At 62.2% G+C, this 57,671-nt stretch carries 51 protein-coding genes (2 of these 51 only partly in view); 12 read left to right on the top strand and 39 right to left on the bottom strand.

What is annotated here, in order from left to right; all coding sequences use genetic code 11:
* The 9 genes from glmM to ACPF9B_RS03445 form a co-directional block, all read right to left on the bottom strand.
* Positions 1-360, bottom strand: the start of a protein-coding gene (glmM, locus tag ACPF9B_RS03485; RefSeq protein WP_424179259.1) for a phosphoglucosamine mutase. The gene continues 984 nt to the left of window position 1, outside the view; only the first 360 of its 1,344 coding nucleotides appear in the window; its start codon is at positions 358-360; its stop codon lies beyond the left edge, outside the window.
* On the bottom strand, positions 357-1,364 hold the full coding sequence (folP, locus tag ACPF9B_RS03480) for a dihydropteroate synthase (RefSeq protein ID WP_424179257.1): 1,008 nt from the start codon (positions 1,362-1,364) through the stop codon (positions 357-359). Before folP ends, glmM begins: the two co-directional genes overlap by 4 nt.
* A complete protein-coding gene (locus ACPF9B_RS03475; protein WP_007205366.1) occupies positions 1,361-2,281 on the bottom strand; it encodes a dihydroneopterin aldolase in 921 nt (306 codons plus the stop codon). The genes folP and ACPF9B_RS03475 overlap by 4 nt, the downstream gene beginning before the upstream one ends.
* Before the next feature lie 98 nt (positions 2,282-2,379).
* Positions 2,380-3,063 (bottom strand): cell wall hydrolase, encoded by a 684-nt coding sequence (locus ACPF9B_RS03470; RefSeq protein WP_007205367.1) that lies wholly within the window; start codon positions 3,061-3,063, stop codon positions 2,380-2,382.
* A gap of 183 nt (positions 3,064-3,246) precedes the next feature.
* Complete coding sequence (locus ACPF9B_RS03465) at positions 3,247-5,799, bottom strand: putative PEP-binding protein (protein ID WP_424179255.1); 2,553 nt, start codon at positions 5,797-5,799, stop codon at positions 3,247-3,249.
* 79 nt (positions 5,800-5,878) lie between these two features.
* A complete protein-coding gene (gene glyS, locus ACPF9B_RS03460; protein WP_424179253.1) occupies positions 5,879-8,128 on the bottom strand; it encodes a glycine--tRNA ligase subunit beta in 2,250 nt (749 codons plus the stop codon).
* Positions 8,128-8,649: a DUF6446 family protein gene (locus ACPF9B_RS03455; RefSeq protein ID WP_424179251.1), complete on the bottom strand. Its 522-nt coding sequence runs from the start codon at positions 8,647-8,649 to the stop codon at positions 8,128-8,130. Before ACPF9B_RS03455 ends, glyS begins: the two co-directional genes overlap by 1 nt.
* Complete coding sequence (locus ACPF9B_RS03450) at positions 8,649-9,569, bottom strand: glycine--tRNA ligase subunit alpha (RefSeq protein WP_424179249.1); 921 nt, start codon at positions 9,567-9,569, stop codon at positions 8,649-8,651. The genes ACPF9B_RS03455 and ACPF9B_RS03450 overlap by 1 nt, the downstream gene beginning before the upstream one ends.
* Before the next feature lie 56 nt (positions 9,570-9,625).
* The gene (locus ACPF9B_RS03445; RefSeq protein ID WP_007205372.1) at positions 9,626-11,122 is read right to left on the bottom strand and encodes a TrkH family potassium uptake protein; all 1,497 of its coding nucleotides are present in this window, start codon (positions 11,120-11,122) and stop codon (positions 9,626-9,628) included.
* A 33-nt stretch (positions 11,123-11,155) separates the two neighbouring features.
* Here ACPF9B_RS03445 and ACPF9B_RS03440 point away from each other — a divergent pair, with 33 nt between their 5' ends.
* From ACPF9B_RS03440 to ACPF9B_RS03430, 3 genes are all read left to right on the top strand, one after another.
* A complete protein-coding gene (locus ACPF9B_RS03440) occupies positions 11,156-12,319 on the top strand; it encodes an FAD-binding domain-containing protein (RefSeq protein ID WP_424179246.1) in 1,164 nt (387 codons plus the stop codon).
* A 144-nt stretch (positions 12,320-12,463) separates the two neighbouring features.
* On the top strand, positions 12,464-12,928 hold the full coding sequence (locus ACPF9B_RS03435) for a (2Fe-2S)-binding protein (protein ID WP_007205374.1): 465 nt from the start codon (positions 12,464-12,466) through the stop codon (positions 12,926-12,928).
* Between the two features lie 2 nt (positions 12,929-12,930).
* Positions 12,931-15,165, top strand: coding sequence for a molybdopterin cofactor-binding domain-containing protein (locus tag ACPF9B_RS03430; RefSeq protein ID WP_424179244.1), 2,235 nt, complete (start codon positions 12,931-12,933; stop codon positions 15,163-15,165).
* 3 nt (positions 15,166-15,168) lie between these two features.
* Here ACPF9B_RS03430 and ACPF9B_RS03425 read toward each other — a convergent pair whose 3' ends face one another.
* The 5 genes from ACPF9B_RS03425 to ACPF9B_RS03405 all read right to left on the bottom strand — a co-directional run bounded on the left by ACPF9B_RS03425 (position 15,169) and on the right by ACPF9B_RS03405 (position 19,631).
* Positions 15,169-15,858 carry a D-lyxose/D-mannose family sugar isomerase gene (locus tag ACPF9B_RS03425; RefSeq protein ID WP_424180339.1) on the bottom strand — a complete coding sequence of 230 codons (690 nt, stop codon included), beginning with the start codon at positions 15,856-15,858 and terminating at the stop codon, positions 15,169-15,171.
* Between the two features lie 17 nt (positions 15,859-15,875).
* On the bottom strand, positions 15,876-16,643 hold the full coding sequence (locus tag ACPF9B_RS03420; RefSeq protein WP_007205377.1) for a gamma-glutamyl-gamma-aminobutyrate hydrolase family protein: 768 nt from the start codon (positions 16,641-16,643) through the stop codon (positions 15,876-15,878).
* Between the two features lie 140 nt (positions 16,644-16,783).
* The gene (locus ACPF9B_RS03415) at positions 16,784-17,212 is read right to left on the bottom strand and encodes a GlcG/HbpS family heme-binding protein (RefSeq protein WP_007205378.1); all 429 of its coding nucleotides are present in this window, start codon (positions 17,210-17,212) and stop codon (positions 16,784-16,786) included.
* Between the two features lie 28 nt (positions 17,213-17,240).
* Complete coding sequence (locus ACPF9B_RS03410) at positions 17,241-19,388, bottom strand: malate synthase G (protein WP_424179242.1); 2,148 nt, start codon at positions 19,386-19,388, stop codon at positions 17,241-17,243.
* A 99-nt stretch (positions 19,389-19,487) separates the two neighbouring features.
* On the bottom strand, positions 19,488-19,631 hold the full coding sequence (locus tag ACPF9B_RS03405; RefSeq protein WP_081440123.1) for a DUF2256 domain-containing protein: 144 nt from the start codon (positions 19,629-19,631) through the stop codon (positions 19,488-19,490).
* Positions 19,632-19,798: 167 nt separating this feature from the next.
* Between ACPF9B_RS03405 and ACPF9B_RS03400 the strand changes: the two genes are divergently transcribed.
* The 3 genes from ACPF9B_RS03400 (at position 19,799) to ACPF9B_RS03390 (ending at position 22,721) form a co-directional block, all read left to right on the top strand.
* The gene (locus ACPF9B_RS03400) at positions 19,799-20,674 is read left to right on the top strand and encodes a 1-acyl-sn-glycerol-3-phosphate acyltransferase (protein WP_007205382.1); all 876 of its coding nucleotides are present in this window, start codon (positions 19,799-19,801) and stop codon (positions 20,672-20,674) included.
* A gap of 113 nt (positions 20,675-20,787) precedes the next feature.
* Positions 20,788-22,299: an Asp-tRNA(Asn)/Glu-tRNA(Gln) amidotransferase subunit GatB gene (gatB, locus tag ACPF9B_RS03395; protein WP_040483187.1), complete on the top strand. Its 1,512-nt coding sequence runs from the start codon at positions 20,788-20,790 to the stop codon at positions 22,297-22,299.
* Positions 22,300-22,361: 62 nt separating this feature from the next.
* Positions 22,362-22,721 carry a DUF4177 domain-containing protein gene (locus tag ACPF9B_RS03390; RefSeq protein WP_110549013.1) on the top strand — a complete coding sequence of 120 codons (360 nt, stop codon included), beginning with the start codon at positions 22,362-22,364 and terminating at the stop codon, positions 22,719-22,721.
* On the opposite strand, the gene ACPF9B_RS03385 is transcribed toward ACPF9B_RS03390, so the two are convergent.
* On the bottom strand, positions 22,722-22,973 hold the full coding sequence (locus tag ACPF9B_RS03385; RefSeq protein ID WP_300975755.1) for a BolA family protein: 252 nt from the start codon (positions 22,971-22,973) through the stop codon (positions 22,722-22,724).
* 78 nt (positions 22,974-23,051) lie between these two features.
* Between ACPF9B_RS03385 and ACPF9B_RS03380 the strand changes: the two genes are divergently transcribed.
* Together ACPF9B_RS03380 and cobS are read left to right on the top strand one after the other, a co-directional pair.
* Positions 23,052-23,687 (top strand): J domain-containing protein, encoded by a 636-nt coding sequence (locus ACPF9B_RS03380; protein ID WP_007205386.1) that lies wholly within the window; start codon positions 23,052-23,054, stop codon positions 23,685-23,687.
* 120 nt (positions 23,688-23,807) lie between these two features.
* Complete coding sequence (cobS, locus tag ACPF9B_RS03375) at positions 23,808-24,794, top strand: cobaltochelatase subunit CobS (protein WP_424179238.1); 987 nt, start codon at positions 23,808-23,810, stop codon at positions 24,792-24,794.
* Positions 24,795-24,840: 46 nt separating this feature from the next.
* On the opposite strand, the gene ACPF9B_RS03370 is transcribed toward cobS, so the two are convergent.
* On the bottom strand, positions 24,841-25,425 hold the full coding sequence (locus ACPF9B_RS03370) for an NADPH-dependent FMN reductase (protein WP_007205388.1): 585 nt from the start codon (positions 25,423-25,425) through the stop codon (positions 24,841-24,843).
* Positions 25,426-25,574: 149 nt separating this feature from the next.
* On the opposite strand from ACPF9B_RS03370, the gene cobT reads away from it, so the two are divergent.
* The 3 genes from cobT to ACPF9B_RS03355 all read left to right on the top strand — a co-directional run bounded on the left by cobT (position 25,575) and on the right by ACPF9B_RS03355 (position 29,678).
* Positions 25,575-27,452 (top strand): cobaltochelatase subunit CobT, encoded by a 1,878-nt coding sequence (gene cobT / locus ACPF9B_RS03365; protein ID WP_424180337.1) that lies wholly within the window; start codon positions 25,575-25,577, stop codon positions 27,450-27,452.
* Between the two features lie 62 nt (positions 27,453-27,514).
* Positions 27,515-29,293 (top strand): aminopeptidase P family protein, encoded by a 1,779-nt coding sequence (locus ACPF9B_RS03360; RefSeq protein ID WP_424179235.1) that lies wholly within the window; start codon positions 27,515-27,517, stop codon positions 29,291-29,293.
* Between the two features lie 43 nt (positions 29,294-29,336).
* A complete protein-coding gene (locus ACPF9B_RS03355) occupies positions 29,337-29,678 on the top strand; it encodes a DUF427 domain-containing protein (protein ID WP_007205391.1) in 342 nt (113 codons plus the stop codon).
* Here the strand turns inward: ACPF9B_RS03355 and ACPF9B_RS03350 are convergent.
* The 13 genes from ACPF9B_RS03350 to ftsW form a co-directional block, all read right to left on the bottom strand.
* Positions 29,675-31,345, bottom strand: coding sequence for a chloride channel protein (locus tag ACPF9B_RS03350; protein ID WP_424179233.1), 1,671 nt, complete (start codon positions 31,343-31,345; stop codon positions 29,675-29,677). The two genes, ACPF9B_RS03355 and ACPF9B_RS03350, sit on opposite strands and share 4 nt — an antisense overlap.
* A gap of 109 nt (positions 31,346-31,454) precedes the next feature.
* Positions 31,455-33,104, bottom strand: coding sequence for a DNA repair protein RecN (gene recN, locus ACPF9B_RS03345; RefSeq protein ID WP_424179231.1), 1,650 nt, complete (start codon positions 33,102-33,104; stop codon positions 31,455-31,457).
* A gap of 36 nt (positions 33,105-33,140) precedes the next feature.
* The gene (locus ACPF9B_RS03340) at positions 33,141-33,965 is read right to left on the bottom strand and encodes an outer membrane protein assembly factor BamD (RefSeq protein WP_424179229.1); all 825 of its coding nucleotides are present in this window, start codon (positions 33,963-33,965) and stop codon (positions 33,141-33,143) included.
* A gap of 144 nt (positions 33,966-34,109) precedes the next feature.
* Positions 34,110-35,027 (bottom strand): UDP-3-O-acyl-N-acetylglucosamine deacetylase, encoded by a 918-nt coding sequence (gene lpxC / locus ACPF9B_RS03335; RefSeq protein ID WP_424179227.1) that lies wholly within the window; start codon positions 35,025-35,027, stop codon positions 34,110-34,112.
* Between the two features lie 208 nt (positions 35,028-35,235).
* Positions 35,236-36,810 carry a cell division protein FtsZ gene (ftsZ, locus tag ACPF9B_RS03330; RefSeq protein ID WP_007205396.1) on the bottom strand — a complete coding sequence of 525 codons (1,575 nt, stop codon included), beginning with the start codon at positions 36,808-36,810 and terminating at the stop codon, positions 35,236-35,238.
* 177 nt (positions 36,811-36,987) lie between these two features.
* Entirely contained in the window at positions 36,988-38,322 is a 1,335-nt protein-coding gene (gene ftsA / locus ACPF9B_RS03325; RefSeq protein WP_424179225.1) for a cell division protein FtsA, read from the bottom strand.
* The gene (locus ACPF9B_RS03320) at positions 38,322-39,212 is read right to left on the bottom strand and encodes a cell division protein FtsQ/DivIB (protein ID WP_424179223.1); all 891 of its coding nucleotides are present in this window, start codon (positions 39,210-39,212) and stop codon (positions 38,322-38,324) included. The genes ftsA and ACPF9B_RS03320 overlap by 1 nt, the downstream gene beginning before the upstream one ends.
* A complete protein-coding gene (locus tag ACPF9B_RS03315) occupies positions 39,200-40,078 on the bottom strand; it encodes a D-alanine--D-alanine ligase (protein ID WP_424180335.1) in 879 nt (292 codons plus the stop codon). The genes ACPF9B_RS03320 and ACPF9B_RS03315 overlap by 13 nt, the downstream gene beginning before the upstream one ends.
* 113 nt (positions 40,079-40,191) lie before the next feature.
* Positions 40,192-41,121 (bottom strand): UDP-N-acetylmuramate dehydrogenase, encoded by a 930-nt coding sequence (murB, locus tag ACPF9B_RS03310; protein WP_424179221.1) that lies wholly within the window; start codon positions 41,119-41,121, stop codon positions 40,192-40,194.
* A gap of 54 nt (positions 41,122-41,175) precedes the next feature.
* Positions 41,176-41,466 carry a UDP-N-acetylmuramate--alanine ligase gene (locus tag ACPF9B_RS03305; RefSeq protein ID WP_424179219.1) on the bottom strand — a complete coding sequence of 97 codons (291 nt, stop codon included), beginning with the start codon at positions 41,464-41,466 and terminating at the stop codon, positions 41,176-41,178.
* A 59-nt stretch (positions 41,467-41,525) separates the two neighbouring features.
* Positions 41,526-42,923, bottom strand: a complete 1,398-nt coding sequence (gene murC / locus ACPF9B_RS03300; RefSeq protein ID WP_424180333.1) for a UDP-N-acetylmuramate--L-alanine ligase — start codon at positions 42,921-42,923, stop codon at positions 41,526-41,528.
* A gap of 17 nt (positions 42,924-42,940) precedes the next feature.
* A complete protein-coding gene (locus ACPF9B_RS03295; protein ID WP_424179217.1) occupies positions 42,941-44,038 on the bottom strand; it encodes a UDP-N-acetylglucosamine--N-acetylmuramyl-(pentapeptide) pyrophosphoryl-undecaprenol N-acetylglucosamine transferase in 1,098 nt (365 codons plus the stop codon).
* Positions 44,035-45,204, bottom strand: coding sequence for a putative lipid II flippase FtsW (ftsW, locus tag ACPF9B_RS03290; protein WP_424179215.1), 1,170 nt, complete (start codon positions 45,202-45,204; stop codon positions 44,035-44,037). Before ftsW ends, ACPF9B_RS03295 begins: the two co-directional genes overlap by 4 nt.
* A gap of 129 nt (positions 45,205-45,333) precedes the next feature.
* Here ftsW and ACPF9B_RS03285 point away from each other — a divergent pair, with 129 nt between their 5' ends.
* A complete protein-coding gene (locus ACPF9B_RS03285; RefSeq protein ID WP_424180331.1) occupies positions 45,334-46,524 on the top strand; it encodes an NAD(P)/FAD-dependent oxidoreductase in 1,191 nt (396 codons plus the stop codon).
* Positions 46,525-46,553: 29 nt separating this feature from the next.
* On the opposite strand, the gene murD is transcribed toward ACPF9B_RS03285, so the two are convergent.
* The 10 genes from murD to ACPF9B_RS03235 form a co-directional block, all read right to left on the bottom strand.
* Positions 46,554-47,966 carry a UDP-N-acetylmuramoyl-L-alanine--D-glutamate ligase gene (gene murD / locus ACPF9B_RS03280; RefSeq protein ID WP_424179213.1) on the bottom strand — a complete coding sequence of 471 codons (1,413 nt, stop codon included), beginning with the start codon at positions 47,964-47,966 and terminating at the stop codon, positions 46,554-46,556.
* A 4-nt stretch (positions 47,967-47,970) separates the two neighbouring features.
* Entirely contained in the window at positions 47,971-49,053 is a 1,083-nt protein-coding gene (gene mraY, locus ACPF9B_RS03275; protein WP_424179211.1) for a phospho-N-acetylmuramoyl-pentapeptide-transferase, read from the bottom strand.
* A 12-nt stretch (positions 49,054-49,065) separates the two neighbouring features.
* The gene (locus ACPF9B_RS03270; protein WP_424179209.1) at positions 49,066-50,496 is read right to left on the bottom strand and encodes a UDP-N-acetylmuramoyl-tripeptide--D-alanyl-D-alanine ligase; all 1,431 of its coding nucleotides are present in this window, start codon (positions 50,494-50,496) and stop codon (positions 49,066-49,068) included.
* Positions 50,493-51,971 (bottom strand): UDP-N-acetylmuramoyl-L-alanyl-D-glutamate--2,6-diaminopimelate ligase, encoded by a 1,479-nt coding sequence (locus ACPF9B_RS03265; RefSeq protein WP_424179207.1) that lies wholly within the window; start codon positions 51,969-51,971, stop codon positions 50,493-50,495. Before ACPF9B_RS03265 ends, ACPF9B_RS03270 begins: the two co-directional genes overlap by 4 nt.
* Before the next feature lie 11 nt (positions 51,972-51,982).
* The gene (locus tag ACPF9B_RS03260; RefSeq protein WP_007205410.1) at positions 51,983-53,764 is read right to left on the bottom strand and encodes a peptidoglycan D,D-transpeptidase FtsI family protein; all 1,782 of its coding nucleotides are present in this window, start codon (positions 53,762-53,764) and stop codon (positions 51,983-51,985) included.
* Positions 53,764-54,123 carry a cell division protein FtsL gene (gene ftsL / locus ACPF9B_RS03255; protein WP_007205411.1) on the bottom strand — a complete coding sequence of 120 codons (360 nt, stop codon included), beginning with the start codon at positions 54,121-54,123 and terminating at the stop codon, positions 53,764-53,766. The genes ACPF9B_RS03260 and ftsL overlap by 1 nt, the downstream gene beginning before the upstream one ends.
* Positions 54,123-55,103 (bottom strand): 16S rRNA (cytosine(1402)-N(4))-methyltransferase RsmH, encoded by a 981-nt coding sequence (gene rsmH, locus ACPF9B_RS03250; protein ID WP_424179204.1) that lies wholly within the window; start codon positions 55,101-55,103, stop codon positions 54,123-54,125. The genes ftsL and rsmH overlap by 1 nt, the downstream gene beginning before the upstream one ends.
* Before the next feature lie 7 nt (positions 55,104-55,110).
* Positions 55,111-55,605, bottom strand: a complete 495-nt coding sequence (locus ACPF9B_RS03245; RefSeq protein ID WP_007205413.1) for a division/cell wall cluster transcriptional repressor MraZ — start codon at positions 55,603-55,605, stop codon at positions 55,111-55,113.
* Between the two features lie 565 nt (positions 55,606-56,170).
* A complete protein-coding gene (locus ACPF9B_RS03240) occupies positions 56,171-56,659 on the bottom strand; it encodes an N-acetyltransferase family protein (protein ID WP_424179202.1) in 489 nt (162 codons plus the stop codon).
* Positions 56,656-57,671 carry the 3' portion of an Mrp/NBP35 family ATP-binding protein gene (locus tag ACPF9B_RS03235; RefSeq protein WP_007205416.1) on the bottom strand. The gene runs 58 nt beyond the window's last position, so only the last 1,016 of its 1,074 coding nucleotides appear in the window; its start codon lies beyond the right edge, outside the window; the stop codon is at positions 56,656-56,658. The genes ACPF9B_RS03240 and ACPF9B_RS03235 overlap by 4 nt, the downstream gene beginning before the upstream one ends.

Below are 57,671 nucleotides of genomic sequence, written 5' to 3'. Positions count from 1 at the left end.
GAAGCCGTCAGGGCCAAAAAACTTGATCCCGTTGTCGTGATGCGGATTGTGGCTGGCGGAAATCATGATGCCGACATCGGCACGCATCGAGGTGGTCAGCAACCCCACCGCCGGCGTCGGAACCGGCCCCAAAAGCAGCACATTCATGCCGGTGCTGGTCAGCCCCGCCGTCAGCGCGTTTTCGAACATATAGCCTGACAGCCGCGTATCCTTGCCGATCACCACACGGTGGCCGTTCGATCCGTCATTGCGAAAATACCGCCCTGCCGCCGCCCCGATCCGCAGCGCCATATCGGCGGTCATCGGATATATATTCGCCGTGCCGCGCACCCCGTCGGTGCCAAAGAACTTGCGTGTCATCTGCTGTCTGTCCCGTTGATCGCCGACCAGAGTGCCAGCGCCTGTTTTGTAGCAAAGGTATCATGCACCCGCAGGATCTGCACCCCCTGCGATAGGCCATGCAGCGCCACTGCGACAGAACCCGCCATGCGGTCCTTGGCATCCTGTCCGCCGCCGATAGTGCCGATGAACCGCTTGCGCGAGGCCCCCAGCAGGATCGGGCAGCCAAGAGCATGGAACAGCGACACATTCCGCAGCAGGGTCAGGTTGTGATCCTGCGTTTTGCCAAAACCGATGCCAGGGTCAATGATGATCGCGCTGCGCGCGATGCCCGCCGCCTCGGCCTGCGCGATACGGGCGGCCAGAAAATCATAGACGTCCAGCAGGACATCGTCATAGCGCGGGTCGTTTTGCATTGTGGCGGGATCGCCCTGCGCATGCATCAGGCAGACAGGCAGACCCGCATCCGCCGTGACCTGCGCCAAGGCGGGATCATGGCTGAAGGCGGCGACATCGTTGACCAGACTGGCGCCCGCCGCGATGGCGGCTTTTGCCACATCAGCCTTGCGCGTGTCGATCGAGATGGCGATTGCGGATTGCGCCCTGATCGCGGCGATGACCGGGACGGTGCGGCTGATTTCGGCGGCATTGGCGACGGTCACGGCACCGGGCCGCGTGCTTTCGCCGCCGATGTCGATGATCTCGGCCCCCTCTGCCTGCATCGCCAAGGCGCGGGCCGTGGCGCTGACCAGATCAGCGTGATCGCCGCCATCAGAAAAACTGTCCGGCGTCACGTTCAGGATGCCCATGATGCGCGGCCGGTCCATCGCCAGCCCCGCAACAGGCGCGCGCGGCGCGGTCAGATGGGCAAGAATTGTTGCGGGGACATCGCGCGCGGGAATGACGTGCGATGGCTGGCCCCGTTCCAAAACTGCGACATCGCGAAACAGGCAAGCACCCCCCGCCAGTGGCAGCGTGTCACTGGCAGGTTCCGCCACCACAAGGGGCCGGTAATAAAGCGTCATGCCAAGACCGCCTGATCGACCGGCAGTACACGCAGGGCAATATCGGTGACAGGGGCGGCATGACCGACAAACACCAGTTCTGCCGCCTGCATCTGGCCTGCGAACCACGCGATCAGCGCCGCTGCATCCGCAGGGCTGGCAGACGGGCCATCCACCGCATCCAGCACGATCTTGGACGGCGCCCAGACGCTGACCTGTCCGTTCTTCATCGCCCAGTCGAGCTCGGTGCGGGTCTGCACCACAACGCAGCGCGCATCGCGCACGGCCAGCCGCCACGCATTTTGTTCGATGGCCAACAGGTCGATCCGGCGCTGTGCCAGCCGGTTGGGGACTTGTGGCGCACTTGTCTCGCCCGCACCGACGCAGATGATCACGGGGGCCGGCATCGCGGCAAGCTGATCAATCCACCCCCCCAACAGCGGCGAGGCGATGGCCGCGTTCGACAGGAACACGACGCGCGGATGCGGCACGGGGATATGGGCCTGCCCGCCGGGGGTCTGGCCATCGCGGGCGCGCACGATCTCGACACCCAAGGCAAAGGGGCCGCGATCCAGCTTTTCGATGCGCACGAAGACCCGATGCGCCTGCGGTTCCAGCAGAATCCTATCCGCGACACGCGCGGCAAGGGTTTCCAACAGGTTCAGGCGTTCGGCGTGCAGTTCGATCCCGATCGCTTCGGTCACGCGGTCATAAGACAAGATGCGGTCAACGTCATCGTCTATCGGGCCGGACAGGCGCGGCACCTCGACCACCACGTTAAAGCGTACGCGCTGCAATGTGCCGCGTTCCTGCTGGAACGCCCCGATTTCCACGCTGACAATATAGTCGCGCAAGGAAATCCGGTCGCAGGGGGTGGTCGTACTCGCCTCGGCCCGTTCGCTGGGATGGGCAAAGGCAAGGCGGATGTCATCTGTCATCAGGTCGTCCAGTCAACTGGCGGCGTTACCCCCAGCGATACCGCGCCCCCGCCCGCAGGACAAGGACAGCCGCGACAGCGCGGCCACCGGTTGCGACCTCAGTTCGCGGCAGTGCGAACAGGTTCGCGGTAGAAATGATGCGCGCCGATCGTGGTCGTGCGCGTGAAACTGCGCGACCAGGACGGGTTGACGGCGCGGGTATGGAAATGCGTCGCACCCCCCGTCAGGTCACGCGGCATGCCAGCAAGCAGGACAGAGGCAATCTTGCCCACACGTTCCCAAGCGACTTGCTCGTTGATCACCTCAGGATTGCCGTCGCAATTATAGCTGAACTGGCAGGCGTATTTGCGCCCGGTGCCCTGTTTGACCACACCGCACAAAGATTGCGGGTAAGCGGCACTTTCGACGCGGTTCAAAATCACCTCGCCAACGGCGAATTGACCGCGCACGGATTCGCCACGCGCCTCGAAATACAGCGCCTCGGCCAGACATTCCCATTGCGCATCACCAGAAGCGACGGGCAGGCTGTCAAGAAAATCGGTATCATAAATCACGACGGGTGCCGTCGGAATGCCGCGTTCGCTGGCGGGGGGCAGGCTGGTCAATTGCGCCATGCGCGCTTCGGACAGCACGGAAAGCGCGGACCGCTCCTCTCCCAGAAGACCGGCCAGTCGGCTGGCCATGTCGGTATCAGCACTGTCGGTATCAGCACTGGCGTAAACGCCACCGAAGGCAAGTTGTGCGACCACAAAAGCGGCCGCGATTTTCTTCAAAGGCGTCATTCTTCAAACCAAAGAAACCACGCGGTCAGCCCCGCGGAAGCAGCGCCGTGGTTAGGGCAATACAGACCGAACGTCTACCCCTAGTGGCCATAGCGGCGGAACAACGCCGTTATCGCGTGAAAATATGATAAAATCGCACCACATGATGCCCGTCGCGGAAAACGCCCCACTATATCTAGTGACTCACGCTTTGGTGATTTTGTCCTTCAGGGCCAGTTGCGCCGCCATCAGCCGCGCCCCCGGCACCCGGAACGGCGAACAGGAGACATAGTCGAACTTGTGGTCACGACAGAACGCGATGGCGCTGCGGCTGCCGCCATGTTCGCCGCAAATCGACAGCACGACATCGGGCCGGCCACGCCGCCCGCGTTCGGCACCCATCGCCACCAATTCGCCCACACCTTCGATGTCGAGCGTGTGAAACGGGTCTTCGGCATAGACGCCTTGCTGCACGTAGGTGGACATGAACCGCCCCGCATCGTCGCGCGACAGCCCATAGGTCATCTGCGTCAGGTCATTGGTGCCAAAAGACAAAAATTCGGCATGGGCGGCAATATCCTGCGCGCGCAGGGCCGCACGCGGGGTTTCGACCATCACGCCCAGCCGGTAATTCAACGTCGCGCGCGCCCGTCCGGCCACCAGATTGGCGACGCTTTCGATGCGGGATTTCATCAGCTCGACTTCGCGCATGGCGGATACCAGCGGGATCATGATATCGACGGCAGGCGCGATGCCCTTGGCGCCGACGGCCACCATCGCCTCGAAAATCGCCTGCGCCTGCATGTCGTAAATCTCGGGGATGGCGATTCCCAGCCGCACGCCGCGCATCCCCAACATCGGGTTATATTCGCTCAGGGCGGCCACCCGTTCGGCAACTTCGGGCAAAGGCAGCGCCAGTTGTTCGGCCAGATCGCGCATTCCGGCCTTGTCGGATGGCAGGAATTCATGCAGCGGCGGGTCGAACAGGCGCACGCAGACGCTGCGCCCTTCCATGATGCTGAACAATTCGGCGAAATCCGCGCGCTGCATTGGCAGCAGACGGTCGAGCACGGCGCGCCGGTCTTTGCTGCTTTCGGCAAAAATCATCTCGCGCATCACACCCAGACGGTCGCCTTCGAAAAACATATGTTCGGTGCGGCACAGCCCGATGCCTTCGGCGGCGAAATTGCGCGCGGTCTGCGCATCGGCGGGCGTGTCGGCATTGGCGCGCACGCCGATATCACGGAACGTGTCGGCCCATTCCAGCAGGGTCTGGAACGCACCATCGAGCGACGCCTCTAGCATCGGCGGCGCACCGGCCAGCACCTGCCCCGTGGTGCCATCGACGGTTATGATGTCACCGGCGGCAAAGGTCCGCCCGTCGGGGGCGACAACGCGGCCCGACTTGCGGTCGATCAGCAGGTCAGACGCCCCCACGACACAAGGCACGCCCAGCCCCCGCCCGATCACGGCAGCATGGCTGGTGATGCCACCGCGCATCGTCAGCACGGCGGATGCGGCATGCATCCCGCGGATATCCTCGGGCGTGGTTTCGCGGCGGACCAGCACACACGCCTCGCCCCGCGCGGCACTGGCCTGCGCCTCGTTCGCGGTCAGCACGATCCGGCCGCTGGCCGCACCGGGGCTGGCGGCGATCCCTGTCACCAGCACGTTGCGCGGCGCGCTAGGGTCCACCTGCCGGTGCAGCAGTTCCGACAAGGCGACGGGTTCGACGCGCAACACCGCATCCTGCCGGGTGATGACGCCGTCTTCGGCCAAGGCCACGGCGATCCGCACCGAGGCCCGCGACGACCGCTGCACGCGCACGGCATCAAGGATATAAAGCTTGCCCGCGTCGATGGTGAATTTCACCTGCATTTCCTCGCGCAGATGCTGGCGGCACAGCGCGCCACAATCAAGCAGCTGCGCAAAAGTCTGCGGGCAGCGGTCCTGCAAGGATGCGCCACGCGGATCACGGGTCAGATAGAGCGCGCCTTCGGCATCGGTCTTGTCCATCTGCGGCACGTTCTGCGCGACATAGCGGCCGGTGATCCGCGGCGCGCCTGTCGTGCTATCGACGAATTGCACGGTGCCGGTGCCACATTCGCCCTGCCCCAGCCCCAGCGCCATGGCCTGCACCACCAAACCCAGCCCCGCATCGACGGGCGCGCCCTTGGCCTGGCGCAAAAACCGCGCAGAGGTGCCATCCCAGGCACGTGCCATGGACCGCAACACCTCGGCCAGTTGGACGGCGGGGTCTTGCGGGAAAGGCTCATCCGTTTCGGCCTCATAGGCGGCCAGCATCACGCGCAAGGCGCTGGCATCAGCGATATCGGGCAGGTGGAATTCGTCAGGGTCCAGCCGCGCCACATGCACCGCGTAGGACTGCACGAAACGCAGGTAAAGCCGCGCCGCCGCCGCCTCGCCCATGGCCTGCGCCATGCTGGCAAAACGCACGTCATTCATGCCCACATTCAGGATTGCGGATGGCCCGCCCCAATCGGCGCTCTCGCTGGATGGGCGCACGGACAAAAGCGGCTGCGGGTCAAACGGCGCCATCAAGGCCGCCATATCGGGCAGATTGCCAAGCGCTGCATCGCGCACCGCATCAAAGGACAAGGCCACGGTGACAGGCACCGGCATCGCGAGCCGGATCAGCCGTTGGAGGCATTTTGCGCGACCGCCATGGGCCGCGACCGAGACCGGCGCGGTCGGCGTGATCAGCGTCACGCGGTCCTGTTTGATCTGTTGCTGCACTGCGGCACCGCCTTATTGCGTAGGCGCAGCATAGAACAGGAAATGGCCATGCGTAAAGCCAAGTTGACAGCCAAGGTGTCTAGCCTTCAATTTTTGTCAGATCAGCCACGGACAGACAGATTTTCCTGATCCGTGACAACAGGTTAAGCCTGTTGCGGCGGATCACCTGCCGGTCGTCGTTGACCTGTACAGCGGTGAAAAATGCATCAATCGGGCCACGAAGTGCCGCCATAGCGGTCATCGCAGTGCTGAAATCTTCGTCTTTCATCGCCGGCGCGATCTTTGCATCTGCAGCATCGAGCGCGGCAAACAGCGCCTTTTCGGCGTTGTCTTCGGCGAATTTCAGGTCCGCGCCATAGGAATATTCGACGCCGTCCTTGTCCTCGGCCTGCGTCAGGATGTTATTGGCGCGCTTGAACCCCTGAATCAGGTTTTCACCGTCATCGGTGGCGAGCGTCTCCGCCAGCGCGCGGGCGCGTTTGACGAGCAGGGTTAGGTCGTCGTTCCCCGGCATGGCGATGCAGGCGTCGATGATGTCGTGGCGGATGCCTTGGTCCTTGAGATAGACCTTGAGGCGGTCGTGGAAGAAGGCGAGGAGGTCGGCATTGGCCGCCTCTGCAACATTAACAATGCGAGGAATATATCTTTCCAAGACTTCCTCAAATGGTCGGCCAGCAAGTCCAACTTCATCGAAGACCGCATTAAGCTGGCTCTCGTCGGACACGAAACCAATGCGAGTTAGCGTCGCGAATGCTGCCTCTCGTTCTTTACCCGTCTTTGCGGCGTTTGCCTCCACCGGCGTGACAACAGTCAGCAAACCGAAGAAGTTTTTTAACTGAACACGAAGTGCATTCTCGACAGCAATTCTTATCACACCCAAACTGGCGCGCCTAAGCGCAAACGGATCTTTAGAACCAGTAGGTTTCTCATGTATCCCCCAGAACCCTGTCAGCGTGTCGATCTTGTCGGCCAGCGCCACGGCCACCGATACGGGTGCGGTCGGCACAGCATCCGACGGACCCAGCGGCGAATAATGGTCTTGGCAGGCGGCCGCCACCGCCGGATTCAATCCGGCGGCTGTCGCATAATAGCGGCCCATCAGCCCCTGCAATTCAGGAAATTCCCCGACCATTTCTGATTGCAGATCAGCCTTGGCGACCTTGGCTGCCTGTTCGGCCAGATCGGGGTCAGCGCCCACATGCGGTGCGATTTCACGCGCCAGTGCTGCGATCCGCGCGATGCGGTCGGCCTGTGATCCCAGCTTGTTGTGGAAGGTCACATTGGCCAGCCCCGCGCCCATGCCTTCAAGCCCACCGGCCTTGACCGTGCGCAGGTCGTTTTCCCAAAAGAATTTCGCATCCGACAGCCGCGCCGCCAGCACCTTTTGATTGCCCGCCAGAATGGTCGCACCATGATCGGCGGTGGCCATGTTGGCCACGGTCACAAAGCGTTCGATCCGGCCTGTCTTGGGATTGCGGACCGAAAAGAATTTCTGGTGTTCCTTCATCGAAGTTTGCAGCACCTCGGGCGGCAGGCCCAGAAAGGCATCGTCAATCCGGCCCAGCAGCACGACAGGCCATTCGACCAGCCCTGCCACCTCGGCCAGCAACCCGCGATCCTCGACCAGTTCCAGACCCGATGCAAAGGCCTGCTGGGTCGCGTCGTTCCAGATCACCTCGGCGCGTTCGTCGGCGCGCAGGATCACATGGGCGCGTTTCAGTTTCGCCTCATAATCGTCAAAGCCGTTCACGGTGAAGGCATCAGGCGACAGGAACCGGTGGCCGCGCGTGCTGCGCCCTGCGGTGATCGCGTCGATGGTCAGCGGCACAACCTCGGCGCCTGCTTCATCCGACAACAGGCAGATGATGGATTGCAGCGGGCGCACCCATTTCAGCGCGCCTGTGCCCCAGCGCATGGATTTGGGCCACGGGAAATTGCGCACGGTGGCGTCCAGCACTTCGGCGATGATGTCGGCGGCCTTGCGCCCCGGCTTTTCGATCACGGCGAAATAGGTCTGGCCTTTCTTGTCGTCGCGGATTTCCAGCGCCTCGCGGGTTATCCCCGCGCCACGCAGAAACCCGTCGATGGCGGCATCGGGCGCGCCGACCTTGGGGCCTTTGCGTTCTTCGCGCACAGCGCGGCTTTCGCCCGTCAGCCCGTCAATCGCCAGCGTCAACCGGCGCGGCGTGGCGAATGCGGCAGCACCGGCATAGGTCAGCCCCGCCTCGACCAGACCGTCCGTGACCAGCTTGCGCAGATCATCGGCGGCACGCGCCTGCATCCGGGCCGGAATTTCCTCGGAAAAAAGTTCAATCAGAAGATCAGGCATTATTGCAGGCTTTCGGGGGCTGGGGGGCAGGTGTCAGGGGCGGGATAGCGGTTGAACACGGCTTCGCCGCAGGCGTTGATCTCGTGCCAGATATAGGCCCGCCCGTCAGGGTAAACCGCGATAACGCGGTCGATACCATATTGCAGATTGGCGGTCCCAAGATAGGCGGTGGCCAGCCCACCCTGCAGGTCCGCGCCGATCTGGCGGGCGTCGAAACAGTCAAACCAGCGCGGCGCGATGCGCGGTTCGGCAAAGGGCAAGGGGACAGCTGTCGCCAATGTCGCCGTGTCGATGTCCGTGCTCAGGCAGGCGCGATACCGCAGCGGGCTGGACACCGCGTCAATGCCAGTGAAATCGCTGAATGGCAGGGTGATTGGCACGCTGCTATCGGTTGCGGTCAGGGTAATGTCGCCTTGGGCGGCAACAACATCTTCGTAATAGGCATAGACCTGCAGGTAATACATCGCCCCACCAAACACGGCGGCCACCACCAACATCCCCACGATCAATATGCGGGCCATCAGGCGCTGGCCCCCGCAGCTTCGGTCTGCATGAAAGCATCCGCGCAGGCCTTGGCCAGCGCGCGCACCCGCCCGATATAGGCCTGCCGTTCGGTGACGGAAATCACGCCGCGCGCGTCCAGCAGGTTGAACAGATGGCTGGCCTTGATGCACTGGTCATAGGCGGGGTGGGCCATGATGATGGCCATGTCCTTTTTGGGGTCATGCGCGGGGGTGGACAGGATGCGGTGGCATTCAGCCTCGGCATCCTTGAAATGCTGCAGCAGCATGTCGGTGTCGGCCACATCGAAGTTCCAGCGCGCATATTCCTGTTCGGTCTGGCGAAAGATGTCGCCATAGCGCAGCGCAATAGGCGCGTCAGGATCGTTGAACGGCATGTCCATCACATGATCCACGCCCAGCACATACATCGCCAGCCGTTCCAGCCCATAGGTCAATTCGCCCGAGACGGGACGGCAATCATGCCCGCCGACCTGTTGAAAATAGGTGAACTGGCTGACTTCCATCCCGTCGCACCAAACCTCCCAGCCCAGCCCCCAAGCGCCAAGCGTCGGGCTTTCCCAATCATCCTCGACAAACCGGATGTCGTGCAGATGCGCGTCAATCCCGATGGCGGCCAGTGAGCCCAGATAAAGCTCCTGCAAATCCGGCGGGCTGGGTTTGATCAGCACCTGATATTGGTAATAATGCTGCAACCGGTTGGGGTTTTCACCATAGCGCCCGTCGGTCGGGCGGCGGGACGGTTGCACATAAGCGGCAGCCCAGGGTTTGGACCCCAGCGCGCGCAGGGTCGTGGCGGGGTGAAAGGTGCCTGCACCGACTTCGATGTCATAGGGTTGCAGGATCGCACAGCCCTTGGCCGCCCAATAGGACTGTAGCCGCAGGATGATTTCCTGAAAACTGCGCGGTTTGTCGGACATGGGCACCCTCGTTTGCATCTTGGGCGTCACATAGGCCCCGCTGCGGCAAGGGTCAATCAGTTGCGCCAGAAGCGGACCGAGATGATGGTCAGCACGACCATCACTTCGAGCCTGCCGATGAACATCGCGATCGCCAATATCCATTTGGCGGGATCGTTGATATTTGCGAAATTGCCCGCCGGTCCAATCTCTGACCCAAGGCCGGGGCCGATATTGGCAATCGCCGTCGCCGCCCCTGACAGCGAGGTGATAAAATCCAGCCCGGTCAGCCCCAGCAGCACCGTGATGATCCCCAAAAGCGACACGAAGGCCACGAAAAAGGCGATGACCGAATTGATGACATCATCCCCGATCGGGCGGCCTTCGAACCGCGGGGCGAAAACGCCATGCGGGCTGTGGATCTGGCGGACCTGGCTTTTGATCGCAGCAAACAGGATCTGGTAGCGGAACACCTTGACCGAACAGGCGGTGGACCCGGCACAGCCACCGATCAGCCCGATGAAGAAAAAGGCGACGACAGGAAACGTGCCCCATGTCATGTAATCCGCGCTGGCATAGCCGGTGCCGGACATGATCGACACGATATTGAACATCGCCTCGCGAAAGGCCAGCTCGGTCCAAGCGCCTTCGCGCGCCCAAAGCCAGGCCGTCATCAACATGATGAACAAGCCCAGCAGGGCAAAGAAAACCCTGATCTGGCTGTCGCGCCACAATGGCACGGCCGTGCCGGCCAATAATTGTACATAGCGCACAAAGGGCAATGCCGCGAGGATCATGAACACCACTGCGGTGTAATGGATGCCCGCGTTGAACGCGCCAAAGGAAGTGTCGGTTGTCGCCATGCCACCCGTCGAAACCGTCGTCAGCGCATGCACGAACGCATCGAAAGGCGTCATGCCCAAGGCTGCATAGATCAGACCGCAGGCCATTGTCAGCACCAGATAGATCACCGAAATCTGGCTTGCGATCTGGCCTGCACGCGGCAGGATTTTTCCCATGGTTTCAAAAGCTTCTGAACGGAAAATCTGCATCCCGCCGACCCGCAATTCGGGCAGGAACACCATCGCAACCACAATAATCCCGATCCCGCCCAGCCATTGCAGCAGCCCGCGCCACAACAGTAAGCCAGCAGGCAAAGTTTCGAGCTGGGTAAAGGTCGTGGCTCCGGTCGTTGTCAGCGCGGACATGGCCTCGAAAAAGGCATCGGTCAGGGATGCCTCGGTCGCCCCCAGAATGAACGGGATCGCCCCGAACAATGGCAAGGTCAGCCAGACAAGCGAGGTCAGCAGAAACGTCTGGCGCAGGCTTAGCCCCGCCGTCACGCCATTGGCGCAGGCCAGCGCCAGCAAGCCCCCCGTCAGGATCGTCACGATCGCGCTTTCAAAAAAGACGAACCAATGCCGGTCACCTGCCAGCAGGTCGGCCGCCAGCGGCACCAGCATCGTCACCCCGAGCGAGGCAATCAACAGGCCGATCACATATCCAACAGGGCGCAGATCAAACATGCCGCAGCGTTGGACCGCGCCTGCGCCGCTGTCAAGAACGGGCGCCATTGAAACCCGCAAGGCGCGGGTTAATTGGCACGCATGTTTACACCAACCTACACCGACGCTGTAACGCGTCTTGCCGCTTTCACCCCGCATGCGGGCCGCGATTACGCGGCAATGCGCAACCATGATGACATCGCCCATGTGTCGGCGCTGTCGCCCTATATTCGCCACCGGATCATCACCGAAGCAGATGTGCTGCGCGCCGTGCTGGCCCGCCACAGCCCGCAAGCGGCCGAAAAATTTGTGCAAGAGGTGTTCTGGCGCACCTATTGGAAAGGCTGGCTGGAACTGCGCCCCACCGTCTGGGCCAACTACCAGCGCGATCTGGCCGCGGCTATGAACCAGATCCAGACACAGGCGGGCCTGCGCGCGCAATGGGAAACCGCCTGTCTGGGGCAGACCGGGATCGACGGTTTTGACCATTGGGCGCGGCAATTGGCAGATACTGGCTATCTGCACAATCACGCGCGGATGTGGTTCGCATCAATCTGGATTCATACGCTGAAACTACCCTGGGTGTTGGGCGCGGATTTCTTTTTGCGGCATTTGCTGGACGGTGATGCAGCGTCCAACACGCTGTCATGGCGCTGGGTCGGCGGCATCCAGACGCAGGGCAAAGCCTATCTGGCGCAGCCCGACAATATCGCCAAATACACGCAAGGCCGGTTCCGGCCCGAGGGGCTGGCACAGGTTGCCGCCGCCCTGCCCTGCCCGCCGCATCCCGACCGCGGGCCAATGCCTGTCAGCGCCATCATCGACCCGGCCAAACCCACCGGATTGATCGTGACCGAGGATGATTTGTCGCCCGGCTGGTTGCTGGACAAGGTTGCGCCGGTTGCCACCGCCTTTGTACAAACAACCGACCGGCGCAGCCCGTTGCAGGTGGCCCCGATGGTGACCGATTTCGTCGCAGGCGCGATGCGCGATTGTCACACAAGGTTTGCGGACAGGTTGGGCCGCATCAGCGTGATCAGCGCCGATGCCCTGCCCGATTGGCGCAAGGCCGAAGGATTGGATCAGGTGGTGATGGCCCATCCCCCTGCCGGCCCGACCGCCGATGCCCTGCGCCATGTTGATGCGCTGCGGGTGCTGCGCGCTTATGATCTGGACGCGTGGCCGCATGCCACGCATGGTTTCTTCCGGTTCAAGGATGCGATCCCCAAACTGTTGGGCGGGATCAAGGGGTTGGCGGTGCTGTGACCGCAGCGCGCTGCGGTCGCCTCTGGCGGGGATTGCATAAAATCGCGCATCGCGCGAATTGACGAGCTGGAAAGATGATGCAGGCTTGATATCAACACGCGCGCTTGGTAAACTAAACATATCAGTTTAGTATATGGGTGCAAGATGGCGATATCTGTGACGATCAATGGCACGGCGCACAGCGTCGATCTGCCGGATAATGTGCCGCTGCTGTGGGTGCTGCGCGACGCAATCGGGCTGACCGGCACCAAATTTGGCTGTGGTATCGCCGCCTGTGGGGCCTGCACCGTGCAGATCGACGGTGTGGCGGTACGGTCCTGTCAGGTGGCGCTCGCCGATGTCTGGGGCGAGGTCACGACGATCGAGGGGCTGGGCCAGCCCGACAATCTGGCGGTGATCCAGCAGGCCTGGATCGACCATCAGGTCGCGCAATGCGGGTATTGCCAGTCGGGCCAGATCATGAACGCCGCCGCCCTGCTGGCCGAGACCCCCACCCCCACGGATGACGATATCGACGCCGCCATGCAGGGCAACCTGTGCCGCTGCGGAACCTACCCGCGCATCCGTGCCGCAATCAAGGACGCGGCGCAGCGTCTGACAGAGGTGTAATCATGGCCAGTCTCCGCAAAATCGCCCGCCGGACGTTCTTGATCGGCTCTGCCGCTATCGCGGGCGGTGTCGCCTTTGGTGTTTATCAGCTTCGCAAGGATGCCCCTAACCCATTGGTCGCAGGCGCAGGCGAGGCGGTGCTGACGCCTTTTGTGCTGCTCAATCAGGACGGCGTGACCGTCATCGCGCCGCGCGCCGAAATGGGCCAAGGTGTGCAGACCACGCTGGCGGCCCTTGTCGCCGAAGAAATGGATGTCGCCTGGGAGGATATCACCGTTCTGCACGGCCCGCCCGCGCAGGCCTATTACAATCAGGCGCTGTTGGGCCTTGCCCTGCCGTTTCGCCATTATGCCGACACCGATTTCCGCCACAGCCTGCGGCAGGGGATCGGGCAGATCGGCAAGTTGCTGCATCTGCAGGTGACGGGGGGATCGACCTCGATCAAGGACGGGTATGAACGGATGCGCCATGCCGGTGCCAGCGCGCGCGAGGCGTTGAAACTGGCGGCGGCGGCGCAATTGGGCGTCGCAGCCAGCGACCTGCGCACCCAGGACAGCCATGTCATCGCCCCCGACGGCACCCGCATCGCCTATACCGCGCTGGCCGAGGCGGTGCGTGACATTGACCTGCCTGATGTGGAATTGCGGCCCCGATCGGAATGGAAATACCTCGGCAAATCCATGCCGCGCGTCGATATGCGCGCCAAGGCGACAGGCACCGCGCAATTCGCGGGCGATGTGCAGTTGGAGGGGATGCAATTCGCCACCGTGCGCATCAACCCCAAGCGGGCGGGCATGGTATCATATGACGACACTGTGGCGCGCACGATGGATGGCGTCGCCACGGTGATCGACCTTGGCGATGGCATCGCTGTCGTGGCGTCGAACACATGGTTGGCCATGCAGGCAGCTCAGGCAGTGGATATCGTCTGGCAAGACGCGGCCTATCCGGCCGATACTGCGGGCATGATGGCCGCGATTGCCGCAGCCTTTGAGACCGAGCCGAACAGCACCGTGCGTGACGATGGTGATGTAAATGCCGCGATTGAAGGCACTGAAATCGTCGCAGAATATACCGTGCCTTTCCTTGCCCATGCCACGATGGAACCGATGAACGCCACAGCCCTGTTCACTGGCGACAGGTTGGAGATCTGGACAGGCAACCAAGCCCCGGTGATCACGCGCGACAAATGCGCAGCGGTCGCAGGGATCGCCCCCGAGGCTGTCACCGTGCATACGACGCTGATGGGCGGCGGTTTCGGGCGGCGCGCCGAGACGGATTATTCGGTGCAGGCGGCCCGCATTGCCACAGCCCTGCCCGGCACGCCGATCCGCATGACATGGACCCGTGAAGAGGACATGCGCCACGATTTCTATCGCCCCGCTGCCATGGCACGGTTTCGCGGTGTGGTCGCGGATGGCGCGGCGCAATTGATCGACGGCCAGATCGCAGCACCTTCGGTGTTTCAGCAATCCAGCTTTCGCCAGATGGGGCAGGTTCCCCCCGGCCCTGACCGCGCCCATGTCGAAGGGGCAGCAGACCAACCCTACGGCGTGCCGCATTTCCGCATCTCAGGCCATCTGGCCGATCTGGCCGTGCCGGTCGGGTTCTGGCGGTCGGTGGCGGCGTCGTTCAACGGGTTCTTTCTGGATACCTTCGTCGACGAGATGGCCCATGCCGCAGGCACTGATCCATTGCAATTCCGGCTGGCACTGGCGGAACGTGAACATGCGCCATCTGCCGGCGTGATCCGTGCCGTGGGTGAAATGTGCGGCTGGACGGGCGAAACACCTGCCAATATCGGGCGCGGCGTGGCGTTTTGTCATTCCTTCGGGACCGCCACCGCACAGGTGGTCGAGGTCGAGGATACCGGGCGCGGCATCCGCATTAACCATTGCTGGATCGCCTGCGACCCAGGCATCGCATTGGACCCTGCGATTATCGAGGCGCAGATGATTTCAGGCGCGATCTATGGTCTGTCGGCCGCCATGCAGGAAGAGGTGACCTTCACCGAAGGCGCCGCCGATCAGGGCAATTTCACCGATTACGATGCGCTTCGGATGCATACGGCGCCGCGTTTCGATGTGCGTATTATGGAAACCAGCGCACATCTGGGCGGCATCGGTGAACCCGGCACACCGCCTGCGATGCCGGCACTTGGCAATGCTTTGTTCGATCTGACAGGCGTGCGCGCGCGGGAATTACCGCTGATCAAGACCTTTGATCTGATCCTTTAGGGGTCAGATCGCCAACCAATCGCGATAGTCGCTGACCAGCAGGTGGGTGGGGGCGACATCTTCCTCGATCTGCGCAAAACGGCCGATCGGCTCGCGGAAGATGTTGTCCGTCTCATCGTCGTTGACGGTCGACACCTCGCCGATCAGCACATCGCCCCCCTCGCCCCAAAAGGCGTGCCAGTCACCGGGCATCAATGTCACGCTTTCACCGGGGGCAAGGCGCAGCTTGTCTCCAGGGGCGAAAGCCCGCGTGATCCCGTCGCACCTGACCACGCCACCGACCGTTTCGTCGAACGCGCCGTCAGGGTCTGAGCCGTAAAGTTCCACCACCAGCGTCGCACCGCCACGGTTGATGATATCCTCGGCCTTGATGACATGGGTATGCATCGGCGACAGCTGGTCCTGTTTGGAAATCAACAGCTTTTCCGCATAACACATGCCGCCGCCGCGCCGCAGGTCGGCCAGCCGCCCATTGCGCAGGGTAAACAGGAACAGCCCCATTTGATCGTAACGCCCTGCGCCGTAATCGGTGATGTCCCAGCCGCAGCGCGCGTCAATGACAGCGCGGGCATCGCTGGCGCGGGCTTTGAACTGGTCGGGTGACCAATAGGCCCAAGGCGGCAGCGCAAAGCCGTGCGACCGGATCATCTGGTCGGCCTCGGCCATGATCGCATTGATGCGTGACCGTTTCATACAGGCAGGGTCATGCGTCATGATACCTTACGCAAGGCCCCTGCCGCCCAGTCACGGCAGGCATCACCAAAGGCGGTGAACAGCGGGCGCGACACCGGATCGGCATCGGCGTTCCATTCGGGATGCCATTGCACCGACATGGTGAAACCGGGGGCGTCGGCAATGTAAATCGCCTCTGGCGTGCCATCGGGGGCATGGCCATCGACGATAACGCGGGGGCCAGCCTGCTTGATACCTTGGCCATGCAGCGTGTTGGTCATCACGCTGGGCGCGCCCATCAGCTTGTGAAACACCCCACCGGGGCGAAAGGTGACGGTATGGCGCAGGGCAAATTTTTCCTCAAGTGACCCATCGGGGGGCATCCGGTGATTGTCGCGCCCCGGCAGATCGCGGATTTCAGGGAACAGCGTGCCGCCCATGGCGACGTTCACCTCTTGAAAGCCGCGGCAGATGCCAAGGATTGGCTGGCCGCGTGCCACGCAAGCGCGGATCAGCGGCAGGGTCAGTCGGTCACGGTCACGGTCGAATGTGCCATGGGCGGGGGTTTCTTGTTCGCCATATTCTTCGGGGTGGACGTTGGCGCGCGCGCCGGGGAAGACAAAACCGTCACAAATATCGAGCAAGGTATCAATACAGACCAGCCCCGGATGCGAGGGGACGATCAAGGGCTGGCAGCCCGACACCTCGGCCAAGGCTTGCGCATTCATGGTGCCGGCGGCATGGGCAGGATATTCGTCGTTGATCAGATAGCTGTTGCCGATAATTCCGATCACTGGCCGGCGCATGTCATTCTCCTGCAGATTTATCCGAACGATAGCCGTGGCAGGACCAAAGCGGAAGGGATGTCATGCGCACAAGGGGGCATGCGCTGGCGCACATGCCCGTCAATGCGGCATTTGCAGGGTCTGACGCGCGAAAATCGCGCTTAGGCTTCGCCGATCAGCCCCGCGGCCTCGATCCCTGCCATGGCGGCGATGACGTCATTGTCGGATGTGTCACCCGTCACGCCGACAGCACCGATCACGCCGCCCTTTTTGTCGCGCAGCAACACACCGCCCGGCACCGGCACGACCTGCCCGCCATAGACGCCGTTGATCGCGGCCATGAAATAGGCCTGGCTTTCCGCCCGCGCCATCTGTGCCTTGCCTGCCATGCCCAGCATGACGGACCCGTAAGCCTTGCCATGCGCAATGCCGAACCGGCCGGGCGATGCGCCGTCTTCACGCTCGAACGCCTTCACATGGCCGCCCGCGTCCAGCACGACAACAGACAGCGGTTTCAGCCCCAGTTCGCGGCCTGTCGCCAGCGCCTTGCGGATGATCATGCGGGCTTTGGTGATCGAAATATCTGACATTCTCGTCTCCTTATCAGGCGTCGCCGCCTTAGTGATTGCGTTGCGCTTTCAGTTCCAGACGCCGCCGGTGCAGCACGGGTTCGGTATAGCCGGACGGCTGTTCACGCCCCAGAAACACCAGATCGCAGGCCGCCTGAAAGGCGATGCCACTGAAATCGGGGGCCATCGGGCGATAGGCCGGATCACCCGCATTCTGGTCATCCACCACGCGGGCCATTTTCTGCATTGCCGCCATCACCTGATCGCGGCCGACCACGTCATGGTGCAGCCAATTGGCCAAGGCTTGCGACGAAATCCGGCAGGTAGCGCGGTCTTCCATCAAAGCCACGTTGTTGATGTCGGGCACTTTGGAACAGCCGACACCCTGATCGATCCAGCGCACCACATAGCCCAGGATACCTTGGGCGTTGTTTTCCACCTCGCGCATTTTCTGCGCATCGGTCCAGCGCTGATATTGTGCCAGCGGAATATCAAGGATCGAGGACACATAGGCCCGACGCCCGCCTTTGCGCAGACGTGCCTGCACCGCCATCACGTCGATCTTGTGGTAATGCAGCGCGTGCAATGTCGCGGCTGTCGGGCTTGGCACCCAGGCACAATTGGCACCCGATTGCGGATGGCCGATTTTCTGTTCCAGCATCGCGGCCATCAGGTCGGGCATCGCCCACATCCCCTTGCCGATCTGCGCGCGCCCCGAAAAGCCGCATTCCAGACCGATATCGACGTTCTGATCCTCGTAGGCGCCGATCCACTGCTTGCGCTTGATGAAATCCTTGCGGCTGAATGGCCCTGCTTCCATCGAAGTGTGGATTTCATCGCCGGTGCGGTCCAGAAAACCTGTGTTGATGAATGCGACACGGGATTTCGCGGCGCGGATACATTCCTTGAGGTTGACAGTCGTGCGCCGTTCCTCATCCATGATGCCGATCTTGACGGTGTTTCGCGGCAGGCCCAGCGCATCCTCGACCGCGGCAAAGATATCATTGGTAAAGGCGACCTCTTCAGGGCCGTGCATTTTGGGTTTGACCACATAGACAGACCCGCGCGCGGAATTGCCGCCCTCGTGTTTCAGGTCATGCAGCGCGATCAGCGTGGTGATCATCGCATCCATCAGACCTTCGAACACCTCTGCGCCATCCGCATCAAGGATCGCGGGGTTCGTCATCAGATGGCCAACGTTCCTGATCCACAAAAGCGCACGCCCTTTGAGCGTGACCTTGCCACCGGTGGCGGTCGTGTATTCACGGTCGGCGGCCAGTTTGCGGGTCATCGTCTTGCCGTTCTTGACCATCTCGGCGCTCAGATCGCCTTTCATCAAGCCAAGCCAGTTGCCGTAGGCCAAGACCTTATCTTCGGCATCGACGCAGGCGACGGAATCTTCGCAATCCATGATCGCGGAAACAGCACTTTCCAGCCGCACATCTGCCAGCAAAGCCTGATCGCGGCTGCCGATGGGATGGGCGCGGTCGAACACAAGTTCGACATGCAGCCCGTTGTTCACCAGCACCACCGCATCGGGCGCCTTGGCATTGCCGCGATAGCCGACGAATTTCGCAGGGTCGCGCAGGGGGGCATCATCGACCAACAATTGGCCGTCCTGCACATGATAGCGCGCGACATCGGCGTGGCTTTTGCCTTCGATCGGGAAAGCCTCGTCCAGAAACACGCGCACGCGGGCAACGACACGTGCGCCATGGCCACGGTCATAGCCGCCAGCGGGGGGCAGTATGCCCATCGCATCGGTGCCATAAAACGCGTCATAAAGACTGCCCCAACGCGCATTTGCCGCATTCAGCGCAAAACGGGCATTGGTGATCGGCACAACCAGCTGTGGCCCGGGAATCGTGGCAATTTCGGGGTCCACATTGGCGGTGTCGATTTCGAAATCATCGCCCTCGGGGACAAGATAGCCGATGTCCTTGAGAAAATGTTCATAGGCCACGCGGTCATGCGGTTTGCCGCGCTGGGCCACATGCCAAGCGTCGATGGCCGATTGCAGATCGTCACGTTTTTGCAGCAAGGCGCGGTTGCGCGGTGTCATCTTGGCCAGCAGCCCGGCAAAACCGGCCCAAAAAGCATCAGGGCTGATGCCGGTTCCCGGCAAGGCGCTTGTATCAATAAAGCTAGCCAATTCATTGGCGACCTGAAGCCCGTGTTTTGTGACGCGATCTGTCATGTCTGTTCTTCCTTATGTCCTTGGCATGCAGCGGCATACCTTTTCTTCGGGTCACGAATTAGAACACTAGTTTCCGATAGGCAACACGGGCGGGCAGATTCAATTGCGCGTCCCGCGGCACTTGTCCGAACAATACCGCACGGCATCCCAGACCTTCGCCCATTTCTTGCGCCAAGTGAAAGGCCTGCCGCAGGTGGCACAGGTTTTTTGGGGCAGGTCGGATTTTTTGCGCATTTTGGCCATGGCCGCCAGCTAGGTCAGCACAGGGTGAAATCCACAGGCAATCGTCAATATAGTCAGACGCGCGGAATCTCGCTTGTCTGAGGTTGTATAAAGCAGCCGGTTTGCAATCTATAGGAAAAAATCGTAATGTCGTGGAACCGTTACAAAATTCTGGTGTTTGATATCCTATGGAAGAGCGTATCACGCCATTGATAGCAGAACGTGCACCGTGGCTTTATGCGGACAGGCCCGGCACGGCCTATGTCCGGCGGGCGCTGCACACGATGCTGGGGTATGAAAAAACGCTCAAGATCGCCCGCAATCTCGAACATGCCGACCCCGCCCAGATCATGCGCGACATGGCAGACCGGCTGGCGCTGATGGTGTCCAGCAGGGGGTTTGGGCATCTGCCCGTACATGGCCCCGCGCTGATCGTGGCGAATCATCCCACGGGAATCGCGGATGGGATCATCCTGAACCACCTGATCGCGCGCAGCCGGCCTGACGCCTATTTCTTTGCCAACCGCGATATCCTGCGGGTGTTTCCGCAGATGGACAGCATGATCGCCCCCGTCGAATGGCGCAAACCATTGCGCAGCCATGCCAAGACCCGCGAAACCATGGCCTTTGTGCGCCAAGCGACCGAGGCAGGGCGGCTTGGCGTGATCTTTCCATCAGGACGGCTGGCCAAACGGCGCTGGCTGTCGCTGCATGAACGGCCATGGATGGCATCGGCGGCAATGCTGGCGCGTAAATTCGACCTGCCGGTGATTCCCGTGAACATTCAGGCCCGCAATTCGGCGCTGTTTTACCTGTTCGACCGCATCCACCCAACGCTGCGCGACATCACCCTGTTTCACGAGACGCTCAACAAAGACCGCCAGCCTTTCGTCGTGACCATGGGCGAGCCGATTTCCGCCGCGGCCATTCCGCGCGACCCCGAACAGGGCATCGCCCTGCTGCGCGCGGCCACGCTGGCCTTGGGCGGGGAACATGCACCAGTGGTCAATCTGATCGCCACAACGCGGCCCTGGCTGTCGAAAGGCGCGCCCAGCGCATCTTGAAGCGGGGGCCGCGTTCTTTTAAAGATCGCGCAAAGCTGCGCGGTTCGCTAAAGATCGCGCATACCTGCGCGTTTCGCTGTTGATCGTGCAGACCTGAACCAAGGATGCCCGCGATGCTTGACCTGACGTATGACGCCCCCACCCCCAAAGTGATTTCCGGTGCGACCGGCGATTGGGAATTGGTCATCGGGCTGGAAGTCCATGCACAGGTCGCCACCAACGCCAAATTGTTTTCCGGGGCCTCCACCTTGTTTGGGGCCGAACCCAACAGCAATGTGGCCTTTGTTGATGCTGGCATGCCCGGTATGTTGCCCGTGATCAACGAAGCCTGCGTGGCGCAGGCCGTGCGCACCGGGCTGGGGCTGAAGGCGCAGATCAACCTGACATCGGCCTTTGACCGCAAGAATTATTTCTATCCCGACCTGCCGCAGGGCTATCAGATCAGCCAGCTCTATCACCCTATCGTGGGCGAAGGCGAAGTGCTGGTCGAAATGGGCAATGGCACCGCGCGTCTGGTGCGGATCGAACGCATCCACCTTGAACAGGACGCGGGCAAGTCGATCCATGATATGGACCCTACGATGTCGTTTGTGGATCTCAACCGCACCGGTGTCGCGCTGATGGAAATCGTCAGCCGCCCCGATATTCGCGGGCCAGAAGAAGCGGCCGCCTATGTGCTCAAACTGCGCCAGATCATGCGGTATCTGGGCACCTGCGACGGCAATATGCAAAACGGCAACCTGCGCGCCGATGTGAACGTGTCGGTCTGCCGTCCGGGCGATTACGAACGCTATCAGGCGACACAGGATTTCAGCCACCTTGGCACGCGCTGCGAGATCAAGAACATGAACTCGATGCGATTCATCCAGATGGCCATTGATTTCGAGGCGCGTCGCCAGATTGCGCTGCTTGAGGATGGTAAATCGGTCACGCAGGAAACCCGTCTTTATGATCCGGACCGGAATGAAACCCGCTCGATGCGGTCCAAGGAAGAGGCGCATGATTACCGCTATTTCCCCGACCCGGACCTTTTGCCTTTGGAAATAGAACAAGCTTGGGTCGATGATATTGCGGCCCATTTGCCCGAATTGCCGGATACCAAAAAGGCACGGTTTATTGCCGATTACGGCCTGTCGGATTATGATGCTTCTGTGCTGACCGCCGAAGGTGAAAATGCGGCGTTTTTTGAAAAAGCCGCCGAAGGCCGCGATGGCAAACTGGCGGCGAATTGGGTGATTAACGAGTTGTTTGGCCGTCTGAAAAAGGACGACCGCGATATCGCCGACAGCCCGATTTCTGCGCAGCGGCTGGGCCAGATCATCGGGCTGATCAAATCCGACACGATTTCGGGCAAGATCGCCAAGGATGTGTTCGACATCGCCTATACCCAAGACCGTGACCCCGAAGAAATCGTTGCCACCGAAGGGATGACCCAAGTCACCGATACCGGCGCGATCGAAGAGGCGGTGGATGCGATCATCGCCGCCAATCCCGATCAGGTCGAAAAGGCCAAGGCCAATCCGAAACTGGCGGGCTGGTTCGTCGGTCAGGTGATGAAGGCCACAGGCGGCAAGGCCAATCCGGCCGCCGTCAACCAGATCGTCGCCGCGCGGTTGGGTCTTTAGGACGGTTGGACATCGGCGGCAGGCTTGGTATGGTCCGGCAGGTCGGTCCAAGGGAAAACGCGATGACATATGAATACAAGGTCGTACCGGCCCCCCTGCGCGGCACCAAGGCCCCCGGCGTCAAGACGAACGAGGATCGCTTTGCCCTGTCGCTGGAAACCGTGATGAATGATCTTGCCGCCGATGGCTGGGAATACCTGCGCGCCGACACCCTGCCCTGCGACCAGCGCGAAGGCTTGATGAGCCGGACGACGGTCTATCAGAACATGCTGGTGTTCCGCCGGACCAAGGTTGCCAACACCGCACCCAAGATGAAACAGCAACGCGCGGTGCCAACAATGACAGCCCCTGCCCCGCAGGTGCCGAAAAAACCCGTGACGCCAGACACCCGTACTGCGCCGGACGTGGCCGGGGGCGACTGATCAGCGCAGATCAATCGCCAGCGCGTGAATCCGTCCCATCAGGTCCGGACCAATGGCTGTATGGATCGCGCGGTGGCGCGCGATGCGCGACATATCGTCCAATGCGGCGGCCTTGATCACTACCCGCCAATGGCTTTCGCCTGACCCGTCGTCACCGGCATGGCCCGCGTGTTTGTGGCTTTCGTTGATCACATCGAGCATCTGGGGATCGAGCGTCATCAGTCTTGTATGAATTTCAGCCTGCAATGCCATTATTTTCCCTCTACCCTCTTCTCTCTGTCGCTCAGGGGTCTACAGTCTGTCGTCCGAGTCGGAAAGATGAGATGCACAATGAAAAAAGATGATCCCTTTGGTTTCGATATGTCTGTATCGGGATCCAAGAAAAAGAATCCACGCGGCCGGCGTGGCATGTCGGGGGCATCCGAAACTTCAACGCGTGTCTGCGATCACGACGGCTGCGAACTTGCCGCGCCATTCCGCGCGCCGAAATCACCCGATGTGCTGGATGATTATTTCTGGTTCTGTCAGGAACATGTCCGCGAATACAATCTGAAATGGAATTTCTTTGACACCACGTCAGAGGCCGAATTGGCCGCGCTGATGGACAAGGACCGCGTCTGGGACCGCCCGACAAAGCCGTTCAAACGCTCGGTCGAGGAACGTGCCTGGGCGCGTCTGGGCGTCGATGACCCGCATCAGGTGCTGGGGGCCAATGCCACCCGCAATCCGGGCCGTGGTGCCGCTGTCGGGCGCAAGCTGCCACCGACCGAACGGCGCGCCATCGACATTCTGGACGCCAAGGACAATTGGTCCAAGCCGCAAATCCGCAAAGCCTATAAGTCGCTGATCAAGGTGCTGCATCCCGATATGAACGGTGGCGACCGCAGCCAGGAAGAACAATTGTCCGAGGTCGTCTGGGCCTGGGACCAGATCAAGGTCAGCCGGAACTTTCGCGATACCGATTGATCTTGTGCTCGCAGCACCGGCGGGCCGCGCAATCCGGTCAGACGGGGTGGCGCTTGCTGCTGGCTGCGTTATGTTACACCCGACACCCGATTGCGACATCTTAACGAAAAGGCAAGGCACATGGCCGACGGCACCACAGACATGCACGCGAAACCGACCGAGGATATTTCGGTCAGGGACGTGTTTGGCATCGACAGCGACATGAAGATCAAGGGCTTCGCCGACCGCACCGACCGCGTGCCAGAGATCGACACCACTTATAAATTCGACCCCGACACGACTTTGGCAATCCTTGCTGGCTTTGGTTATAACCGGCGCGTGATGATCCAAGGCTATCACGGCACCGGCAAATCGACGCATATCGAACAGGTGGCGGCGCGGTTGAACTGGCCTGCGGTGCGGGTCAATCTTGACAGCCATATCAGCCGGATCGACCTGATCGGCAAAGACGCGATCAAGCTGCGCGACGGCGTGCAGGTCACCGAATTCCACGAAGGCATCCTGCCTTGGGCCTTGCGCAACCCTGTCGCCATCGTATTCGACGAATATGACGCGGGGCGCGCCGATGTGATGTTCGTGATCCAGCGCGTGCTGGAAACCGATGGCAAGCTGACGCTGATGGACCAGAACGAAATCATCACCCCCAACCCCTATTTCCGCCTGTTCGCAACGGCCAACACGGTCGGTCTGGGCGATACGACGGGGCTGTATCACGGCACCCAGCAGATCAACCAAGCGCAGATGGACCGCTGGTCGATGGTGGTGACACTGAACTATCTGTCGCATGACGCCGAGGCCGCGATCGTGCTGTCGAAATCACCGCATTACAACACCGATAAGGGTCGCCGTACGATCAGCCAGATGGTCACCGTCGCGGACCTGACGCGCACGGCATTCATGAATGGCGATCTCAGCACGGTGATGTCGCCGCGCACAGTGCTGGCATGGGCAGAAAACGCGCGGATTTTCAGCAATGTGGGCTATGCGTTCCGGCTGTCATTCCTGAACAAATGCGACGAACTGGAACGCCAGACGGTGGCGGAATTCTATCAGCGCTGTTTTGACGAAGAATTGCCGGAAAGTGCAGCGAGCTTGAGCCTGCGATAGTTTGCAGACGTAAGGTGGACTTAAGTCCACCTTACGTCATGGTCATTCAACCACGAGCGGCCTTGGTCGCATTCGCCCACCAGACGATATCGTCCAGCGTTGCATTGACCGAAGGCATCAGGTGATCGGCGATCGTGTCGATCTCTGCATTCGCACCCAAGGGATGCACGCCAAAGAAATCACCGCCGCCGATATGCACGGCGTTGCGGGTTGGCACCATTTGCAGTTCCACCGCGATATTGCGCAGATGTTCCAGCGCACGCGTGCCGCCAACCGACCCGTAAGCGATGGCCGACATCGGTTTGCGGTTCCATTCGTTATAGGCCTGATCCAGCGCGTTCTTCAGCGCGCCGGTGATCGAGCGGTTATATTCGGCGACAACAAAGATGTAGCCGTCGAATTCACCGATCTTTTGCTGCCATTTCACGGCGCGCGCGTCAGAGGATGGCATCCACAGGTTGCTGGCCATCTCGTCGAACAGCGGCAGGTCGAAATCGCGCAGATCGACCAGTTCAACATCCATGTCGTCACGAGCCTGCGCCTGTTTCAGCATCCAGGCGGCGGGTTTGTCGGCAAAGCGGGTAGCGCGGGTCGATCCGATGATCAGGGCGATCTTTGGTTTCGTGGTCATGTTGTCTCTCCAGACTTGTATGTGATGGGCCTTACATGCGGCAGGCCACGCTGTCTGGCTACAAGCGCCACGGCGCAGACCCTGTGCAAAAATACGCAGGGCGCGCAGCACCCCTTGCCCCTGCCCTGATCCGGTGGTTTATCTTTCGCATGCAAAAACCATCCGACAACCCCGCCGATCCGTTCAAAAAGGCCCTGGCCGAGGCGACCAAGGTCATGGCCAACGACCCCGAATTGTCGGTGACCTTTTCGGTCGATCCGTCCGGCCAGACGGCGGACAGCATGCGCCTGCCGCAGGTGTCGCGCCGCATGACCCGCGACGAGGTGTTGCTAGCGCGTGGCACGGCCGACAGTTTCGCGCTGCGCCACAGGTTCCACGATACCGCCACCGCCGCACGCTATATGCCGCAAGGCCAGATGGCGCGTGATCTTTATGACGCGATGGAAACCGCCCGGATCGAAGCCGTAGGCGCGCAATACATGCCCGGCACCGCGGGCAATATCGACGCCAAGATCGGCAATGATGCGCGGCGCAAAGGCTATGACCAGATCACCCAAGCCGCGGATGCGCCTTTGCCCATCGCAGCGGGCTATCTGATCCGGCATCTGGCGACCGGGCGCGCCCTGCCTGCGGGGGCGGATAATGTCATGCAACTCTGGCGCGGGTTCATCGAGGATCATTGCGGCGGCACGCTCGAAAACCTGAGCGCCACGCTGAACGACCAGAAAGAATTCGCCCGTTTTGCACGCCAGTTGATTGCCGATCTGGGCTATGGTGACCAGCTGGGCGATGATCCTGACCAGTTGGACGATGATCAGGATGACGCAGCCGAAGATGGCGGCGGTGATCAGAACGAACCTGACAGCACCGGCGACGACGAAGGCGACAGCGAAGAGGCCGAAGCCAGCCCCGAACAAAGCCAGCAAAGCCAGCAAGACGCCAAACAGGCGCAGGTCAGCATGGATGACCAGGCCGATGCCGAGATGGGCGAAGAGGTCGACATGCCCGAGGGCGAGGCCCCGATGGACCCGCCGCAGCCTGCCCCCGTGTCCGATGCCGACCCCGATTACAAGGTCGCCTATACCGCCTTTGACGAGGAAATCGGCGCGCAGGATCTGGCCGAGCCGGTGGAACTGGACCGCTTGCGCGCTTATCTGGACCAGCAGCTGGATCCGCTGAAAGGGGCGGTGTCGCGGCTGGCCAACAAGCTGCAGCGCCGGTTGCAGGCGCAGCAGAACCGGTCTTGGGAATTCGACCGCGAAGAAGGTATCCTCGATGCCGGACGGCTTGCGCGGGTTGTGGCCTCGCCCACCACACCGCTGAGTTTCAAGGTCGAAAAGGACACCGAATTCCGCGACACCGTGGTCACGCTATTGCTGGACAATTCCGGCTCGATGCGCGGCCGTCCGATTTCCATTGCTGCGATCTGCGCCGATGTGATGGCGCGCACGCTGGAACGCTGCGATGTGAAGGTCGAGATTCTGGGCTTTACCACCAAGGCATGGAAAGGCGGCCAAAGCCGCGAGAAATGGCTGGCCGATGGCCGCCCCGCCACCCCCGGCCGTCTGAACGATCTGCGCCATATCATCTATAAATCGGCCGATGCGCCGTGGCGGCGGACCCGCCCCAATCTGGGGTTGATGATGAAAGAAGGCTTGCTGAAGGAAAACATCGACGGCGAGGCGCTGGAATGGGCGCATCGCCGGATCACCGCGCGGCATGAGCAGCGCAAGGTCTTGATGGTGATTTCCGACGGCGCGCCGGTCGATGACAGCACCTTGTCGGTGAATCCGGCTAATTATCTCGAAAAGCATCTGCGCGACGTGATCGCGATGATCGAAAAGCGCCGCGCGGTCGAGCTGATCGCCATCGGGATCGGCCATGATGTGACCCGCTATTACGAACGCGCGGTCACCATTACCGATGTCGAGCAATTGGCAGGGGCAATGACAGAGCAGCTGGCCAGCTTGTTCGACAATGATCCGCGCAAAAGGGCGCGCGTCTTGGGAATGCGCAGGGTCGGCTGATCCGGTTTTTCAAACCGGAGGCCTTCGGCGAGAGTATTTTTGGAAAAGAGAAGGGGCGCGCGATGTTCCAGAGTTTCAAAGCCCAATCCAACCCTGACCAGGGGCCAGCGCGCCTGAATGATCTGCGGGCCGAGATGCTGGCGGCGGGGGTGGATGCCTTTGTCGTGCCACGCGCCGATGCGCATCAGGGCGAATATGTCGCCGCCCGCGATGCACGGCTGCGCTGGCTGACGGGGTTCTCCGGCTCAGCGGGGTTTTGCGTTGTCTTGCAAGACCGTGCAGGCGTGTTCATCGACGGGCGCTACCGCGTGCAGGTGTTGGCAGAGGTGGCGGATTGTTACGCACCGGTCCATTGGCCCGAGGTGCAACTGGCTGACTGGCTGAAAGAGGCGCGCCCTGCCGGCGGTGTGCTGGGCTATGATCCCTGGCTGCATAGTGTGGACGAGATCGCAAAGCTGCGCGCTGCCCTGCCTGCATTCGATCTGCGTGCGGGGGACAATCTGGTGGACCGGATCTGGCAGGACCAGCCTGCCCCGCCGGCTGCGCCTTTTGCGGTGCAGCCGCTGGATCTTGCTGGCGAGGATCATGCTGCCAAACGCGCGCGGCTGGCGGCGGCGCTGGGGGCGGATGCCTGCGTGCTGACCTTGCCTGATTCTATCGCCTGGCTGCTGAACATCCGTGGCAACGACATTCCGCGCAATCCGGTGCCGCAGGGTTTTGCCATTTTGTACCGCAACGGGGCTGTCAGCTTGTTCGCGGGGGCGGGCAAGGCGGACGGGATTGCCGATCATCTGGGACCAGACGTCAGCCTGCGCGATGTCGCGGATTTCCTGCCTGAATTGCAGGGGCTGACCGGCACCGTGCAGATCGACCCCAAGACCTGCCCCGATCTGGTGGCCAGCACGCTGGCTGTGGCAAGGCAGGTCCATGCGCCTGACCCCTGCATCCTGCCCAAGGCCTGCAAGAACGCTACCGAGATCGCGGGCGCGCGCGCCGCCCATGACCGCGATGCCGTGGCGATGGTGCGGTTTCTGGCATGGCTGGATACCACTGCCCCAACAGGCGGGTTAAGCGAGATTGACGTCGTGCGCGCGCTCGAAGCATTCCGCCGCGAGACCAATGCCCTGTGCGACATCAGTTTCGAGACGATCTGCGGGTCCGGCCCCAATGCCGCCATCGTGCATTACCGTGTCAGCGAGGCCAGCAACCGCCCGCTGGGGCAGGACGCCTTGTTGCTGGTGGACAGTGGCGGGCAATATCAGGACGGCACCACCGATATCACCCGCACCATCGCCATCGGCACGCCGACCGCGACGCACAGCACCTGTTACACCCGCGTCTTGCAGGGGATGATCGCGATCAGCCGTATCCGGTTTCCGCGTGGTGTGGGCGGGCAGCATCTGGATGCGCTGGCGCGCGCGCCTTTGTGGCTGGCGGGGATGGATTACGACCATGGCACCGGCCACGGTGTCGGCAGTTATCTGAGCGTGCATGAAGGCCCGCAGGGGATTTCGCGCCGGTCCGAGGTGGCCTTGCACGAGGGGATGATCCTGTCGAACGAACCGGGCTATTACCGCGCGGGCGATTTCGGCATCCGGATCGAGAACCTGATCGTCACGTGCAAGGCCCCGCCCCTGCAAGGTGGCGACGGGCGCGACATGCTGGCCTTTGAGACGCTGACGCATGTCCCGTTTGAGCGACACCTGATTGATGTGGATTTGTTGAGCGACGCAGAACGGGACTGGATTGATCGCTATCATGCCGATACGTTAACAAGTATTGGCCCGCGCGTTGATCAAGCTACATATGCATGGTTGGTCGCTGCTTGCGCCCCCCTATAATCCAGAATCTTGGAACCAGAAATCTTGACCCGAAGGATATTTCATGCCTGATCACATTACAATTCGCCCTGCGACGGGCACATGGGTCGTGCGCGCTGGTGGCGCTGTTCTGGGCGAATCCACCCAGGCGCTGGAACTGACCGAAGGCGATTATCCGCCTGTGATCTATTTCCCGCGCGCCGATATCGCCATGGCGTTTCTGGAACCGTCGGACACGACATCGACCTGCCCGCACAAGGGCGGTGCCACCTATTACGGGATCGCCGCGAAAAGCGGGCTGATCGCGGATGCGGTCTGGTCCTATGAAGACCCCAAACCTGCCGTGGCCGAGATCAAGGGCTATCTGGCGTTTTACAAAAGCAAGGTCACCGTCGAAGAAATCTAGGAATGTTCTTCGGCTGCTGTGTCCGATAGCGCGCGGTTCATCGCACGCAGGGCATCGAGCTGATACAGCACGCCCAGCACTGTGGGCGTGTCTGAACCTTTGTCCAAGAACACGATTGGCAAAAACGCCGCGCCGCTGCGATCGAACAGGGGCATCGCCTGTTCCAGCGTCGCTTTGCGGTCAAGAAAAAGTCCCTGCTGGATCAATGATTTGCAGGCATCATCTGGCGCGGGGCGCAGATGGGCTATGACGGGGATCGTGGCCAGCAGATAGGCCTGCGGCCCTGCCGCCAGATGCACGCCGCGCCGTTCCAGCTGGGTCAGGAAAAACGACCGGTCCACCAGCCGTGATGCCAAGGCGGTGGACAAAGACACCGCAACCATCACCGCCAGCCCGGTCTGCCAGTCGCCCGTCAGCTCGAACACGATCAGCGTCGTGGATATCGGCGCGCCCAGCACGGCGGCGGCCACCGCCCCCATGCCCGCCAGCGCATAAAGCGACCCTTCGCCCGACACATTCGGAAAGACCGCCGTCGCGATCAGCCCAAAGGCCAGCCCGGTCAGCGCCCCGATCATCAAGGATGGTGAAAACACGCCACCCCCCATCCGCCCGCCGATGGTGATCGCGACGGCCAGCACCTTGAGCGCGACAAGAACGATGGCCTCGTGCAGCAGCAGCGATCCGGTCAGCGCGGCGGTCGTGGTTTCATAGCCGACCCCGATGATATGCGGAAACCAGATCGCCAGCCCGCCCAGCATGGCCCCTGCCACCGCAGGCCGCAGATAGCGCGGCAGGCGGGTCAGGTTTTGCACAAAATTCGCAAAATCATCGGCCCAGAAGATGGATTTCATCAGCACCACCGCGACCAGCCCGCAGACCAGCCCCAACAGCAAAAAGGCCGGCAGTTCGACATAAAACGCCAGCGCATTCTGCACCGGTAGCACGAATTCGGCCACATCGCCAAATACCGTACGGTTGATGATCGTGCCAACCACCGACGCGATCACGATGGGTGCAAAGGCATGAACCGCAAAATGCCGCAGAACGACTTCCAGCGCGAACAAGGCCCCGGCGATCGGCGCGTTGAAACTGGCCGATACGGCGGCGGCGACGGCACAGCCCAGCAGATCGCGCCCCGTGATCCCGTTGGCCTTGATCCAGCGACACACGATGGTGGACAGCACGGCGGCCAGATGCACGACCGGGCCTTCGCGCCCGCTGGACCCGCCGGTGGACAAGGTGATCAGCGACGCGGCGGCCGAGGCCAGACCGCGCCGCACCTCGACCCGCCCGCGCGACAGTGCCGCGCCTTCAATGACATCCGCCACCGACCGCACACGGCCATCATCGGTGAAACGGTGCAGAATTACCCCAACGATCAACCCGCCGCAGATCGGCACGACCAGCACATGATACCACGCCAGACTGGCCGCCAGCGTCTGCAACATCACGACATCTTCGGTGCCGTAAACGGCAGATTGAATCACTGAAATCCCCAGCCGGAACAGCACCGCAGCCCCCGCCGCCGCGATGCCGATGACCAATGCGATAAACCAGAACTGAATCTGGGTCGGTCCATGGGTTTTCATCACCTGCAGCGCATCAAATCGGGCGCGCCGCAGATAGGCGGCACCTTTTTGCAGGGTCGATCTGACAGCTGCGCGCATCCGTCTCCGCCGTGATTGCACTCTGCCCGCAGGCCGGATGTGCGGGTGAGTGCCTTGATAACGGGACCGTAAGGCCGCTCCAAGCCCTGATATCGGGCGCGCTTTCCGTTTAGGCCTTGATCAGCGCCTTGGCGGCTTCGCGTGCGGCATCTGTCACCGTGTCGCCCGACAGCATCCGCGCGATTTCGTCGATCCGCGCGGCGGCATCCAGCCGCACGACGGTGGACAGGGTCGCATCCGCGCGCTGGTGTTTTTCGACCCGCCAGTGGTGCCCGCCCAAGGCCGCGACCTGCGGCGAATGGGTCACGACCAGCACCTGCCCGCCCTGCGCCAGTTCCGCCAGCCGCCGCCCAACGGCATCCGCCGTCGCCCCGCCGACACCACGGTCGATTTCATCAAAAATCATGGTCAGCCCGTCGGCCTCTTGGGTCAGGCAGACCTTGAGCGCCAGCAAAAACCGGCTGAGTTCGCCGCCAGAGGCGATCTTGTTGATCGGGCCGGTCGGCGCACCGGGGTTGGTCGCTACGGTAAAGGCCACAGCATCGCCACCATCGGGGCCAGAATCGGCATCGGTGATTTCGGTCGTGAATACGGCGCGTTCCATTTTCAGCGGGGCAAGCTCTGCCGCCATCGCAAGGTCGAGCTTGCGCGCCGCGCCCTGCCGTTTGGCGCGCAGATTGGCCGCTGCAGCATCATAGGCGGCCTGCGCGCACTGCACCTGCGCGGCCAGCGCCTGCAGATCGCCGGAGGATCCGTCCAGCACGGCAAGACGGCCGCGCAAATCATCGGCAAAACCGCGTAAATCGTCGGGCAGCACGTCATGTTTGCGCGCCAGTCCACGGATCGCGAATAGCCGTTCTTCGGCCTGTTCCAGCGCGAAGGGATCGAATGTCAGCGCGTCCAGACAGGTTTCAATGGCGCGTTGGGCATCGTCCAGCGACAGCATCATCGCCTCGATCGCCGTCAGGGCGGGGTCAAGCTGACCTTCGGCCTTGTCGGCAGCGCCTTGCAGCCAGCGGGACGCATCATTGACCAGCCCTTCGGCGCCTTGCAGGCCCAAGGCTTCATGCGCGCGGACGATATCGGTGCGGATTTTCTCGGCGGATTGCATCAGGCGGCGCTGTGCGTCCAATGTCGCCTCTTCGCCCGCCTCGGGGGACAGCGCGTCAAGCTCGGCCACGGCATGGCGCAGATAATCTTCCTCGGCGCGGGTTTCGGCAACCTTGGCTTCGGCTGCGGCCAGCGCCTTGCGCGCAGCGGACAGCGCACGCCAAGCGGCCTGCGTGGTGGCCAGCTCACCTTCAGCGCCGGCGAAGGCATCGAGCATCTGGCGGTGACCACGCGGGTTCAGCAGGCCGCGATCATCGTGCTGGCCATGCAATTCGACCAATGTATCCGACAGCGCGCGCAGCACGTCACCGCTGACGCGGCGGTCATTGACCCAAGCGGTCTTGCGCCCGTCGCGGGTGTTGATCCGGCGCAGGATCAGCTCATCCTCGACCTCCAGCCCCGCATCCCGCAGGATCGCGCGGGCGGGATGATCGGTGGACAGGTCGAACCATGCCGTAACCTCGCCCTGTTCGGCGCCTTGGCGGACCAGTTCGGCACGCCCGCGCCATCCCAGCACGAACCCCAACGAATCAAGCAGGATGGATTTGCCTGCGCCGGTTTCGCCTGTCAGCACGTTCAGCCCGGGCTGGAACGCTAATTCCAGCCGGTCGATGATCAGCATGTCCCTGATGTCTAAGCCGCGCAGCATGTCGCACCCCGAAGGGCGGGAAAACCCCCGCCGTGGTTAAAGCCACTCACCCCGGATCACCTGCCGATAAATCGACGCCAGCCAATTGTCGCCCGCCGCCTCGGTCGCCAGACCGCGTCCTGTCAGCAAGGCGAAACTGGCCGCGTACCAGTCACTGGACTGGTAATTATAGCCAAGGATCGCGCCTGCGGTCTGCGCCTCATCGGTCAGGCCCAGCGACAGATAGGCTTCCACCAGACGGTGCAGCGCCTCTGGCGTATGGGTCGTGGTCTGGAAATCTTCGACAACGGTGCGGAACCGGTTGGCGGCAGCGGCGTAATTGGCACGCTTGAGGTAATAGCGCCCGACTTCCATTTCCTTGGCCGCCAGCTGGTCAAAGGCCAGATCGAATTTCGCCACAGAGGCCGCGGCATATTCGCTGTCGGGATAGGTTTCGATCACGCGGCGCAAGGCTTGCAGCGCCTCAAACGTCAGCCCCTGATCGCGGCCGATATCGGAAATCTGGTCGTAATAGGACAGGGCCAAAAGATAGGCGGCATAGGGCGCATCCTGTTCGGCGGGATAGAAATCGACGAACCGCTGGGCCGCGGCGCGGCTGTTGGGATAATCGCCATCGCGGTGATAGGCAAAAGCCTGCATGATCAACGCGCGCTGCGCGAATTCTGAATAAGGATAGAGGCGTTCAATCTCACCAAAGGTGAAGGCCGCGTCATCGGCATTGCCGGCCTCGATCTGGCGTTCGCCCAGCTCGAATATCTGCTGCGCGCTCAGGTCTTCCATCGCGACATTGCTGCCCGCGCCACTGCAAGCCACCAGCAACATCAAGGCGGCAACCGCGCCCAGAACGCGTTTGTTTTTCATGTTGCTTGTCACGTCTGCTGTCCTCTTGCCTGACTGCCGCCGCAAAGCACGCAGCGCTATGCGGTCCTGTATCGGTCTAGCATACAAAATTGAGGGGCAAAATGCCTTTTGATCCAGTGGCGATCAACAGGGCGATACCGGATATTAGGCGACCGCGACCAGATCGGCCTGGCTGACGCCGACACCGGGCAAACGGGCTGCGATATTGCTGTCACAACGCACCATGCGCCACGCATCAGGCTGGGCGAAAAGCGCGCGCAGCAACAGGTTGGTCATCGCATGCCCGGCGCGTGATCCGGTATAGCGCCCCAGAATGGGCGCACCGGCGGTGTAAAGATCACCCAAGGCATCCAGCATCTTGTGGCGCACAGCCTCGTCCGTATGGCGCAAACCGCCCGGCGTCAGGATTTTGTCGCCATCCACCACAACCGCGTTATCAATGCTCCCGCCGAGGGCAAGCCCCTGCGCGCGCATCGCATCCACGTCAGCAGACCGGCAGAATGTCCGGCTGTCGCACAATTCGCGCACGAAAGCGCCGTTTGCCATGTTCAGCGTCTTGTGCTGCCGGCCAATGGCGGCATCGGCGAAATCAATTGCAAAGTCGATCTGCAAGGTCGTCGCGGGGCTGAGCGTCGCGGTCGCCTCCCCTTGGGTCACTGTCACATCGCGCAGGATTTCGATGGCCTGCAGGGGCGCTGTGTCGGTTTGCAGACCGGTCGCTACGATCCCGCGCACAAAAGCTGCCGCGCTGCCGTCAAGAATAGGGACTTCGGCGGCGTCGATGTCGATCAGCGCGTTATGCACGCCACAGCCCGCCAGGGCGGCCATCAAATGTTCGATGGTCGAAACGGACACGCCATCGGCATTGGCCAGACGCGTGTTCAGCGGCGAAACTATCACGTTTTGCCACAAAGCGGCGATCACCGGCATTCCCGCAAGGTCCACACGGCGAAACGCAATCCCCGCCCCCGCAGACGCAGGGCGCAGAACAACCCGCGCGGGAACACCCGTGTGCAGGCCGACACCTTCAAAAACGATGGGAGATTTAACGCTGTTCTGCACGAGGCGGGACCAAACTTGTAAGGAAAGATGTGTTCCGGCCTTGGTACTGTGCAGGTGCAGCATGCTCAATTCACTCTTTGCGACGGACTGAAACATCAAGTTTCAAACCCGTTAAAAAGCGCAAGTCATTGATAAAAATGAAAAAGGCCGCATCGCTGCGGCCCTTTGTCAGTCTTGTCACACCCGTGGACCCCCACGGGGCCTGCGATCAGTTGGCCTGACGGCGCAGGAAAGCAGGAATTTCGATTCGATCCTGATCGTCTTCGGCCTCTTGTTCGGGCCGCAGGGCGGTGACCTGCGGCTGCGTGCGCGCGGGCTGTTGTGCAGGCGAGGCATCGGCCTGCGCGCCGGTCATGCGGTTGATCAACGAGTTGATCCCGAAACGCGGCTTTTCTGCTTCGGCGGCCCGTGGCGCGGGGCGCTGTTGCTGATCCGCAGGCTTTGGCACGCGGTTGACGGCGGCCTGCAAACGGGCCAGCGCCTCTGGCGAGGGGGTGCCGGGGGCCGGTGCGCGGGGGGCCACGAATGCATCGGCATCCGACAAGGTCGGCTCAGGGCGCGGCGTATAGGCAGGCGGCGGCAGATCATCAGCACGGCTCTGCGCAACGGGTGCTTCGTGGCGGGGCGCCATGATGGGGGCGTGATCGGTTTCCAGATCCTCGAACAAGCTGGGCTCCAGACGCGCATCGGCTTGGGCCGCCACGTGCTCGGCGGCAACTGGCACGGGGGCTGCTGCGACAGGTGCAGGGGCCTGATGGGCCTGCGGCAATGGCGCCGACATCGACCGGCGCGGGGTTGCATCCTCGGCACGCTTGGCCTTGGCGTCGATGCCGGTGGCAACAACGGAGACACGCATCCGGCCTTCCATGCTGGTGTCCAGCGTGGAACCAACGATGATATTTGCCTCTGGATCGACCTTTTCGCGGATCTTGTTGGCGGCCTCGTCCAATTCGAACAGCGTCAGGTCATAGCCGCCGGTGATGTTGATCAGCACGCCGCGCGCACCTTCGAGGCTGATTTCGTCCAGCAGCGGGTTGGCGATGGCCTTTTCGGCGGCCTGAATGGCGCGGTTTTCGCCCTCGGCCTCGCCGGTGCCCATCATGGCCTTGCCCATCTCGTCCATCACGGCGCGCACATCGGCGAAATCGAGGTTGATCAGGCCGGGGCGGACCATCAGATCGGTCACACCTTTCACGCCCTGATACAGCACGTCGTCGGCAAGCGCGAAAGCTTCGGTAAAGGTGGTGTTTTCATTGGCCAGACGGAACAGGTTCTGGTTGGGAATGATGATCAGCGTATCGACGACCTTTTGCAGGGCTTCGATGCCTTCATCGGCCTGACGCATCCGCTTGCCACCCTCAAACTGGAACGGCTTGGTCACGACACCCACGGTCAGCACGCCCAATTCACGCGCGGCCTGCGCGATGATCGGGGCCGCACCGGTGCCGGTGCCGCCGCCCATGCCCGCGGTGATGAAACACATATGCGCGCCGGCCAGATGATCGACGATCTGTTCGATGCTTTCCTCGGCCGCAGCCGCCCCGACGCTGGCGCGCGCACCGGCACCCAGACCTTCGGTCACTTTCAGACCCATCTGGATTTTCGAGGTCGCGCGCGATTGCTGCAACGCCTGCGCATCGGTGTTGGCCACAACGAATTCAACGCCGTCGAGTTGCTTTTCGATCATGTTGTTGACCGCGTTACCACCAGCGCCGCCCACGCCAAAAACGGTGATGCGCGGCTTCAGTTCATCGTGCCCGGGAAGGGAAAGGTTCAGTGTCATAACTCTGTCCGCCTGTTTTTGTTTTAGCCCGTCCCACCGGGCGACTGCTGCCTATTACCCCCCAGCATAGCCCTATGGTGCCGAAAGGTCACGGAAAAAACACAAATGAGGCACCAAATCTTGACGGATATTTCACCTTTTCCGCTGAATATCGTCCGATCGGCAAGATGTTGCGCATCACCAGTTGTCTTTGAACCATTTTACCGCCCGTTTCAGCGACCGCGCCGGATACCGGTCGGCGGGAATCTCGAAATCCCACCATTCGTCCTGCGGGTTTGCGGCAAACAGCGACAGCCCCACCGCCCCCGAAAAGGCGGGGCCGATGGCGGCCTGCGGCAGGCCCTGCACCCGCAATGGGCGGCCCAGACGGACCTGCTGGCCCAAGATCTTGCTGGCCAGACCGTCCAGACCGGGGATCTGGCTGCACCCGCCTGTCAGCACGATCTGCTGGCTTGGCAGATGTTCGAACCCCGCCGCATCCAGACGCAGGCGGACTTCTTCCAATATTTCCTCGACCCTTGGGCGCATGATGCCGATCAGTTCGGCACGGCTGACAGTGCGCCGGTCGCGTTCCCAATCACCGGTATCGCCGCCGATCTCGATCATTTCGCGGTCGTCCATACCGGTGGCCACGACACCGCCATAGAATGTCTTGATCCGTTCGGCAGTGGCGGCAGGAATCTGCAACCCCATCGAGATGTCAGAGGTAACGTTGTCACCGCCCATGCGCACCGAATCCGCATAGATCATGTGCTTTTTCATAAAGACCGAAATGCCGGTGGACCCGCCGCCCAGATCGACACAGGCGGCGCCCAGTTCCTGTTCGTCTTCGACCAACGTGGACATGCCCGACACATAGGCCGAGGATGCCAGCCCCGCGAGTTCCAGATCGCAGCGTTTGATGCAGTAAAAGATATTCTGAACCGCAGCCGCATCGACCGTCAGCATATGCATATCGGTGGTTAGCTTGTTGCCGATCTGCCCGCGCGGATCAGCCAGCCCCGAGCGGTTATCAAGCGCAAAGTTCACCGGCTGGGCATGCAGCACTTCGCGGCCGGTGCCGTAATCAGGCACATCGCAATTGGCCATGACCTGGCTGATATCCTGTTCGGTGACAGTACCGCCCGACACGTCCAGTTCACCCGCCAGACCATAGGACCGAGGCCGCGCGCCGGACAGGCAGGCGATGACGTGATCGACGCGGACATTGGCCATTTTCTGCGCCGCCTGCACCGCCGTGCGGATCGCGCGTTCGGTTTCCTGCATCGCGTCGATCTCGCCGTAGCGCACGCCGCGCGACCGTGTCGTCGCAGCCCCGATCACCCGAAACTGCGATTGCCCCGCCATCGAGCCGACACCATCGACAGAACGGACCCGTTCCGGCCCATCGAACCGCAGCACAAGGCAGGCGATCTTGGATGTGCCGACATCCAGCACCGCCACCACCCCGCGCTGCATCGCGGCCTTACGCATTTGCCGCATCGCCCTTTGACTGTCGTAAAGATCGCCCATCAATTGCCCGTCCCAGTTGGTGTTGTCACGCGGCGCAAAGCGGCCGCTGCATCTTCGTTCATGCGCAGGGTCGGACGGTCGGCATTGCGCATATCCACAATGGTCACGTCCCGTTCGAGCATGTCCTGCGCCAGATCAAGCGCGATCACGCGGTCAAAAGCCGCCACCGGCCCGTCGCTTGGCAGCAATATCCGCTGGTTACGATCCAGCACGATATCCCAGCGCCGTTCGCCCATCCACACCAGCCCGCGCACGCGGTCGCGCAGCGGCCCGGCGCGGGCATAAAGATCAAGCGCCTCTTGAATATGTCTTTCGGCCCCGTCGCCGGCGATCAGCGGCAGATCGGGCCGGTTGCTGCGTGTGGCAAGCGTGCCGGATTGCACGCCTTCGGCATCGATCAGGCGCAGCACAGGCCCGTCGCGCCACAAAGCCACCGGATCACGCGGCGTCACCGCGACCTGCAACACCCCCCCCGGCCCGACCCGCACGCTGGCAGAGCGCACAGCGTCCAGCGTTTCAATCCGGGCGCGGATCGCCAGCAGGTCCAGATCGAACGAGGATTGCGGGTAATCCTTGGGCAAAAGTGCGGTGACAGCAGGCAGGATCGCATCATCCGCGCCGGTCACAGTCATCGATTGCACCATGAATTGCGGGCGTTCCTGAAAACCGCGGACCGCCTGTGCGATCTGCGCTTCCAGCATGGCGCGGTTCTCGGGCTTGGCAAACCATGCCCCCGCAACCATCGAGACCAGCAGCACCGGCAGGCCGATCCGCATCGCGGCGCGCACACCCGGTGTCAGCATCAGCCGCTGATAGCGATAGCCCCATTTCGTGGGGGCCGGATCATGCGGCACATCGGCCATGGCACGGCGGCGGATCAACGATCGCATGATGCATCCTCGACCAGCCAGCGGCAGAGTTCGGGAAAGCTGATCCCGACCTTGGCCGCCTGTTCGGGGGCCAGCGACGTGGGGGTCATGCCGGGCTGGGTGTTGGTTTCCAGCAGGATCAACCCGTCAAGGCCGCGGCTTTCGTCCCAGCGAAAATCGGTGCGGCTGATCCCGCGACAGCCCAAAGCGCGGTGCGCGCGCAGGGCGTAATCCATGCAGGCATCGAAAATCTGCGCCGGAATATCCGCAGGCACCACATGGCGCGACCCGCCGGGGGCGTATTTGGCGTGATAATCGTACCAGCCATCGGTGATGATATCAGTGACGGTCAGCGCGCGGTCGCCCATCACGGTCGTCGTCAATTCGCGCCCCGGTGCATAGGTTTCCACCATCACCCGCGCGGGCATGTCAGCCGACAATTGCGGCGGTCCATTGGCGGCATCCTGCACGATATAGATCCCAACGCTGGAGCCTTCGTTATAGGGTTTGACCACATAGGGCGGCGGCATCACGTGACGCGCGCGCACGTCATCGGCATCGGCCAGAATGCTGTCCACAACCGGCAGACCGACCGCGCGGTAGATATCCTTGGTGCGTTCCTTGTCGAGCGTCAGGGCGGATGCCAGTATCCCCGAATGGGTATAGGGAATGCGCAACCATTCCAGCAGGCCTTGCACAGCGCCATCTTCGCCCCAGCGACCATGCAGCGCGTTGAACACGGCATCGGGTGCGATCTGGGTCAAACGCGTGGCAAGGTCGGGGCCGGCGTCGACCTCGATCACGTCACATTCTGCTGCCCGCAAAGCCGCTGCACATTCGCGGCCCGTGCTGAGCGATACATCGCGCTCAGCCGATGGACCGCCCATCAGAACAACAACTTTCGGGTTTGCCCTGCTCGACATACCCACCGCCTTTTGTGCGGGCCGTTTGCGGCCCGTCATTGGTTTTGCCCCTTTGGGGGCGCCGGTCTTTGCGACCATTAATCCGCGTGTCGCAAACCGACCCGCATAATTTCCCATTCTAGCGTGATCCCTTGGGAATCGTAAACCTTTTTCCGCACCAGCTCGCCCAGATCTTCCAGATCGGCGGCACTTGCCCCACCCGCATTGGTCAGAAAGTTGGGGTGTTTGACGTTCATCACCGCCCCGCCCAGCGTGGCACCGCGCAGACCGGCGGCGTCGATCACGGCCCAAGCCTTCAGTTCATGGGTATCATCGGCGCGACCTGTCGAGGAAAACCCCGCCGGATTGCGAAAGGTCGATCCCGCCGTGCGGTCCTTGGTCGGCTGGGTCGCGTCACGTTTGGCCAGTTGATCGTCCATCCGCGCGCCAAGCGTTGCAGGGTCGCCTGCGGGGGGCGCAAAAGTTGCGGCCAAAATGATCGCGCCTTCAGGCAAGCTGCTGTGGCGATAGCCCAGATGCAGGTCCGCAGCCGGCAGATCGTGCAGGGTACCATCGCGCAGAACCACGCGGACCGATGTCAGCACATCCGCCACATAAGACCCGTAGCAGCCCGCATTCATCCGCACAGCACCGCCAATACTGCCGGGGATGGTGCGCAGGAATGTCAGATCAAGCCCCGCATCCGCCGCGCGGCGCGCGACATGACCGTCCAGCGCCGCAGCCCCCGCCGTGACCATACCGCCGTCGATGGTGATACTATTGAACCCCCGCCCCAGCCGCACAACAACGCCCGGTATCCCGCCATCGCGCACGATCAGGTTGCTGCCAACCCCCATCGGGAACACCGGCACCGATGGGTCGAGTGCCGCCAGAAACGCCGCCAGATCTTCTGCATCGGCGGGCTGGAACAACATTTCGGCCAGACCGCCGACGCGCATCCATGTCAAATCGGCCAGCGGCCGCTCCGCCGTCAATGTGCCGCGCACGGGGGGAAGGTTCTGTATCATCGGGTCCATCCTTGTCTGGGGTCTTTTGCGCAAGACCGGCCCAAGATGTAAAGATCAACGAGACCTGCGGTCATCGCGGTTGCGCAACAGCTTGCCCAAAAGCGCGCCTGCCCCGCCGCCCAGGCCCGCAGGCACAACCCCCAACAGCAAGATTGCCATCGCCTGCACGGGGTGGATCCCAAAGGGTTTGGCCGTGGCATAAAGCAAGATCACAGCAACCGCGCCCAACACCGCCAAAACCGACAGGACCGGCCCGAATTTCCCCGCCCGCGCCAACCGGACCTGCACGACAAAAGGCACCAAGGCGCAAAATGTCATGCCCGCGATGATCCACAAACCACCCATCAGCGCATCCGCTTTGCCAACACAAGCGCGCAGGTGGCGATCTTGCGGCAGGTCATGGATCAGCCTTGCAGCCTTGCGGGCAAGCCATTGGCCCAGGTGCTGATCGTGCCTGCGCCAAGGCAGACGACCATGTCGCCCGGTTTGGCCTGTTCACGGACCAGACGTTCCAGATCATCCTCGGAATTGACGATGCGCGCGTGGCGGTGGCCATGCCGGATCAGGCCCGCGACCAGATCGGCGTGGCTGGCACCGGCAATCGGGTCTTCGCCTGCGGCATACACCTCGGAAATGCCGACAACATCGGCATCGTTGAAACAGGCGCAGAATTCGTCGAAATGATGCGACAACCGGCTGAACCGGTGTGGTTGATGCACCGCGATCACGCGGCCCGTGGTGGCCTGCCGCGCGGCGCGCAGCACGGCGGCGATTTCCACCGGATGATGGCCGTAATCGTCGATGATCGTGACACCGTTCACTTCGGCAACCTTTGTGAAGCGCCGGTTCACGCCGCCAAAACCGGCCAAGGCGGCGCGGATTTCATCCTTTTTCAGCCCCAGATGCCGCGCCACGGCAACAGCGGCCAGCGCATTGGACACGTTGTGATCGCCGGGCATCGGCAGGCTGCACCCTGCGATCACCTGATCCTCGGATTGCAGGGCGATGTCGAAATGCGCCACACCGGCCTTGTAGGTCAGGTTGATCGCGCGCACATCGGCCTGCGCGTTGAAACCGAATGTCACGACACGGCGGTCGGTGATGCGGCCGACCAGCGCCTGCACTTCGGGGTGGTCGGTGCAACAGACGGCCAATCCGTAAAACGGGATGTTGGAGACGAAATCGTAGAACCCTTTGCGCAGGTTTTCGATTGTTCCCCAATGTTCCATATGTTCGGGGTCGATATTGGTGACGATGGCAATCGTTGCAGGCAGGCGGTTGAAGGTGCCGTCACTTTCGTCGGCTTCAACCACCATCCATTCGCCCTGCCCCATCCGCGCGTTGGACCCGTAAGCATGGATGATCCCGCCATTGATCACTGTGGGGTCAATGCCGCCTTCGTCCAGCAGGGCCGCAACCATCGTGGTTGTTGTCGTCTTGCCATGCGTGCCGGCCACAGCGACGTTGGATTTCAGGCGCATCAATTCGGCCAGCATGTCCGCGCGGCGCACCACCGGCAGACCCGTGGCGCGCGCAGCGTCAAGTTCGGGATTGCCCGGCTTGATCGCAGAGGAGATCACGACAACCTCGGCCCCTGCCAGATTTTCGGCGCGCTGGCCTTCAAAGATCACCGCCCCCAGTGATTTGAGCCGGTCGGTGATCTTGGTCGCCTTCAGGTCGGAGCCTTGCACACGGTAGCCGTGGTTCAGCAACACCTCGGCGATGCCGGACATGCCGATGCCGCCGATGCCGACGAAATGGATCGGCCCCACATCGAGGGGCAGTTTCGTTGATGCATTCATCACGGGGGTTCCATCCATCATTTCTTGCGCGCCTCTGCCAGATTTTCAACCAATTGCACAAGCCGGTCGGTGGCGTCCGGCACGCTGCAGGCCACTGCTTTGCGCGCCATATCGGCGGCCATCGCGTCATCCGACAACAGGTTTTGCAGCGCCATCGTCAGGTTGGGCGCATTGAACTGGCCTTCTGTCATCAACAATGCAGCCCCTGCATCGACCAGTTGCCGCGCATTGGCGGTTTGTTCATCGCGCAAAGCAGCCGCAAACGGCACCCAGATCGCGGGCCGCCCGATCACGCTGACATCGGCGACAGTCGATGCGCCCGAGCGCGAGATGACCAATTGCGCCTCGCTCATCCGGGCGGGGATATCGGTGAAAAAGGTCTGCACATCGGCCGAAATTCCAGCCTCGGCGTAAAAGCGGGCGACGCGGTCCATATCCTCGGCCCTTGCCTGATGGCTGACGCGGATATTGGCGCGCAGAGGGTCGGGCAAGGCGGCGATCGCGGCAGGCACGACATCGGACATGATCCGCGCGCCCTGCGACCCACCCAGCACCAACAGCGCCATCGGGTAATCCCCCGGCGGGATGTAAGGCGCGCCCGCGCGGTCCAGCACCGATGCGCGGACCGGATTGCCAGTGTGGATGCCGGTCAAACCCGCAGGCAGCACGGTCGGCCACGTGCCGCAGGCCACCTGATCCACCCGCTGCGCGAACAATTGATTGACGCGCCCCAAGACGCCGTTTTGTTCATGGATCATCCTTGGTACGCGCAAGGCCCAGGCGGCGGTCATTGCGGGGATTGCGGGATAGCCACCAAAACCCACGACAACCGCAGGCCGGTCGCGCAACATCCGCCACTTCGCCGCCACGATGCCAGCGGCAATGCGAAACGGCACCGCGAGTTTTTGCGCCAGACCACCACGGGCGAAAGTCGCACTGCCGACGGTGCTGACCTCGACGGCATCGGGAAAGCCGCTCGTGTACCGCGCGCCACGCGCATCGGTGGATAGTTTCACGCGCCAGCCGCGCGCCAGCATCGCCTCGGCCAGCGCCTGCGCGGGGAACATATGCCCGCCGGTGCCACCGGCCGCGATGATCATCAAAGGCGCTTTCATCGGTTGGCCCGGCGCATCAGGATATCGCCAATCTCGCCTTGCGGGCGCGACCGGGTGAAGGCCAGCAACATGCCAATTGCGATGCCGCCCGCAATCAGCGACGATCCGCCATAAGACACGAAAGGCAGGGTCATCCCCTTGGCCGGCAACAGCCGCACGGCGACGCCCATGTTAATCATCGCCTGCGCGCCAAAGATACAGGCAAGCCCTGTTCCCGCCAGCCGGATGAACGGATCGCGTTCTTTCATCAGGCGCAACAGCGACCCCACGACGATGGTGGCATAAAGCGCGATGATTACCATGACACAGACCAGCCCGTATTCCTCGGCGGCGACAGCGATGATAAAATCGGTATGCGCATCGGGCAGTGACCATTTCACCTGCCCCTCGCCCACGCCCACGCCGAAAAAGCCCCCTTCGCGGATCGCATTGGTGGCAAAGCCCAGCTGCGTCGTCGGGTCAACGTCAGGCGACAGGAACCCGTCGATCCGGCGGGCGAAATGTTCGGAATTGGCATAAAACAGCGTGCCGGCAAAAAACACCGCCACGGCCAATACGATCAGCAGGGTCATCGGCGCGCCTGCCACGAAATACATCACACCCCATGCGAACATGATCAATGCGGCCTGTCCGAAATCAGGCTGGAACGCCAGCAGCAGGGCGACCATCATTGTCAGGACAAAGGAATAAAGCTTGCCGGGTGGCCCACCCAACTGGGTCGAGGCGGCCAGCAGCCACGCGGTCATCACGATAAAGCCGGGCTTGAGAAACTCCGACGGCTGCACCGATGCGAACCCCAGCGAATACCAGCGCGTCGCCCCTTTGCCGAAATCGGTGCCAAAGACCGGCAGCAACAAAAGCGACACAAACGCCCCAAAAAAACCCAAGACTGCAAGGCGGCGGACCATCACAGGTGACATCATCGACACGGCGATCATCACGGCAATGGCCGTCCCGCCGAACACCGTCTGACGCATCACATAGTGAAAAGGCTCCAGCCCGTTCTTGGCGGCCAACGGCGGGGATGCGGCAAAGCCAAGCAAAAGCCCGATCCCGAACAGGACCAGCACACAGGACAAGGTCCATTTATCAATCGTCCGCCACCAACGTGGAAGAACCGCGTCCCCGGATTGCACCGGAACCGCACCATAGACCATTTCCGTCATGGATCACCGCCAATTTGCCTCGATCGCCCGTTGTCCGGGTCTGTTGGCATCATAGACCGCATTTGCGTGCGATTCCACTGGAAAACTGCGCTCTTGCACCCGACCGCGATCCGCGCGACATCGCTGTGCATGAAAGTGCAGACATTGATCATTGGTGCCGGTGCCGCAGGCATGATGTGCGCGGCCCATGCAGGGCCGGGCGTGCTGGTCGTGGACCATGCGCGCGCGGCGGGCGAAAAGATCCGCATCTCGGGGGGTGGGCGGTGCAATTTCACCAATCTGCATACAGCAGCAGATAATTTCATCAGCCAGAACAGGCATTTCGCGAAATCCGCGCTGGGGCGCTATACGCAATGGGATTTCATCGCGCTGGTCGATGCGCATCGCATCCCATGGCACGAAAAGACGCTGGGGCAGTTGTTCTGCGATACATCGGCCAAGGATGTCATTGCGATGTTGCGCGCGGAAATGGTGCGCGCGCGCGCAGAGCTGTGGCTTGACACGCAGCTGGGCGAGATTGGCCATGACGGGACCGATTTCACCGTGACGTTGACCCGCAACGGGCGCGATCAGGCCGTGACGGCCCGCAATCTGGTGGTGGCCAGCGGCGGCAAGTCGATCCCCAAAATGGGCGCGACCGGCCTTGGCTATCAGATCGCGGCCCGTTTTGGGCTGCCGCTGGTGACGCCGCGCCCCGGATTGGTCCCGCTCACCTTTTCGGATGAACGGTTCAAGCCGCTGGCAGGCGTGGCGGCACCCGCACGGGTCACAGCGGGCGGAACCGGTTTTGACGAGGCGCTGTTGTTCACCCATCGCGGGCTGTCGGGACCTGCAGTACTGCAAGCCTCGTCTTACTGGGACGAAGGCGATCCGATCAGCGTGAACCTGACCCCCGGCACCGATCTGCTGGGCGCCTTGCAAGGCCACCGGCACAGCGATCCGCGCAAGGCACTGACAACGATCTTGTCGCTTTATCTACCGGCGCGGCTTGTCGATTATCTGGCCGAAGGGCTGACCTTGACGGGGACAATGGCCGACCAAAGCGACGCGCGGCTTGCCACCATCTGCGCAGCGCTTGCGGATTGGCAGGTCACACCGTCAGGGTCCGAAGGGTACCGGACCGCAGAAGTGACGCTGGGCGGTGTCGATACAGACGCCCTGTCATCGCAGACCATGGCGGCCAAGGCTGTGCCCGGCCTTTATTTCATCGGTGAATGCGTCGATGTCACCGGATGGTTGGGCGGGTATAATTTTCAATGGGCCTGGTCATCTGGATGGGCCGCAGGTCAGGCGATCCGGCAGGGGCAAGGCGGGTCCTGACCCACCCTACGCCGCCTGCGCATTGCCCATCAATCAGACTGACCCGCCACCGCGGCGCCGACGCAGGTGATGAAATCCGCGCCGCGCTGTTCGAAATTGTCATATTGATCGAACGACGCTGCCGCGGGTGCCAGCAGGACAACATCGCCCGGTTCAGCCTCTGCCGCGGCAAGCGCGACAGCGCGGGCCATGGTGGTGCAGACCTCTGTCGGGACGCCGGGCAATTGGCGGGCGAAATCCGCCGCCTCGCGCCCGATGACATAGGCTTTGGCGACCTGCGCCAGATGCGGCAGCAGCCCGTCCAGCCCGCCCTCTTTCTGCAGACCGCCGCATATCCAGCGGATACGCGCAAAGGCCTGCAGCGCCTTGGCCGCGCTGTCAACATTGGTGGCCTTGCTGTCGTTGACGAACCGCACACCGCCGCGGTCCGCGACCAGCTGGCTACGGTGCGGCAGGCCGGGGTAAGATTGCATCGCCGCCTCGATCGCGCGCGGGCCAAGCCCCAATGTGCGGCAGACCGCATAGGCCGCGCAGGCGTTCTGGTGGTTATGCGCGCCGGGCAATCCGGCAATGGCACGCAGGTCAATGGACCCGACCTGCCGGCCATGCCGGTATTCCGACAAAAACCCCTTGCGCGCGAAAACAGACCATGCAGCCTCGGTCAGCTTCTGCCCCGAGGACACCAGCACAACGCGGTCGTCGCCTACCCCTTGGGCCAGCTGGTTGGCCAGATAGCGGCCTTCGTTTTCATCGACACCGATCACCGCGCGGTCAGGGCCGCCTTCGGCAAACAGCCGCCGTTTGGCCGCGAAATAGCCACCGTGTCCTGCATGCCGGTCCAGATGGTCGGGCGACAGGTTGGTCAGCACCGCCACATCGGGCGTCAGCGCACGCGCCAGATCGGTCTGGTAAGAGGACAGTTCCAGCACCACAACCTCGCCATCGCGGGCGGGTTCGATATCCAGCACGCCGCGCCCGATATTGCCCGCCAGCTGCGCAGGTCGCCCGCTTTCGGCCAATATGTGGTGGATCAGCGCCGATGTGGTGGACTTCCCGTTTGATCCGGTGACGGCCACGACGCGGGGGGTCGTCTCGAACCCGTCCCAATCGTCGGTGGCAAAAGACCGAAAAAACAGCCCGATGTCATTGTCTACCGGCACGCCTACGGCCCAAGCAGCGGCAATAGCGGGGTGTGGCGCAGGATAAAGATGCGCAATGCCCGGGCTGACGATCAGCGCCGCGACACCGTCATAGGACGCCGTTTTAGTCAGGTCGCGCAGCGCATAGCCTGCGGTTTGCGCCAGATCACGCCCTGCTTGCCCGTCATCCCAAACCACGACATGCGCACCGCCCGCCTGCAAGGCCTGCGCCGCGGCACGCCCCGACAGGCCCATGCCCAGCACCGCGACGATCGCTCCGTCATATCCGCGCACCGGGATCATCGGATCACCGGACCTTCAGCGTGGCAAGACCGACCATCGCAAGGATCAGCGCGATGATCCAGAAGCGGATCACGATCTGCGGTTCGGACCAGCCTTGCTTTTCATAATGATGGTGGATCGGGGCCATCAAGAACACCCGCTTTCCGGTGCGCTTGTAATACAGCACTTGGATAATGACCGAGAGCGCCTCGACTACGAACAGGCCACCGACGATGGACAGCACGATTTCATGCTTGGTCGCCACGGCAATCGCGCCCAGCGCGCCGCCCAGCGCCAATGATCCGGTATCGCCCATGAACACGGCAGCGGGGGGCGCGTTATACCACAAAAACCCCAAACCGCCGCCGATCAACCCCATGGTAAAGATCAGCAATTCACCCGTATCTGGCACATAATGCACATCCAGATATTGCGTGAAATCAACGCGACCGACAGCATAGGCGATAACCCCGAAAGTGCCTGCCGCGATCATCACCGGCATGATCGCCAGACCGTCCAGACCGTCAGTTAGGTTGACCGCATTGGCCGACCCCACGATCACGATCACCGCGAAAGGCACAAACAGGATGCCAAGGTTGATCAGCGTGTCCTTGAAGATCGGCACAGCCAATCGGTTGGTCAGATCGTCGGGATGGTATTGCGCCGCCCAATAGGCCGCAATCGCCGCGATGGTGATGCCCAGCAGGATACGCACCTTGCCCGACACGCCCGATGTCGTCTGTTTGGACACTTTGGCGTAATCATCGGCAAAACCGATAGCGGCAAAGGACAGCGTCACAAACAGCACCATCCAGACGAACGGATTATCGAGCCGCGCCCAGAGCAGCGTGGAAAAAGTCAGCGCCCCCACGATCAGCAAACCGCCCATCGTCGGCGTGCCGGCCTTGGCGAAATGCCCTTCAGGGCCGTCGCTGCGGATCGGCTGGCCCTTACCCTGTTTGCGCCGCAACACGTTGATCAGCGGCCGCCCAAAGATGAACCCAAAGACCAACGCCGTCAAAAAGGCCCCACCGGCACGAAAGGTGATATAGCGAAACAGGTTAAAGACGTCGCCGCCATCCGAAAGTGCCGTCAGCCAGTAAAACATGAGTTGATCCTGTTATTCATCACCGCGGCGATGCCCGAGTTTGCGGATCGCGTCAACGACCAGCGATACCTTGCTGCCTTTTGATCCTTTGACCAGCACAACGTCGCCTGTGTCCACCAGCCGCGTGGCTTGCGCGGCAAGTTCAGCCGCGGTGGCCGCCCATTGCCCGCGTTTGCCCTGCGGCAAAGCTTCCCACAGATGGCGCATCAACGGCCCTGCGCAATGAATCAGGTCAAGCTGCTGCAGATGGGGGTTCTGCGCCATGGCAGCATGCATCGCGACCTCGTCCGTGCCCAATTCCAGCATATCACCCAGAATGGCGATCTTGCGCCCCTTGACGATCCGCCCGACCCCGTCTTGCGGCTGGCCTGCGGCGATCACCTCGAGCGATGCGGCAAGCGATGTGGGATTGGCGTTGAACGCATCGTCCATCAGGTCAATCGTTTCGAATTCATTGGCCAGATCAAGCTGGATGATCTCGCGCGTGCCACGCCCCGCAGGCGGCACCCAAAGTGCCAGATCAAGCGACGCTGCGACAGGGTCCGCCCCAAGCGCGGCCACCACCGCCAGCACACCCACCGCGTTCAGCCCGAAATGCCGCCCCGGCACTGACAGTTTGAACAGGTAATCATGCCCGGGCGAGGTGGCACCGATCACCGTCACATCCCGCGAGATGCGCAGATCGCTGATCCGCCATGCGCCTGCGGTTTCACCAAACAGCACGATCTGCGCGCCGATATCGCCTGCGCGGTCCTGCAGGATCGCCGTTGTCGCAACATCGCCGTTCAGCACCGCGATCCCGCCCGGTTCCAGCCCGTCGACGATGGTGGCCTTTTCAGCCGCGATCCCCGCAAGGCTTTCGAACGACGCCAGATGCGCTGCTGCCACGGTCGTGACCATCGCCACATGCGGGCGGGCCATGCGCGACAAAGGCGCGATTTCGCCCGGATTGCTCATCCCGATCTCGATCACCGCGAAATCGGCATCGGCAGGCATCCGCGCCAGCGTCAGCGGCACGCCCCAGTGGTTGTTATAAGACGCCTCTGCGGCATGGCATTTGCCTTGGCGGCTCAGCACGGTGCGCAGCATTTCCTTGGTCGATGTCTTGCCGACCGATCCGGTGATTGCCGCGATCCGCGCGGTGCTGCGCGCGCGCGCAGCGATGCCCAGCGCCTCCAGCCCTTTCAGCACGTCAGGGACGACCAACAGCGGCGCATCGGATGCGACACCGTCGGGGCGGTGGCTGACAAGTGCGGCAGCAGCCCCTTTTTCCAACGCCATGGCGACGAAATCATGCCCGTCGCGCACATCTTTCAGGGCCACGAACAGATCGCCCGGCTGCAAGGTCCGTGTGTCGATCGACACGCCTGTCGCGACCCAATCGCCTTGTGTAACACCTTGTGTCGCGGCGACGGCCTGTTGGGCGGTCCAAAGTGCGGTCATATCCGCCCCTCCAAGGCTGCGACGGCAACGCTGGCCTGTTCGACATCGTCAAACGGCATGATCGTATCCCCGATGATCTGCCCGCTTTCATGGCCCTTGCCCGCGATCAGCAGCGCGTCACCCGGTTGCAGCATGTCGATGCCGCGCAGGATCGCCTCGGCGCGGTCGGCGACCTCGGACAGGCTGTCACAACCCTGCGCACCGGCCAGAACGGCGGCACGGATGCTGGCGGGGTCTTCGGAACGGGGGTTGTCGTCGGTGACGATCACGCTGTCGGCAAATTCCGCCGCTGCAGCGCCCATCAGCGGGCGCTTGGTGCTGTCACGGTCGCCGCCTGCCCCGATGATCGCCACGATCCGGCCCATCACATGCGGGCGTAATGCCTTGAGCGCGGTTTCCACGGCATCAGGCGTATGGGCATAATCGACAAATACTGCCGCCCCGTTGGCGCGGGTCGCGGCCAGTTCCATCCGGCCTCGCACGGTGCCAAGCTGCGACAAGGCGGCGAATACCTCCAGCGGATCAGCCCCTGCGGCGATCACCAATCCGGCCGCCAGCAGCACGTTTTCCGCCTGAAACCCGCCGATCAGCGCAAGGCGTGCATGATGCGGACGCCCCTGCCATGTGAACAACAGATCCTGACCCGTCGCATCGAACCGCTGGCCGGTCAGGCGCAGGCGGGCGTCATCACTGCGCCCAACGCCGATCACCTCTTGCCCGCGCTGGGTGCAGATCGCGGCAACGACCGGCCCCTTGGGATCGTCCAGATTGACGACGGCCACGCCATCCTCGGCCAGCACACGGGTGAAAAGGCCCATCTTGGCCGCGAAATACGCCTCGAACGTGCCGTGATAATCCAGATGGTCCTGCGTGAAATTGGTAAAACCCGCCGCCGCCAGCACCACGCCATCAAGGCGGCGCTGGTCCAGCCCGTGCGATGATGCCTCCATCGCGACATGGGTTATCCCGTGGCCTGCGGCCTCGGCCAGCACGCGGTGCAGGGTGATCGGTTCGGGAGTTGTGTGTTTCAGCGGATAGGCCCAGGCACCCTCGACACCGGTGGTGCCAAGGTTGACGCCGGCCAGCCCCATCTCTTCCCAGATCTGGCGGCAAAAGCTGGACACCGATGTCTTGCCATTGGTTCCCGTCACCGCAACAACAATCCCCGGATGCGCCCCGAACCACAGCGAGGCCGTCTGCGCCAGCGTCTGGCGCGGGTCTTCGGCGACGATCACTGCGGCGTCGCTGGCGGCCAGTACATCCGCGGCGATCCGCGCACCTGCGGCATCGGTCAGCACAGCAGCAGCGCCCATGCGCAGCGCATATTGGATGAATTCCGCACCATGGACCTTTGCCCCCGGCAAGGCGGCGAACAGGCTGCCCTTGATCACATCGCGGCTGTCCACGGCCAGGGATGTGATGGTCGCATCGCGGCCCTGCGCTGCCGTCAGTCCCAGCGCGGTCAATGTCGTCATCACAGGCCCTCTTAGTTCGCGGTCAGTACTATACTGTCAGGGTCGCCCATGTCCATCTGCGGGCGCAGGCCCAGCAAAGGCGCTGTCCGGCGGATGATTTCAGCAGCGACAGGCACAGCGGTCCAGCCTGCGGTGCGGCGCGGCTCGGTGCCGGATGTTTCCACCGGTTCATCCAGCGTGGTGATCAGCACATATTGCGGGTCACTGGCCGGAAACACCGATGCAAAAGTCGCGATGACCTTGTCGTCGTAATAGCCACCACCCGCCGCGCGCGGCTTGTCCGCAGTGCCGGTCTTGCCGCCAACGGCATAGCCCGCGACATCGCCCATAGAGGCTGTGCCCTCGGTCACTGTTGCGCGCAGCATATCGACAACGGATTGGCTGACCGCGGCGCTGATAACGCGCGGGCCGGGTTGCGGGTCTGGATTGCGCAGCAGGGTCGGTGCGACCTTGGTGCCGCCGTTGACCATCGCTGCATAAGCCGCCGCCAGATGCAAAGGCGACGACGACAGGCCGTGGCCATAGGAAATCGTCATCGTCGAAATCTCGGACCAATTGCTGGGCAACAAGGGAGCGCCGGTCGGCGCTTCGATCAATTCAACAGGTGTTGCCTGCAAAAGCCCAAGCTGGCCAAGGAAATCACGCTGTCTTTCTGCGCCAATCTGCATCGCGATCCGCGCCGTGCCAACATTGGAGGATTTCACGATCACCTTGGTCACGCTGTTCTGCGCCCCGTAATTGCGGAAATCGCGGATCCGGAAACGCCCCCAAGTCAGCGGGCTGGTGGTATCGACCATCGTGTCGGCGTCTACCAGTCCCAGTTCCATCGCCTGAGCGACGGCAAAGATCTTGAACACCGATCCCAGCTCGTAAACCCCCTGCACCGCGCGGTTGAACAAAGGGCTGTCGGACTGATCGCCGGTAATGGCAACCTGCGGGCGGCTGTTGGGGTCGAAATCGGGCAAGGAGGCCATGGCGATAATCTCGCCCGAATGGATATTCATCAAGACAGCTGTGGCACCCTTGGCATTCATCAGCGCCATGCCGCCCGCCAGCACCCGTTCAGTGGCGGCCTGAATCGATAGGTCGATGGATAATTGCAGCGGCGCGCCTTCATTGGCGGGGTCGCGCAGGAAAGGGTCAAACTGGCGCTCGACGCCGGCCACGCCGATCACCTCGGCGCTGGACACGCCTTCGCGGCCATAGCGCGTGCCGCCCAAAATATGCGCGGCCAGCGATCCGTTGGGGTAAAGGCGCATTTCGCGCGGGCCAAACAGCAGACCGGGGCTACCGATGTCATGCACGGCCTGCATCTGTTCGGGGCTCATCTGGCGGCGCAGCCACAAAAAGCGCCGTTCGCCGGTGAAATCAGTCAGCAGCCTGTCGGCATCCATTTCCGGAAAGATCGCCGCCAGCTGCGCCGCTGTGCGCGCGGGGTCGACCATCTGGCGCGGATGCGCATAAAGCGAGAATGTATCAAGGTTTGTGGCCAGCAACCGCCCGTTGCGGTCCACGATATCGGCGCGCTGGCCGATGATCGGGTTGCCTTCGGCGGCCGCGCGCGGCTCTTCTGGGACCGACGAGGCGAGCGTGCCCATCCGCCCGCCGATGACCACAAAGGCGCAAAAGAACATCAGCCCCAGCAACAGCAACCGGCCTTCGGCACGGCTGCGCGCCTTGTCCTGTGTGGCGGCATGGCGGCGGGCGCGGTTTTCGGCCTCGATCATATCAGGGTTTTCGCCCGTCTCGCGGGCTTTGAGGATACGGGCCAGGGGCCGCAGCGGCGTGCGCATCACAATGGGTCCTCGCCTAGGTCAAGCGTGTCATTGGAGATTTCAATCGGGTCGGTGATCGGCTGGATCGGCGGGATCGGATAGATGATCTGGTCCACATGTCCAAACGCCTCTGGCTGCAAAGACAACAGGCCCAGCCGGTCGAAATTCAGATCCGCCAGATCCGCCAGCCGGTCGGGCCGGTTCAGATAGGCCCATTCCGCGCGCAGCATCTGCAACCGGTCATGCGCAGCACCAATTTCGGTATAAAGCCCGCGTACCTCGCGCACGGCTGCCTGCGTGGTATAGTTTTCCTGATAGGCCCAGAACCCCGAAGCAATGACCGCCAATGCCGCAAACACATAAAGAAAACCCCGCATCAGTGGCCCCCCTTCTTGCGCATCATCGGCATGCCCAGATCCGCCGGATCAAGGCTTTGCGCGGGCGCATCAGTGCGGATCGCCACCCGTAGCTTGGCCGAGCGTGACCGTGGATTTTCGGCCAGTTCCTGTTCGTCCGGCCCGATCGCCTTGCGTTTGTCGATGCGAAAGGCGGGGGTCACCTGCGTGGTTTCCGGCGCATAGCGGTTGGCATTGGCGTTGTTGCCCGAACGTGCCTGCAAGAACCGCTTGGCCATCCGGTCCTCGACCGAATGAAAGGTCACGACGGCCAGTTGCCCGCCCGGTTTCAGCGCGCGTTCGGCGGCCATCAGCCCCATCGCCAATTCACCATATTCATTGTTCACCGCGATCCGCAGCGCCTGAAAGGTGCGGGTGGCGGGATGCGACTGGTTGGGCTTGGCGCGCGGCAGGCAGCTTTCGACGATTTTCGCCAGCTGGCCCGTGGTCGTCAGCGGACGGGCAGCGACAATCGCCTTGGCGATACGGCGCGACGCGCGTTCTTCACCGTAAAGATAGATGATATCGGCCAGTTCGGCCTCCTCTGCGTCATTGCACAGATCAGCCGCCGACAGGCCCGATTGCGACATGCGCATATCCAGCGGCCCGTCACGCATGAACGAAAAGCCGCGTTCGGCCAGATCAAGCTGCATCGAGCTGACGCCAAGGTCCAGCACCACGCCATCCAGATCCTGCGCATAGGTATCAAGCTGGGAAAACACGCCTTCCTGCATCACGATGCGGTCGCCATAATCCGCAACCCAACCGGCGGCCATCTGGAACGCCAGCGGATCACGGTCCACCGCGATCACCTTGTGCGCGCCTGCGGCCAGCAGCGCACGGGTATAGCCGCCATTGCCGAATGTACCATCCAGCCAGACCCCCGTCACGGGGCCGACAGCGGCAATCAAAGGCCGGATCAGGACAGGTATATGCGGGGTTTGATCTGCGGCAGCGGACATTTCGGGCCTATCCGTCCAGCAGGATCAGCGGATCATAGCCTTCGGGCTTGTCCGCAAGATAGGCTGTCAGCGTGCTGGACACGTCACTGTCATAGCGGTCGGCCTTCCAGATCTCGAAATGGTCGCCAAGGCCGCTGAAGGTCAATTCACCATCGGTGATGCCCAGTTTCTGGCGCTGCTTGATCGGCATGACAGTGCGCCCATCCTTGTCCACGTCCAGCTTGATCGACTGGCCGATAATCAGGCGCGACAGGATCTGCTTGCGCTCGGACCCGCGCGGCAAAGCGTTGATCTGGTCCACAACCTTGCCAAATTCGGCAACGCTATAGCCCTGAAGCTGATTTTTAAGATGATCACCATAAAGCAGATACATGCGCGGGGTGCGGTCGGGGGTCCATTCGGGGTCACCGGATTCCAGCACGCGACGAAAGTCAGCCGGGATCGACATGCGCCCCTTGCTGTCCACCTTTTGGGTGTGTTCGCCCGTGAAATTCAGTTCCAACGCCCTCTGCCTCACCTTGTCCGTCCGGAACGCGCTTCCGGATGTGAAAACGGCGGATTGTGCTGCTGCCACTGCACAATCCGCCGCCCTCGTCCCATCTCTGGGAAAGTCCGACTGCGCGTGCCACCTGGGGGGATGTCTGCTCGCTCACGCGCCGGATCGTTTTTGAAGTGATGCCGAAGCCTGTATGAAACCTGCTTTTGCCGGTTGGGGTTCTTGATTTGCCCCTTTGAAGTCGTGTCCGTCATCACCGTGCAACACTTCTGCCATCGCGCGAAGCTGTGATCAAGGATTTTTTGGGATTTCATGGAACTCGATGGGCAAACCGCCATCATCCATGGGAATCATTTCGCCGCGTTTTGGACCAATTATGCGCAGATGTTGCGGACGGTGCGAAATGGCACACTATATAAAGCAGTGTCAGGTGTTTTGTGCATGATGCAAAGAAACCGCAGTTCTGCCACCTTTGGCATCAGTTTTGCAGATCATTGCTCGCCTTCATTCACGCAAACCTCATGAAAATGATTCGGATGCGTGATTGATTCCATGAATTCCCGACAACGCGTCAGCTCAGGCGTTTGTACATCACATGCGCCGCCACAAACCCCTGTTCGGGGTGCTGGAACGCATCGGGAATGGTGCCAATGGTGGCAAAGCCAAGCCGGTGCCACAACTGGACAGCGCCCTGATTGCTGGCGAGCACGAAATTGAACTGCATCGCAAGATAGCCCATAGCGCGCGCCTGATCCTGGCTATGCAGGCACATCTGCGCGGCCAGCCCCTGCCCGCGCGCCGCAGGGGCCACGATATAGCCGCAGTTGCAGATATGCGCACCACCGCCCGGCTGGTTGGTGCGGATATAATAGGTGCCGACCACAGCACCATCCAGCACCCCCACATAGGTCGCGGCGGGCTGTTGCATCCAATAGGCGAAAGCGGCGTCCCTGCTGATCGCAGGATCAACGGCATAGGTCGTGCCTGCGCGAAACACATCACGCAGGATCGGCCAAAGCGCGTCGAAATCCGCCGCAACCGCCCGCCGGATCGTGATCACGCCATGCCGCCCGCGATCAGGCGGCGCGCGATGGTGGCATAAGCCTCGGCCATGGGTGACGATCCTGCCGCAATCGGCGTGCCGGCATCGCCCGCCAGCCGCGTATCAAGGTCAATGGGTAAGGCGCCCAGAAACGGCACACCGATCTTGTCAGCCTCGGCCGCCACGCCGCCATGGCCAAAAATATGCGCCTCATGACCACAGCTGGGGCAAATATAGGTGGACATATTTTCGATCAGGCCCAGAATCGGCGTGTTCAGCGTGTTGAACATATCCAGCGCCTTGCGCGCATCCAGCAGCGCCACATCCTGCGGCGTGCTGACCACGATTGCCCCGGTCAGTTCGGTTTTCTGGCACAGCGTCAGCTGCACATCACCGGTGCCCGGCGGCAGATCGACCAGCAACACGTCAAGTTCGCCCCAGGCCACCTGCCCCAGCATTTGCTGGAGCGCGCCCATCAGCATCGGGCCGCGCCAGACGACCGCCTTGTCGGGGTCCATCATCAAGCCGATGGACATCATCGTGACACCATGCGCCTGCAGCGGGATGATCGTCTTGCCATCAGGGCTGCCGGGGCGTTTGTTCACGCCCATCATACGCGGCTGGCTGGGGCCATAGATATCGGCATCCAGCAGACCGACCCGCCGCCCCTGCCGCGCCAGCGCCACGGCAAGGTTGGACGACACGGTGGATTTGCCGACCCCGCCCTTGCCGGACCCGATCGCAAGGATGCGGTCCACACCGCTGACCTTGGCGGGGCCGGCCTGCGGGGTCGGATGGCGGCCGATCTTGAGCGACGGTGGTTCAGCAGGTTTCGGCGCGGGGCCATGGGCCGTCAATATGGCGGCGACGCTGTCAACACCGGGCAAGGCCAGCACGACCTGTTCAGCCGCACGGCGCACACCGTCCAAACGCGTGGCGGCGGCGGGCGTCTCAGCTTCGATCACGAAACTGACCTTGCCTGCGTCGATCGTCAGCGCGCGGACCATGTCACGCCCCACGATATCACCGC

This window comes from Yoonia sp. TsM2_T14_4 (genome assembly GCF_049602355.1).
In the GTDB taxonomy this organism is placed as follows: domain Bacteria; phylum Pseudomonadota; class Alphaproteobacteria; order Rhodobacterales; family Rhodobacteraceae; genus Yoonia; species Yoonia vestfoldensis_A.
This window is presented reverse-complemented; position numbering and strand designations above follow the sequence as displayed.

Bases quoted from the DNA above. Each gene is read 5' to 3' on its own strand.
- folP (WP_424179257.1), bottom strand. From the start codon at position 1,364: ATGACGCTTTATTACCGGCCCCTTGTGGTGGCGGAACCTGCCAGTGAC.
- ACPF9B_RS03475 (WP_007205366.1), bottom strand. From the start codon at position 2,281: ATGACAGATGACATCCGCCTTGCCTTTGCCCATCCCAGCGAACGGGCC.
- ACPF9B_RS03470 (WP_007205367.1), bottom strand. From the start codon at position 3,063: ATGACGCCTTTGAAGAAAATCGCGGCCGCTTTTGTGGTCGCACAACTT.
- glyS (WP_424179253.1), bottom strand. From the start codon at position 8,128: ATGCCTGATCTTCTGATTGAACTTTTTTCCGAGGAAATTCCGGCCCGG.
- ACPF9B_RS03455 (WP_424179251.1), bottom strand. From the start codon at position 8,649: ATGGCCCGCATATTGATCGTGGGGATGTTGGTGGTGGCCGCCGTGTTT.
- ACPF9B_RS03450 (WP_424179249.1), bottom strand. From the start codon at position 9,569: ATGTCCGACAAACCGCGCAGTTTTCAGGAAATCATCCTGCGGCTACAG.
- ACPF9B_RS03445 (WP_007205372.1), bottom strand. From the start codon at position 11,122: ATGGCGCCCGTTCTTGACAGCGGCGCAGGCGCGGTCCAACGCTGCGGC.
- ACPF9B_RS03440 (WP_424179246.1), top strand. From the start codon at position 11,156: ATGTTTACACCAACCTACACCGACGCTGTAACGCGTCTTGCCGCTTTC.
- ACPF9B_RS03435 (WP_007205374.1), top strand. From the start codon at position 12,464: ATGGCGATATCTGTGACGATCAATGGCACGGCGCACAGCGTCGATCTG.
- ACPF9B_RS03430 (WP_424179244.1), top strand. From the start codon at position 12,931: ATGGCCAGTCTCCGCAAAATCGCCCGCCGGACGTTCTTGATCGGCTCT.
- ACPF9B_RS03425 (WP_424180339.1), bottom strand. From the start codon at position 15,858: ATGAAACGGTCACGCATCAATGCGATCATGGCCGAGGCCGACCAGATG.
- ACPF9B_RS03420 (WP_007205377.1), bottom strand. From the start codon at position 16,643: ATGCGCCGGCCAGTGATCGGAATTATCGGCAACAGCTATCTGATCAAC.
- ACPF9B_RS03415 (WP_007205378.1), bottom strand. From the start codon at position 17,212: ATGTCAGATATTTCGATCACCAAAGCCCGCATGATCATCCGCAAGGCG.
- ACPF9B_RS03410 (WP_424179242.1), bottom strand. From the start codon at position 19,388: ATGACAGATCGCGTCACAAAACACGGGCTTCAGGTCGCCAATGAATTG.
- ACPF9B_RS03405 (WP_081440123.1), bottom strand. From the start codon at position 19,631: ATGGCCAAAATGCGCAAAAAATCCGACCTGCCCCAAAAAACCTGTGCC.
- ACPF9B_RS03400 (WP_007205382.1), top strand. From the start codon at position 19,799: ATGGAAGAGCGTATCACGCCATTGATAGCAGAACGTGCACCGTGGCTT.
- gatB (WP_040483187.1), top strand. From the start codon at position 20,788: ATGCTTGACCTGACGTATGACGCCCCCACCCCCAAAGTGATTTCCGGT.
- ACPF9B_RS03390 (WP_110549013.1), top strand. From the start codon at position 22,362: ATGACATATGAATACAAGGTCGTACCGGCCCCCCTGCGCGGCACCAAG.
- ACPF9B_RS03385 (WP_300975755.1), bottom strand. From the start codon at position 22,973: ATGGCATTGCAGGCTGAAATTCATACAAGACTGATGACGCTCGATCCC.
- ACPF9B_RS03380 (WP_007205386.1), top strand. From the start codon at position 23,052: ATGAAAAAAGATGATCCCTTTGGTTTCGATATGTCTGTATCGGGATCC.
- cobS (WP_424179238.1), top strand. From the start codon at position 23,808: ATGGCCGACGGCACCACAGACATGCACGCGAAACCGACCGAGGATATT.
- ACPF9B_RS03370 (WP_007205388.1), bottom strand. From the start codon at position 25,425: ATGACCACGAAACCAAAGATCGCCCTGATCATCGGATCGACCCGCGCT.
- cobT (WP_424180337.1), top strand. From the start codon at position 25,575: ATGCAAAAACCATCCGACAACCCCGCCGATCCGTTCAAAAAGGCCCTG.
- ACPF9B_RS03360 (WP_424179235.1), top strand. From the start codon at position 27,515: ATGTTCCAGAGTTTCAAAGCCCAATCCAACCCTGACCAGGGGCCAGCG.
- ACPF9B_RS03355 (WP_007205391.1), top strand. From the start codon at position 29,337: ATGCCTGATCACATTACAATTCGCCCTGCGACGGGCACATGGGTCGTG.
- ACPF9B_RS03350 (WP_424179233.1), bottom strand. From the start codon at position 31,345: ATGCGCGCAGCTGTCAGATCGACCCTGCAAAAAGGTGCCGCCTATCTG.
- recN (WP_424179231.1), bottom strand. From the start codon at position 33,104: ATGCTGCGCGGCTTAGACATCAGGGACATGCTGATCATCGACCGGCTG.
- ACPF9B_RS03340 (WP_424179229.1), bottom strand. From the start codon at position 33,965: ATGAAAAACAAACGCGTTCTGGGCGCGGTTGCCGCCTTGATGTTGCTG.
- ftsZ (WP_007205396.1), bottom strand. From the start codon at position 36,810: ATGACACTGAACCTTTCCCTTCCCGGGCACGATGAACTGAAGCCGCGC.
- ftsA (WP_424179225.1), bottom strand. From the start codon at position 38,322: ATGGGCGATCTTTACGACAGTCAAAGGGCGATGCGGCAAATGCGTAAG.
- ACPF9B_RS03320 (WP_424179223.1), bottom strand. From the start codon at position 39,212: ATGCGATCGTTGATCCGCCGCCGTGCCATGGCCGATGTGCCGCATGAT.
- ACPF9B_RS03315 (WP_424180335.1), bottom strand. From the start codon at position 40,078: ATGGGCGGTCCATCGGCTGAGCGCGATGTATCGCTCAGCACGGGCCGC.
- murB (WP_424179221.1), bottom strand. From the start codon at position 41,121: ATGATACAGAACCTTCCCCCCGTGCGCGGCACATTGACGGCGGAGCGG.
- ACPF9B_RS03305 (WP_424179219.1), bottom strand. From the start codon at position 41,466: ATGGGTGGTTTGTGGATCATCGCGGGCATGACATTTTGCGCCTTGGTG.
- murC (WP_424180333.1), bottom strand. From the start codon at position 42,923: ATGAATGCATCAACGAAACTGCCCCTCGATGTGGGGCCGATCCATTTC.
- ACPF9B_RS03295 (WP_424179217.1), bottom strand. From the start codon at position 44,038: ATGAAAGCGCCTTTGATGATCATCGCGGCCGGTGGCACCGGCGGGCAT.
- ftsW (WP_424179215.1), bottom strand. From the start codon at position 45,204: ATGACGGAAATGGTCTATGGTGCGGTTCCGGTGCAATCCGGGGACGCG.
- ACPF9B_RS03285 (WP_424180331.1), top strand. From the start codon at position 45,334: ATGAAAGTGCAGACATTGATCATTGGTGCCGGTGCCGCAGGCATGATG.
- murD (WP_424179213.1), bottom strand. From the start codon at position 47,966: ATGATCCCGGTGCGCGGATATGACGGAGCGATCGTCGCGGTGCTGGGC.
- mraY (WP_424179211.1), bottom strand. From the start codon at position 49,053: ATGTTTTACTGGCTGACGGCACTTTCGGATGGCGGCGACGTCTTTAAC.
- ACPF9B_RS03270 (WP_424179209.1), bottom strand. From the start codon at position 50,496: ATGACCGCACTTTGGACCGCCCAACAGGCCGTCGCCGCGACACAAGGT.
- ACPF9B_RS03265 (WP_424179207.1), bottom strand. From the start codon at position 51,971: ATGACGACATTGACCGCGCTGGGACTGACGGCAGCGCAGGGCCGCGAT.
- ACPF9B_RS03260 (WP_007205410.1), bottom strand. From the start codon at position 53,764: ATGCGCACGCCGCTGCGGCCCCTGGCCCGTATCCTCAAAGCCCGCGAG.
- ftsL (WP_007205411.1), bottom strand. From the start codon at position 54,123: ATGCGGGGTTTTCTTTATGTGTTTGCGGCATTGGCGGTCATTGCTTCG.
- rsmH (WP_424179204.1), bottom strand. From the start codon at position 55,103: ATGTCCGCTGCCGCAGATCAAACCCCGCATATACCTGTCCTGATCCGG.